This is a genomic window from Mannheimia granulomatis (assembly GCF_013377255.1).
Taxonomy (GTDB): domain Bacteria; phylum Pseudomonadota; class Gammaproteobacteria; order Enterobacterales; family Pasteurellaceae; genus Mannheimia; species Mannheimia granulomatis.
In genome coordinates this window covers 1962066-2018630 of sequence record NZ_CP016614.1, presented here as the reverse complement: position 1 = coordinate 2018630, position 56565 = coordinate 1962066, and the positions used below count along the sequence as shown (strand labels likewise).

60 protein-coding genes, 1 pseudogene and 1 other annotated feature (2 of these 62 running past the window's edge) are annotated in these 56565 nt (G+C 40.0%); of the genes and pseudogenes, 29 read left to right on the top strand and 32 right to left on the bottom strand.

Going from position 1 to position 56565, the window contains the following annotated elements:
• The 3 genes in view from psiE to A6B41_RS09515 are tightly spaced (at most 18 nt apart) and all read right to left on the bottom strand, a layout consistent with a single transcriptional unit that may run on beyond the window.
• A protein-coding gene (gene psiE, locus A6B41_RS09525; protein ID WP_027073707.1) for a phosphate-starvation-inducible protein PsiE crosses the window boundary here: on the bottom strand, positions 1-16 show its start. The gene continues 401 nt to the left of window position 1, outside the view; 16 of the gene's 417 nt are visible here — the first part of the coding sequence; the start codon lies at positions 14-16; the stop codon falls past the left edge of the window.
• Positions 9-761: a 4'-phosphopantetheinyl transferase family protein gene (locus A6B41_RS09520; RefSeq protein WP_027073708.1), complete on the bottom strand. Its 753-nt coding sequence runs from the start codon at positions 759-761 to the stop codon at positions 9-11. The genes psiE and A6B41_RS09520 overlap by 8 nt, the downstream gene beginning before the upstream one ends.
• Positions 762-779: 18 nt before the next feature.
• Complete coding sequence (locus A6B41_RS09515; RefSeq protein WP_027073709.1) at positions 780-1208, bottom strand: EamA family transporter; 429 nt, start codon at positions 1206-1208, stop codon at positions 780-782.
• A 179-nt stretch (positions 1209-1387) separates the two neighbouring features.
• On the opposite strand from A6B41_RS09515, the gene nhaA reads away from it, so the two are divergent.
• A complete protein-coding gene (gene nhaA, locus A6B41_RS09510) occupies positions 1388-2572 on the top strand; it encodes a Na+/H+ antiporter NhaA (RefSeq protein ID WP_027073710.1) in 1185 nt (394 codons plus the stop codon).
• A gap of 80 nt (positions 2573-2652) precedes the next feature.
• Here nhaA and panF read toward each other — a convergent pair whose 3' ends face one another.
• From panF to metJ, 3 genes are read right to left on the bottom strand one after another with little or no spacing between them, the layout of a single operon-like run.
• Entirely contained in the window at positions 2653-4077 is a 1425-nt protein-coding gene (gene panF, locus A6B41_RS09505) for a sodium/pantothenate symporter (protein ID WP_027073711.1), read from the bottom strand.
• Positions 4070-4300 (bottom strand): YhdT family protein, encoded by a 231-nt coding sequence (locus tag A6B41_RS09500; protein WP_027073712.1) that lies wholly within the window; start codon positions 4298-4300, stop codon positions 4070-4072. The genes panF and A6B41_RS09500 overlap by 8 nt, the downstream gene beginning before the upstream one ends.
• Positions 4301-4340: 40 nt before the next feature.
• Positions 4341-4658: a met regulon transcriptional regulator MetJ gene (metJ, locus tag A6B41_RS09495; protein WP_025248288.1), complete on the bottom strand. Its 318-nt coding sequence runs from the start codon at positions 4656-4658 to the stop codon at positions 4341-4343.
• Positions 4659-4815: 157 nt separating this feature from the next.
• Here metJ and A6B41_RS09490 point away from each other — a divergent pair, with 157 nt between their 5' ends.
• From A6B41_RS09490 to A6B41_RS09475, 4 genes are all read left to right on the top strand, one after another.
• Positions 4816-5571, top strand: coding sequence for an MlaA family lipoprotein (locus A6B41_RS09490; RefSeq protein ID WP_027073713.1), 756 nt, complete (start codon positions 4816-4818; stop codon positions 5569-5571).
• A gap of 73 nt (positions 5572-5644) precedes the next feature.
• Entirely contained in the window at positions 5645-7009 is a 1365-nt protein-coding gene (gene mpl, locus A6B41_RS09485) for a UDP-N-acetylmuramate:L-alanyl-gamma-D-glutamyl-meso-diaminopimelate ligase (protein ID WP_032847208.1), read from the top strand.
• A gap of 183 nt (positions 7010-7192) precedes the next feature.
• A complete protein-coding gene (locus A6B41_RS09480; protein ID WP_027073715.1) occupies positions 7193-7471 on the top strand; it encodes a type II toxin-antitoxin system RelE/ParE family toxin in 279 nt (92 codons plus the stop codon).
• A gap of 9 nt (positions 7472-7480) precedes the next feature.
• On the top strand, positions 7481-7771 hold the full coding sequence (locus A6B41_RS09475; RefSeq protein WP_027073716.1) for a HigA family addiction module antitoxin: 291 nt from the start codon (positions 7481-7483) through the stop codon (positions 7769-7771).
• 362 nt (positions 7772-8133) lie between these two features.
• Here the strand turns inward: A6B41_RS09475 and A6B41_RS09470 are convergent, their stop codons facing one another.
• Positions 8134-8319, bottom strand: coding sequence for a hypothetical protein (locus tag A6B41_RS09470; protein ID WP_156930211.1), 186 nt, complete (start codon positions 8317-8319; stop codon positions 8134-8136).
• Between the two features lie 347 nt (positions 8320-8666).
• Here A6B41_RS09470 and A6B41_RS11205 point away from each other — a divergent pair, with 347 nt between their 5' ends.
• Together A6B41_RS11205 and A6B41_RS09445 are read left to right on the top strand one after the other, a co-directional pair.
• Entirely contained in the window at positions 8667-16715 is an 8049-nt protein-coding gene (locus A6B41_RS11205; RefSeq protein WP_050436767.1) for a YadA-like family protein, read from the top strand.
• Positions 16716-16857: 142 nt separating this feature from the next.
• Entirely contained in the window at positions 16858-17157 is a 300-nt protein-coding gene (locus tag A6B41_RS09445) for a DUF4298 domain-containing protein (RefSeq protein WP_027073717.1), read from the top strand.
• A 28-nt stretch (positions 17158-17185) separates the two neighbouring features.
• On the opposite strand, the gene fabR is transcribed toward A6B41_RS09445, so the two are convergent.
• On the bottom strand, positions 17186-17815 hold the full coding sequence (gene fabR, locus A6B41_RS09440) for an HTH-type transcriptional repressor FabR (RefSeq protein ID WP_027073718.1): 630 nt from the start codon (positions 17813-17815) through the stop codon (positions 17186-17188).
• Between the two features lies 1 nt (position 17816).
• Positions 17817-18698, bottom strand: coding sequence for a DNA-binding transcriptional regulator OxyR (gene oxyR / locus A6B41_RS09435; protein ID WP_027073719.1), 882 nt, complete (start codon positions 18696-18698; stop codon positions 17817-17819).
• 120 nt (positions 18699-18818) lie between these two features.
• Here oxyR and A6B41_RS09430 point away from each other — a divergent pair, with 120 nt between their 5' ends.
• Positions 18819-19553 carry a glutathione peroxidase gene (locus tag A6B41_RS09430; RefSeq protein ID WP_027073720.1) on the top strand — a complete coding sequence of 245 codons (735 nt, stop codon included), beginning with the start codon at positions 18819-18821 and terminating at the stop codon, positions 19551-19553.
• A 77-nt stretch (positions 19554-19630) separates the two neighbouring features.
• On the opposite strand, the gene thrC is transcribed toward A6B41_RS09430, so the two are convergent.
• Positions 19631-20905, bottom strand: coding sequence for a threonine synthase (gene thrC, locus A6B41_RS09425; protein ID WP_027073721.1), 1275 nt, complete (start codon positions 20903-20905; stop codon positions 19631-19633).
• Positions 20906-21036: 131 nt separating this feature from the next.
• Here thrC and mgsA point away from each other — a divergent pair, with 131 nt between their 5' ends.
• Positions 21037-21495, top strand: coding sequence for a methylglyoxal synthase (gene mgsA / locus A6B41_RS09420; protein WP_027073722.1), 459 nt, complete (start codon positions 21037-21039; stop codon positions 21493-21495).
• Between the two features lie 33 nt (positions 21496-21528).
• On the top strand, positions 21529-23745 hold the full coding sequence (gene yccS, locus A6B41_RS09415; RefSeq protein ID WP_027073723.1) for a YccS family putative transporter: 2217 nt from the start codon (positions 21529-21531) through the stop codon (positions 23743-23745).
• Positions 23746-23781: 36 nt separating this feature from the next.
• On the opposite strand, the gene A6B41_RS09410 is transcribed toward yccS, so the two are convergent.
• The gene (locus A6B41_RS09410) at positions 23782-25026 is read right to left on the bottom strand and encodes a paraquat-inducible protein A (RefSeq protein ID WP_027073724.1); all 1245 of its coding nucleotides are present in this window, start codon (positions 25024-25026) and stop codon (positions 23782-23784) included.
• 233 nt (positions 25027-25259) lie between these two features.
• Here A6B41_RS09410 and ilvC point away from each other — a divergent pair, with 233 nt between their 5' ends.
• The 3 genes from ilvC to A6B41_RS09395 all read left to right on the top strand — a co-directional run bounded on the left by ilvC (position 25260) and on the right by A6B41_RS09395 (position 27569).
• Complete coding sequence (ilvC, locus tag A6B41_RS09405; RefSeq protein ID WP_027073725.1) at positions 25260-26741, top strand: ketol-acid reductoisomerase; 1482 nt, start codon at positions 25260-25262, stop codon at positions 26739-26741.
• A gap of 92 nt (positions 26742-26833) precedes the next feature.
• A complete protein-coding gene (locus A6B41_RS09400) occupies positions 26834-27271 on the top strand; it encodes an HI0074 family nucleotidyltransferase substrate-binding subunit (protein ID WP_027073726.1) in 438 nt (145 codons plus the stop codon).
• Positions 27264-27569, top strand: coding sequence for a nucleotidyltransferase family protein (locus tag A6B41_RS09395; RefSeq protein WP_027073727.1), 306 nt, complete (start codon positions 27264-27266; stop codon positions 27567-27569). The genes A6B41_RS09400 and A6B41_RS09395 overlap by 8 nt, the downstream gene beginning before the upstream one ends.
• 160 nt (positions 27570-27729) lie before the next feature.
• On the opposite strand, the gene A6B41_RS09390 is transcribed toward A6B41_RS09395, so the two are convergent.
• Positions 27730-28587, bottom strand: a complete 858-nt coding sequence (locus A6B41_RS09390) for a phosphoribosylaminoimidazolesuccinocarboxamide synthase (RefSeq protein ID WP_027073728.1) — start codon at positions 28585-28587, stop codon at positions 27730-27732.
• Between the two features lie 196 nt (positions 28588-28783).
• Positions 28784-28912 (top strand) — a sequence feature (His leader region).
• A gap of 35 nt (positions 28913-28947) precedes the next feature.
• On the opposite strand from A6B41_RS09390, the gene hisG reads away from it, so the two are divergent.
• Together hisG and hisD are read left to right on the top strand one after the other, a co-directional pair.
• Complete coding sequence (hisG, locus tag A6B41_RS09385; RefSeq protein WP_027073729.1) at positions 28948-29847, top strand: ATP phosphoribosyltransferase; 900 nt, start codon at positions 28948-28950, stop codon at positions 29845-29847.
• Positions 29848-29965: 118 nt separating this feature from the next.
• Entirely contained in the window at positions 29966-31249 is a 1284-nt protein-coding gene (gene hisD / locus A6B41_RS09380; RefSeq protein ID WP_027073730.1) for a histidinol dehydrogenase, read from the top strand.
• A gap of 27 nt (positions 31250-31276) precedes the next feature.
• Here hisD and plsX read toward each other — a convergent pair whose 3' ends face one another.
• The 3 genes from plsX to yceD are packed head-to-tail and all read right to left on the bottom strand — an operon-like array spanning position 31277 to position 33038.
• A complete protein-coding gene (plsX, locus tag A6B41_RS09375; RefSeq protein ID WP_027073731.1) occupies positions 31277-32308 on the bottom strand; it encodes a phosphate acyltransferase PlsX in 1032 nt (343 codons plus the stop codon).
• A gap of 18 nt (positions 32309-32326) precedes the next feature.
• Positions 32327-32497 (bottom strand): 50S ribosomal protein L32, encoded by a 171-nt coding sequence (gene rpmF, locus A6B41_RS09370; RefSeq protein ID WP_005598552.1) that lies wholly within the window; start codon positions 32495-32497, stop codon positions 32327-32329.
• A gap of 16 nt (positions 32498-32513) precedes the next feature.
• Positions 32514-33038, bottom strand: coding sequence for a 23S rRNA accumulation protein YceD (yceD, locus tag A6B41_RS09365; RefSeq protein WP_027073732.1), 525 nt, complete (start codon positions 33036-33038; stop codon positions 32514-32516).
• 220 nt (positions 33039-33258) lie between these two features.
• Between yceD and A6B41_RS09360 the strand changes: the two genes are divergently transcribed.
• The 4 genes from A6B41_RS09360 to A6B41_RS09345 all read left to right on the top strand — a co-directional run bounded on the left by A6B41_RS09360 (position 33259) and on the right by A6B41_RS09345 (position 37415).
• Entirely contained in the window at positions 33259-34056 is a 798-nt protein-coding gene (locus A6B41_RS09360; RefSeq protein WP_027073733.1) for a cytochrome C assembly family protein, read from the top strand.
• 126 nt (positions 34057-34182) lie between these two features.
• Positions 34183-35478: an HlyC/CorC family transporter gene (locus tag A6B41_RS09355; RefSeq protein ID WP_027073734.1), complete on the top strand. Its 1296-nt coding sequence runs from the start codon at positions 34183-34185 to the stop codon at positions 35476-35478.
• 336 nt (positions 35479-35814) lie between these two features.
• Positions 35815-37323 carry a sodium-dependent transporter gene (locus tag A6B41_RS09350; RefSeq protein WP_027073735.1) on the top strand — a complete coding sequence of 503 codons (1509 nt, stop codon included), beginning with the start codon at positions 35815-35817 and terminating at the stop codon, positions 37321-37323.
• Positions 37323-37415, top strand: coding sequence for a methionine/alanine import family NSS transporter small subunit (locus A6B41_RS09345; protein ID WP_027073736.1), 93 nt, complete (start codon positions 37323-37325; stop codon positions 37413-37415). Before A6B41_RS09350 ends, A6B41_RS09345 begins: the two co-directional genes overlap by 1 nt.
• A 55-nt stretch (positions 37416-37470) precedes the next feature.
• Here A6B41_RS09345 and A6B41_RS09340 read toward each other — a convergent pair whose 3' ends face one another.
• On the bottom strand, positions 37471-37734 hold the full coding sequence (locus A6B41_RS09340; protein ID WP_027073737.1) for a GrxA family glutaredoxin: 264 nt from the start codon (positions 37732-37734) through the stop codon (positions 37471-37473).
• A gap of 148 nt (positions 37735-37882) precedes the next feature.
• Between A6B41_RS09340 and srmB the strand changes: the two genes are divergently transcribed.
• Positions 37883-39217: an ATP-dependent RNA helicase SrmB gene (gene srmB / locus A6B41_RS09335; protein WP_156930213.1), complete on the top strand. Its 1335-nt coding sequence runs from the start codon at positions 37883-37885 to the stop codon at positions 39215-39217.
• Between the two features lie 69 nt (positions 39218-39286).
• Here srmB and A6B41_RS09330 read toward each other — a convergent pair whose 3' ends face one another.
• From A6B41_RS09330 to A6B41_RS09320, 3 genes are all read right to left on the bottom strand, one after another.
• A complete protein-coding gene (locus tag A6B41_RS09330) occupies positions 39287-39580 on the bottom strand; it encodes a YfcZ/YiiS family protein (protein ID WP_027073739.1) in 294 nt (97 codons plus the stop codon).
• Positions 39581-39666: 86 nt separating this feature from the next.
• Complete coding sequence (gene dsbA / locus A6B41_RS09325) at positions 39667-40305, bottom strand: thiol:disulfide interchange protein DsbA (RefSeq protein ID WP_027073740.1); 639 nt, start codon at positions 40303-40305, stop codon at positions 39667-39669.
• 51 nt (positions 40306-40356) lie between these two features.
• Positions 40357-40626 (bottom strand): YihD family protein, encoded by a 270-nt coding sequence (locus A6B41_RS09320; protein WP_027073741.1) that lies wholly within the window; start codon positions 40624-40626, stop codon positions 40357-40359.
• 86 nt (positions 40627-40712) lie between these two features.
• Here A6B41_RS09320 and mobA point away from each other — a divergent pair, with 86 nt between their 5' ends.
• Positions 40713-41792 carry a molybdenum cofactor guanylyltransferase MobA gene (mobA, locus tag A6B41_RS09315; RefSeq protein WP_027073742.1) on the top strand — a complete coding sequence of 360 codons (1080 nt, stop codon included), beginning with the start codon at positions 40713-40715 and terminating at the stop codon, positions 41790-41792.
• Between the two features lie 33 nt (positions 41793-41825).
• Here mobA and fbp read toward each other — a convergent pair whose 3' ends face one another.
• On the bottom strand, positions 41826-42830 hold the full coding sequence (gene fbp / locus A6B41_RS09310) for a class 1 fructose-bisphosphatase (protein WP_027073743.1): 1005 nt from the start codon (positions 42828-42830) through the stop codon (positions 41826-41828).
• Positions 42831-42979: 149 nt separating this feature from the next.
• Between fbp and A6B41_RS09305 the strand changes: the two genes are divergently transcribed.
• The 5 genes from A6B41_RS09305 (at position 42980) to A6B41_RS09285 (ending at position 46630) form a co-directional block, all read left to right on the top strand.
• Positions 42980-43771, top strand: a complete 792-nt coding sequence (locus A6B41_RS09305) for a D-hexose-6-phosphate mutarotase (protein ID WP_027073744.1) — start codon at positions 42980-42982, stop codon at positions 43769-43771.
• Positions 43772-43907: 136 nt separating this feature from the next.
• Positions 43908-44858 carry a beta-ketoacyl-ACP synthase III gene (locus tag A6B41_RS09300; protein ID WP_027073745.1) on the top strand — a complete coding sequence of 317 codons (951 nt, stop codon included), beginning with the start codon at positions 43908-43910 and terminating at the stop codon, positions 44856-44858.
• 9 nt (positions 44859-44867) lie between these two features.
• The gene (trmB, locus tag A6B41_RS09295) at positions 44868-45617 is read left to right on the top strand and encodes a tRNA (guanosine(46)-N7)-methyltransferase TrmB (RefSeq protein ID WP_027073746.1); all 750 of its coding nucleotides are present in this window, start codon (positions 44868-44870) and stop codon (positions 45615-45617) included.
• 35 nt (positions 45618-45652) lie between these two features.
• Positions 45653-45994 (top strand): YggL family protein, encoded by a 342-nt coding sequence (locus A6B41_RS09290; RefSeq protein ID WP_027073747.1) that lies wholly within the window; start codon positions 45653-45655, stop codon positions 45992-45994.
• A gap of 102 nt (positions 45995-46096) precedes the next feature.
• Entirely contained in the window at positions 46097-46630 is a 534-nt protein-coding gene (locus tag A6B41_RS09285) for a YggT family protein (protein ID WP_027073748.1), read from the top strand.
• 58 nt (positions 46631-46688) lie between these two features.
• Here the strand turns inward: A6B41_RS09285 and ykgO are convergent, their stop codons facing one another.
• Positions 46689-46814 (bottom strand): type B 50S ribosomal protein L36, encoded by a 126-nt coding sequence (ykgO, locus tag A6B41_RS09280; RefSeq protein ID WP_027073749.1) that lies wholly within the window; start codon positions 46812-46814, stop codon positions 46689-46691.
• Between the two features lie 9 nt (positions 46815-46823).
• On the bottom strand, positions 46824-47096 hold the full coding sequence (locus A6B41_RS09275) for a type B 50S ribosomal protein L31 (RefSeq protein ID WP_027073750.1): 273 nt from the start codon (positions 47094-47096) through the stop codon (positions 46824-46826).
• A 182-nt stretch (positions 47097-47278) separates the two neighbouring features.
• Between A6B41_RS09275 and rpe the strand changes: the two genes are divergently transcribed.
• Positions 47279-47956, top strand: a complete 678-nt coding sequence (gene rpe, locus A6B41_RS09270) for a ribulose-phosphate 3-epimerase (protein WP_027073751.1) — start codon at positions 47279-47281, stop codon at positions 47954-47956.
• Between the two features lie 195 nt (positions 47957-48151).
• Positions 48152-48382: an acyl carrier protein gene (gene acpP / locus A6B41_RS09265; RefSeq protein ID WP_006249478.1), complete on the top strand. Its 231-nt coding sequence runs from the start codon at positions 48152-48154 to the stop codon at positions 48380-48382.
• Positions 48383-48422: 40 nt separating this feature from the next.
• Here the strand turns inward: acpP and A6B41_RS09260 are convergent.
• The 8 genes and pseudogenes from A6B41_RS09260 to truD form a co-directional block, all read right to left on the bottom strand.
• Positions 48423-48993, bottom strand: a pseudogene (locus A6B41_RS09260) (DNA-3-methyladenine glycosylase I).
• Positions 48986-49348, bottom strand: coding sequence for a hypothetical protein (locus A6B41_RS09255; protein WP_032847217.1), 363 nt, complete (start codon positions 49346-49348; stop codon positions 48986-48988). Before A6B41_RS09255 ends, A6B41_RS09260 begins: the two are co-directional and overlap by 8 nt.
• A gap of 81 nt (positions 49349-49429) precedes the next feature.
• A complete protein-coding gene (locus tag A6B41_RS09250) occupies positions 49430-50689 on the bottom strand; it encodes a peptidoglycan DD-metalloendopeptidase family protein (protein WP_027073753.1) in 1260 nt (419 codons plus the stop codon).
• Positions 50690-50707: 18 nt separating this feature from the next.
• Positions 50708-50914, bottom strand: coding sequence for a hypothetical protein (locus tag A6B41_RS09245; protein WP_027073754.1), 207 nt, complete (start codon positions 50912-50914; stop codon positions 50708-50710).
• Between the two features lie 19 nt (positions 50915-50933).
• Positions 50934-51446: a LysM peptidoglycan-binding domain-containing protein gene (locus A6B41_RS09240; RefSeq protein ID WP_027073755.1), complete on the bottom strand. Its 513-nt coding sequence runs from the start codon at positions 51444-51446 to the stop codon at positions 50934-50936.
• Positions 51447-51462: 16 nt separating this feature from the next.
• Entirely contained in the window at positions 51463-52047 is a 585-nt protein-coding gene (locus A6B41_RS09235) for a YqaA family protein (RefSeq protein WP_027073756.1), read from the bottom strand.
• The gene (gene surE / locus A6B41_RS09230; protein WP_027073757.1) at positions 52034-52816 is read right to left on the bottom strand and encodes a 5'/3'-nucleotidase SurE; all 783 of its coding nucleotides are present in this window, start codon (positions 52814-52816) and stop codon (positions 52034-52036) included. The genes A6B41_RS09235 and surE overlap by 14 nt, the downstream gene beginning before the upstream one ends.
• A 131-nt stretch (positions 52817-52947) precedes the next feature.
• Positions 52948-53967: a tRNA pseudouridine(13) synthase TruD gene (gene truD / locus A6B41_RS09225; protein WP_027073758.1), complete on the bottom strand. Its 1020-nt coding sequence runs from the start codon at positions 53965-53967 to the stop codon at positions 52948-52950.
• A 159-nt stretch (positions 53968-54126) separates the two neighbouring features.
• On the opposite strand from truD, the gene tpiA reads away from it, so the two are divergent.
• Positions 54127-54918, top strand: coding sequence for a triose-phosphate isomerase (gene tpiA / locus A6B41_RS09220; RefSeq protein ID WP_027073759.1), 792 nt, complete (start codon positions 54127-54129; stop codon positions 54916-54918).
• A 142-nt stretch (positions 54919-55060) separates the two neighbouring features.
• On the opposite strand, the gene A6B41_RS09215 is transcribed toward tpiA, so the two are convergent.
• Positions 55061-55897 carry a PTS mannose transporter subunit IID gene (locus tag A6B41_RS09215; protein WP_027073760.1) on the bottom strand — a complete coding sequence of 279 codons (837 nt, stop codon included), beginning with the start codon at positions 55895-55897 and terminating at the stop codon, positions 55061-55063.
• 13 nt (positions 55898-55910) lie between these two features.
• Positions 55911-56565: the 3' portion of a PTS mannose/fructose/sorbose transporter subunit IIC gene (locus A6B41_RS09210; RefSeq protein WP_027073761.1), read on the bottom strand. 146 nt of this gene lie beyond the right edge of the window; only the last 655 of its 801 coding nucleotides appear in the window; its start codon lies off the right edge, out of view; it ends in the stop codon at positions 55911-55913.

Here is a 56565-nt window from a genome sequence, read left to right as displayed (position 1 = left end):
CTAAAGATTTAGGCATTGGTTGTCCTTAAATTAACATCATAAATAATTGATTGGCAATGAATTGGTTGAAGTTTTCCTGCTTGCCACCGCCATAATTGTGGTTCAGATAATAGCATATTTTGTGGTTGCTGATAGAAGTAGCTTAAATAGAACGGTAGCTTGCTAATAAAATGCAGTTTCCCGCTCGGGCAATGAGCGGAAAAAATCTGTTTTGTCAGCGGTAAGTGGGTTACTTCCGATAATTTTACAATGCCTACGCCTTGCGATTTTAAAATTGCCTCTCGTAAGCACCAGCTCAAATAAAAGCGTTCGGCAAGATTGTTCAGTAACGGGCAATTTTCAGCTAGTAAAACTTGTTGTTCTTCAATATTGGCATAATGACGAATTAAATCACGATAACGTCTGATTCTTTGGGGATGTTCAATGTCAACGCCAACTGCTAATTTTGTAAAAGAATAGCAAAAAATGACCGCTATCCAATCGCCTGAATGGCTGATATTAAAATCAATATGGTCTGAATAGACGAAAGGCCGCCCGCTTTCTGTGCGTGCTATATTTTGTAATAGGGTTAAATCCAGTCCATATTTTTTGAATAATTCCGTTAACAGAAAATGTGCTGCACGTTGACCTTGCCATTTTTTGCACAGTCGACTATTTAAATTATCCGGCATGGCAGGGTAGCTAAAATCGTTTGGCAGTTGTTCTTCTCGATGAATAAAGGCAATCTCAATCGTGGCTGCTTGATTTGTAAAATTTTCCATAAAAATAACCGCTTGTAATTAACGCTTGAATGCTAATAGCAGTACGCCTGATGCAACCAAACCGATCCCCAACCAATCTTGTCCGCTTGGCCGTTCGCCTAAAAATATGACCGCAAAAAGTGTGACCAGCACGAGACTGAGTTTATCAATCGGAGCAACTTGTGAGACATTACCCATTTGTAGGGCTTTAAAATAAGCCAGCCACGATATACCGGTAGCTAGGCCGGATAAAATTAAAAACAGCCAATTTTGGGCGGTTAAATCGGTTAATGGTTGCCATTTTCCGCTGTAAGTTAAGAAAGCTATTAATGTCAGTATAATGACAATAGTGCGAATAAAGGTGGCAAAATCAGAATCAACTCCTTGTAAGCCGATTTTTGCAAATATAGCGGTTAGTGCAGCAAAAAGGGCAGAGGCAAGTGCCCAATAAAGCCATTCATGTGACATAACAAATCCTTAACAATTTTGTGTTATTTTTATTCATATGGAGTAATAAAACGTGACTTATCTCTAGTTTATCAAATTTTCTGTTTAATCTTTGTAAAATCTTTGGTAAAAGATAAAGGGTAATTTATGGGTACTAAAATTTAGGTACATTATATGTAATTTTTATATTGGAGAAATAAATGGTAAAAATAAAGGAGTTTTTTAAATCCGAAGCAGCGGGAGGGATTCTACTCCTGATTTTTGCATTTGCTGCAATTGTGTGTGCAAATACATCATTAAGTGATTTCTACTTTGAATTTTTACAAACTACAGTAAGCTTGCAGTTCGGTGAATTCGCTTTAAATAAGCCTTTGTTATTATGGATAAATGATGGCTTGATGGCGGTATTTTTCGCTTTGGTTGGGCTGGAAGTTAAAAAAGAGTTATTTGAAGGATCTCTGTCAAGCTATAAGAAAGCCATTTTTCCGGCGATCGCCGCAGTAGGTGGTATGATTATTCCGGCACTTGTTTATTGGGCGATTAACAAAAATCATCCGGCATATCACGAAGGTTGGGCCATCCCTATGGCAACAGATATTGCTTTTGCGGTGGGTATTGTGGCTTTACTCGGATCAAGAGTGCCATTAGCTCTAAAAGCATTTTTATTGGCTTTGGCAATTATTGATGATTTAGGGGCAATTATTGTTATTGCTATCTTTTATTCTCAAGAAATTAGTGTTCAAGCCCTAACTATTGCCGCTATTGCGATTGTTGGATTAGTATTGCTCAATCGTTTTAAAGTCACCTCGCTATGTGCTTATTTAGTAGTTGGATTGATTCTTTGGACATCCGTATTGAAATCAGGGGTTCATGCTACTTTAGCCGGTGTGATTATCGGATTTTGTGTGCCGCTTAAAGGTAAAAACGGTGAGCAACCAGCAGAGGAATTAGAGCATATTCTTGCCCCTTGGTGCTCATATATGATTTTACCGATATTTGCGTTTGCCAATGCAGGAGTGTCATTATTAGAAATGGGTATGGAGCAATTATCATCACCATTACCTTTAGGCATTGCTTTAGGTTTAATTGTCGGCAAAACCGTAGGCGTGTTTGGCTTTAGTTATTTAGCTGTAGCATTACGTATTGCAAGCTTACCTCAAGGGGTCAATTTTAAACAAATTTTTGCAATTGCGGTGCTATGTGGTATCGGTTTTACGATGTCGATGTTCCTGGCAAGCTTAGCCTTTGATGTTAGCGCAACAGGTGAAAGAATCACAGCATTAGCTCGTTTAGGTATCTTACTAGGCTCTGCGGTTTCGGCTGTTTTAGGCTACATCTTACTTAGAATGGTAACAAACAAAAATTATGTTGAAGAACGTTTATAAATGAAAAGCAAGCGGTTAAATTAACTAAAATTTTTGCAAAAAATAGGCATAGTGGCGTAAAGCGACTATGCCTATTTTTATTATGCTTTTCTACCGAATCGGTTTCCGATAAGAAATGCAATTAAGCCAATAATCAGAGAAGGCACAATTGCATGGAAGCTAAAAATAGAAATTTTAAAGCTTGTCATGACAACATAGCTGCTTAATCCTGCTAACATTGAGCAAATTGCTCCTGTTGCATTGGCTTTTTCCCAATAAAGCCCTAATACGATAACCCAGAGGAAGGTAGCTTCTAAGCCGCCGAGCGATAGCAAATTCAGCCAAATCAACATATCGGGTGGATTTAGGGCGGCAAACACTAAAAAGAATGTGAATGCTAATGTGGTAATGGTTGAAAATAATTTAATTTTTCGCTCGTTATTAATCGAATTTGGTTTGATTGCCAAATAGAGGTCTTTGATTAAGGTTGATGATGCTTGAATTAACATCGAATCAATTGAAGACATAATTGCTGCCATTGGTGCAGCTAAGAAAATGCCGGCAACTACTGGTGGAAGCACCTGAACCATTAATGTTGGGATTACTTGATCCGGCACTTTAAGATCAGGGACGACAGCTCTACCTAACACGCCTGAAAGATGCATACCAAACATTAAAATCGCAATCACAATAGTACCGATAATCATCGCTTTATGCAGTGCTTGGCTATCTTTATACGCCATACTTCTTACCGCAATATGCGGTAAGCCGATTAAACCAAAACAAACCAGCACCCAAAATGAGGTCATAAAGGTAAAATCAAGTGGGCGTTCATCAATGCCATAAGGCGCAGTCAATTGTGGGTTAATTGCTTCAAGTGTGTTAATTGCATTTTCTACTCCACCTGCCGTATAAATTACGCCTACAAGTAAAATAGTTGTTCCTGCTATCATCACTAAGCCTTGAATAGTGTCTGTTAAAACAACTGCCCTAAAACCACCGATAAAAGTATAAAGCCCTACAGTGACAGCAAAAATCATCACAGCGGTTTTATAAGGAATGCCAAGCGTCGTTTCAAGTAATCGACCAGCTCCGATAAATTGTACGGTCATCATTGCAAAGAAGGAGAGTAGTAGGGCAAAGCCTGCAATCCATACGACAAAACTATTTTGGTAGCGTGCAAGCAGCATATCATTGATGGTGACACTATTATGCTTGCGGGCAAGTAAAGCAAATTTTTTACCTAATGCACCTAGCGAAAGTAACACTGCGGGTACTTGAATCATCGCCAATAATACCCAGCCTAAGCCATACTTATAAGCCGCTCCCGGGCCTCCGATAAATGAACTTGCTCCAACATAAGTAGCTGCGGTTGTCATTGCCAACACAAAGCCGGACATTGAACGACCGCCGATGTAATATTCGGAAATAAAACTACCACCTTGACGTTTACGGTAGGCATAGAAAGCCACGCCGAAGACAAAGAGTAAGTAGGCTATCAAAGGAAGAATCATTTCATTATTCATCATTTACCTCCAGATCGATATTTTTATAGACTTTTTTAACTACGACAGCAGCAATGAAGGTAAAAATAATTGGTAAAAAAATGCAAGAAAGTTCAAACCAAATCGGAAAGCCGAAAATTCCTCTGCCTTGTGGTGAAAAATAAGCAAATCCTACCCAACCAAACAGATAGACCAGCGTTAGTAATACTGCCCAGCGAGCCTCTGTTGTTAATTGTTTATTCATGAACTCTCCTTAAAAATAGCCTTGTCAATGTGAGGTGTTCTTAGTATTGCCATTCGTCAGGGTTAATTCCTAACTCTCGCATTTTTTGTTTTGCTTCTTCCGGGATCTCATCGGTTCTATCTTTCATTAAATCTTCATCATTTGGTAAAGGCTGCCCGGTGAAGGCGTGTAAGAAGGCTTCGCACAATAATTCGCTATTAGTTGCATGGCGAAGATTTTTAATTTGTCGGCGGGTTCTTTCATTGGTTAAAATTTCTAACACTTTGATCGGAATTGACACCGTGACTTTTTTCACTTGTTCGCTTTTTTTGCCGTGCTCGGCATAAGGGCTAATATATTCGCCGTTCCAGTCTGCCATTTGTGATTACTCCTAAAATTTTGCTGGTATTGTAATCAAAAGCGAAGCATATCTCAATCTGGACGTCTAGATTTCTAAAGGGAAATCTGCTTTTTATTTTGTATTTTCTAGCAACTTCGCTACAATGACAGAAATTAATCTCCAAAAGGCAAATTTTATGAAATTAGCATCAATCAAGCAGATTTTTGTACTGCTTAACGTTGCGGTGTTAACCGCTTGCTCTTCAAGTATTAACCCGGAAACCGGTGTGCGGGAGGATCCTCTTGAAGGTTTTAACCGTGCTATGTGGAAAGTCAATTACGAATATTTTGACCCTTATATTTTAAAGCCGGTGGCAAAAGGTTGGAAAGATTATGTACCAAGCCCGATTAAAACAGGTTTAACCAACGTAGCTAATAACCTTGATGAGCCGGTGAGCTTCGTGAACCGCTTAATTGAAGGGGAAGGAAAGAAAGCAATGGTTCACTTTAACCGTTTTTGGATCAATACAGTCTTTGGTTTAGGCGGTTTAATTGACTGGGCAAGTGAAGATGAAGGCTTACGCTTAAGTAACGGACAACGTGCTTTGGGTGAAAGTTTGGGGGCAAACGGTGTTTCTTCCGGATCTTATATTATGGTGCCGGCTTATGGGGCAACTACGCCTCGCCAAGCGATTGGTAGTGCGGTAGAAACCGGCTATTCGGTACTCACCTATGTAGGCGCGCCTTGGTCAATTGCAAAATTTGTGGTGCAAGGTGTTGATACACGTTCTAAATTACTAGAGCAAGATGCTTTATTGCAACAAGCACAGGATCCTTATGTGACTTTCCGTGAAGCCTATTTTCAAAACTTGGAATTTAAGGTAAAAGACGGCAATGTTGAACAAAACCAGCAAGAGCAACTTTCAGAAGAAGAACTGAAAAATATTGATTAATTCTAACAAGCGGTCATATTTTACAAAAAAATTGCAAAGTACGACCGCTTGTTCCTATTTGAAATCAGGAAAAATGAAAAAACACATTCATATTTTAGGTATCTGCGGTACTTTTATGGGCGGGATTGCAATGATCGCCCGCGAATTAGGCTACAAAGTGACAGGCTCGGACACTAATATTTACCCGCCGATGAGCACTTTTTTGGAATCTCACGGTATTGAAATTATCCCGAATTACGATGTTGCTCAATTGCAACCGGCACCGGATTTAGTCGTAATCGGCAATGCGATGAGTCGTGGTAACACTTGCGTTGAATATGTATTGGATAACCAACTGAATTACACTTCCGGCCCACAATGGCTACACGATCATCTGCTTAAAGATCGCTGGGTGTTGGCGGTTTCCGGCACGCACGGCAAAACCACAACCACAGGAATGTTAGCGTGGATTCTAGATCAAAACGGTATTGATACCGGCTTTTTAATTGGTGGCGTGGCAGGCAATTTCGGTATTTCCGCACGTGCCGGCAATAGCAAATTCTTTGTGATTGAGGCAGATGAATACGATTCTGCTTTTTTTGACAAACGCTCTAAATTCGTGCATTACACGCCAAAAACCTTAATTATCAATAATATGGAATTTGACCACGCGGATATTTTTGATGATTTAAAAGCGATTCAACGTCAGTTCCACCATTTAGTTCGTACTATGCCCAAAAGTGGCTGCATTTTATCCGCAATCGCTGATGAGAATGTACAAAATACCCTAAAAATGGGCAGCTACAGCCAATTGCAATTTATCGGTGAGGATAATGAATGGTTTGCAAAACCTTTGAACGCAGATTGTTCAAAATTTGAAGTCTTTCACTTAGGTGAAAAAAAAGGTGAAGTACATTGGTCGGTTATCGGAAAACATAATATGCACAATGCACTGATGGCGATTGCCTCTGCCCACCATGCTGGCGTTGAGGTAAAAAGTGCTTGCCAAGCATTAGGAACCTTTATTAATGCCAACCGTCGTTTAGAAGTGAAAGGCGAAGTGAACGGCATTACTGTTTATGATGATTTCGCCCATCATCCAACCGCAATTGAAGCAACTATTGATGCCTTGCGTGGTAAAGTAGGAAAAAAACAACGCATTTTAGCGGTGTTAGAACCTCGATCAAATACGATGAAAATGGGCGTTCACAAAGACGAGATTGCACCAAGCTTGCACGATGCTGAAGCAGTCTTTGTTTACCAACCTGATATTATTGCTTGGAGTGTAAGTGAGATAACCAATGCATTATCTCAACCTGCTTACTGGTCTGAAAATATTGATGATTTAGTTGCATTAATTGTCAAAGAAGCCAAACCAACCGATCATATTTTAGTGATGAGTAATGGGGCTTTTGGGGGCATTCATAATAAGCTTCTAACCAAGTTAGTCGATAAATAGAGCATGCAAGCGGTAAAATTTTTGCAAAATTTTACCGCTTGGTTATCTTGGCGAATCTATTTTTACGATTTGCATCGAAAAAATCAAAATCACTTCTCGCTATTTTCTTCTCTTTTATTTAAAAATAATTATCACATCAACTTGTTTTTTGTAGTGCATAACACTACAATTTTAGGGGTTACGATGATTATTTCGTTTAAACATAAAGGCTTGGAACGATTTTATCTTACTGGCAATCCATCAGGTATTATTGTCGCCCACAGTGCTAAACTGAAGCGGATTTTATCGCGATTAGATAGTGCTAAAACACCGCAAGATATGAATATTCCCGGTTGGAATTTACATCCACTTTCAGGTGAGTTAAGAAATCATTGGTCGGTCAAAGTAAATGGGAATTGGCGTATAACTTTTAAAATAACGAATAACCACGCTGAAATTGTCGATTATCAAGATTATCACTAGGAGAGAATTATGCGTATGCACGCCCCGCCACATCCAGCGGAAATTTTGCGAGAAGATATTTTGCCTTCACTCGGCATGAGTGTTACAGAAGCGGCGAAGCAACTTGGTGTAAATAGAGTAACACTTTCTCGTTTATTGAATGAAAAAGCAGGAATTAGTGCAGAAATGGCACTCCGTTTACACGCTTGGTTAGGAGAAAGCAGCCCAAGCCCAGAAAGTTGGTTGCATCAACAAGCGAATTATGATTTATGGCAAGCTAGACAAAAGATAAAGCCTTTTGGGAATGTTGTGTTTTCATAGAAAAAACTGAATGTGTTTGTAGATACAGGCACTGCATCTCTGCAAAATTTGCTTCCACTGATACCTTTTATCTGTCCAGCGTATTTAAAAACGCTTCAAGAGCTTCAATACCTTTATCGGTTTAGCTTTGCTGTTTATTGTGTGCGATTGTGGGAGAAAATTCTGCTTTTTTTCTAAGGTTGTTTATCTCCAGGTTGATTTCCCGTTTAGGATTATTATAACGATCTAAAAACAGCAAGACGGTTTTGAGTTCTTTAAAGTCGGAGTTTTGAACTTCCCTTTTTGCTGTTTATCACTTTGCATCCCTTAATTTTCAAATAATCCCAAATCAATAAAATTCGGCGGGAATTGATTTACTTTAATCACTTTCGGATAACTCGGCCTAGGTTGTAGTAGCGATAATTGCTAAAGGTTTCCTCTTTATGACTGCTATTGTTTTGTAGTTGGTGGCAGTTGTTCCACACGTCATCGCCATAAAATTGGCTTAAGGAATGTTGATACATTGGCAGTTTATAAAGTTGTTCTGCGATTTCCAATTTATTGAGCATGCCCATTTCGTTTGGGTCAGAAGAGGCATTTCTGTTTGCTCGGTTAAATTTTTGTTTATTTTAAAACCTCATTAAATATAAATTTCCTCAAAATTAGTAGGCAATTGATTAAAATTAACGCTTGTTATGATAGGCAAAGATAACGCTTTTTTACACTAAATTTACATTTAAAAAGATACATTGTATTTCAAATGGAGTAAAATATACTCAGTTTAATTTCTGGCTGTGTTAATGAAAAATAAACTATTTACTCAGCAATTCTTAAGCAGTTTTCAGTATTTAAGATTATGTTGAAAGTGAATTTCGCATAATCTTTTTTTATTTTTTATTTTTTATTTGGGGTGATTATGAATCAAATTTTTAAAGTTATTTGGAACCAAGCAACAATGAGTTGGGTTGCCGTATCTGAATTACAAAAGTCGAAGGGCAAAACCAAATCAGTAAGTTCTGCAAGTAAAGGGGTATTAGCTTTAGTAGCTGGTGCTGGTATGGTATTAGGTGCAAGTAATGCTTTTGCTGCGATATCTATTACTAGTCCTGGTTATGCGACCGCAGCAGTTTCGCAATATGATGGCATTGGGATTGGTATTTCTGCTGTTTCAACTGGTCGTTCTACTATCGCAATTGGAACGAATGCTAACGCTACTCACAGAACAAATTTAACAGATCCTGAAGATACTTCTTATATTACTAATTCAATTGGTGAAGAAAGTCTGTATGGGCGTGGAACTAATATGGCGTTAGTTCCTTCAATTTCGATTGGTATGGGATCTACTGCAACATCAGCAAATGCTATAGCATTAGGTACAGATACTCATGCAACAGGTAACCGTGCAACAGCTTTTGGTGCAGGAGCACAGGCTAATGGTAATCGTTCAACTGCTGTGGGTTGGCTGAACATTGCGAATGGAACCCGTTCATTTGCGATGGGGTCTGGCTCAACTGCTAATGCGGACTTCTCTGGTGCGATGGGCGATAAATCAGTTGCAAATGGTACAAGTTCATTAGCCCTTGGTGCAAGTGCTGTAACCACGACGGCTGCTGTAAGTGCTTTGGCTATTGGTAACAATGCTAATGCTTCGAATGCATATGCAACAGCATTAGGGGCTAACAGTGTGGCAAATCTTGAGAAATCGGTTGCATTGGGTGCTAATTCAACAGTATCGGCAGCAGTAGCAACTAATACAGCGACAGTAGGTGGTATTACATATAATGGTTTTGCTGGTAATAACCCTGCTGCGGGAGATGTTGTATCTGTGGGCAGCAGTGATCGTAAACGCCAAATCCAAAATGTAGCGGCAGGTCAGATTTCTTCTACTTCAACTGATGCTATTAACGGTTCTCAGCTTTATATGGCAATGAAAGCGACAGATAACCTTGCAAATTCAACTAAAAATATTTTAGGTGGTAATGCTGTAGTAAATCCGAATGGTTCTGTTACTTATACTAATATCGGCGGTACGAATAAAAATACGATTGAAGAAGCATTAAAAGCTGTGAAAACAGAAGTAGTTGCTGGTTCTAATGTTAATGTAACTAATTCAGCGGGTGCAAATGGTCAACCAATTTACACAGTAAATGCCTATAACACTACAGCGAGTTCTGTTTCTCCAGCTTACATCACAGTAACAGGTAAAGCAGCAACAGCGGCTAATACAACGAATTATGAAATTGGTTTAACTGACAAAGCCATTAAAGATTTTACTAAAGATGCCGATACTATTACTAATGTGATTGCAGCACCCAATAGCTATGTAACCGTAACAGAAATGGCGCAGCCAACAGAAGGTGCAAGCCATACTTATCAAGTGGGTTTAACCCAAGATGCAATTACACAATTTACGAAAGATACTCAAGCTACTGTAGTTTCTACTGATGGTACAGTCAAAGTAACGAGTGCAAATAGAAATGCAAATGGTACTTTGATTTACGATCTTTCTGTTACTCCTGCAGCACAAGGTAAGCAAATTGAATACTTCTCTGTAAATTCAGTCGTTGAGGGTAATAAGAACAATGATGGTGCAACAGGTACCAATGCAATTGCAATTGGGCCTAATGCTGCCGCTGCAGATCAGGCTGCAATCGCATTAGGTACGAACTCTAATGCTAACGGCAATGGTGCTGCTGCGTTAGGTGTAGGTGCTATTGCAAAAGGGATTCAAGCTACAGCACTTGGTCATACTGCAAATGCTTCTGCAAATGGTGCAACCGCGATTGGTCGTCAAACAACCGCCGGTGAAGGAGATGCAACAGCCATTGGTTCAAATGCCAATGCTTCTGCTGAAAAAGCTTCTGCAATCGGTGTAGGCACAAGAGCAACTGCGAATGCTGCAACTGCAATGGGTGCAAATTCAACTGCATCAGCACAATCTGCATTAGCAATTGGTACGCGTGCTACAGCAAGCGGTGCAAATGCAACTGCTGTTGGCCCGGAATCGGTAGCAAGTGCAGAGAATGCGTTAGCTTTAGGCCATCATGCGAGTACAAACTTGGCAGGTTCTGTTGCGTTAGGTAATTACTCAACAACACGTGCAGCAACACCAACTAATGATGCAACAGTCGGCAAAATCAGTTACTCCGGTTTTGCAGGTGTGAACCAAAATACCAATGATGTTGTTTCTGTAGGTTCTGTAGGAAATGAACGCCAAATCCAAAATGTGGCAGCAGGTCAAATTTCTGCAACATCAACAGATGCAATTAACGGTTCACAACTTTATATGGCTATGAATGCAACCAATAATCTTGCAAATTCAACTGCAAGTAATTTTGGTGGTGGTTCTGTGGTGAATACAGACGGTTCTGTTACTCAGCCGCAATATAATGTTACAAATGCAGACAAAACCCAATATGGTAATACAGCAAATAATGTTGGTGATGCTATTACCAACTTAAACAGTTATGTAAACCAAGGTTTCCATGTTAAGGATAATGCAGGTACAAATAAAGGCACGGTAACACCTAATGAAGCTGTACAATTTGTAAACGGTAAAGGTACTGTTTCAAATGTAACAGAAGAAGCTGGTGGTGTAACTAAAGTCACTTTTGATGTAGATATCGGCTCAATTACTGTTGATAACACGACCGGTGCGGTAACAACGCCGGCAGATGAAAATAAAGTGGCAACTACAAAAACTGTTGCAGATGCAATCAAAAATTCAGGCTTTACCGCAACATCTAGCAAAAGCGAAGGCGAAGTATCGGGTACTTCAGCAGAGCTTGTTAATCCGGGTGATACTGTAACTTTTGATGCAGGTAAAAATATCAAAGTTACTCAAACAGGCGGTAAGTTTAGCTTTGCAACTAAAGATGATGTTACATTCAATAGTGTAACCTCGAATACTATTACTGTGCCTACAGGTGCAAATGGTAACGATAAGCCAATTACGATCACGAAAGACGGCATTGATGCAGCTGGTAAGCCAATTACTAATGTATCAAGCAACTTACCTGTTACAAATAGCACAGGTGATGCAACTAACACGGCATCGCAAGCGAAGCCGGCAGATGTAAATAACATCAAAAACAATGCAGCAACAGTTGATGATGTGTTAAATGCAGGCTGGAACTTGCAAGAAAATGGTGGAGCAAAAGATTTCGTTAAAGCTTACGACACAGTAAACTTTGTGGATGGCAAAGGTACGAAAGCAAATGTAACAATGAAGTCTGACAATACAATTGCAGATGTTACCTTTAATGTTGATACTACAACGATTTCTGTAGATGAAACAACGGGTAAAGTAACGCCTCCTGCGAATGATGACAATAAAATTGCAACAGCAAAAACAGTTGCTGATGCAATTAGCAAGTCTGGTTTTACAGCAAAAGCAAATAGCGATGTTGGTGAGTTAATTAATCCGGGTGATGTAGTTGATTTAAAAAATGGTAAGAACATTACAGTTACTCGTGATGGCGCAAACTTCACATTCGCAACCAAAGATGATGTAACTTTCAATAGTGTAACTTTTGGTGACAATGGCCCTAAGATCACTAACAACGGCGGTAACATCAATGTGGCTGGTAATGATGGTAACCCAACTAAGATCACTGGTGTGAAAGCAGGTGAAAACGATACTGACGCTGTTAATATGAGTCAGTTAAAACAGCTTGCTGCTGCCTCTAAAGAAAGTGTTGTGTCAGCAGATAAATCTGTAACTGTTACACCAACTAAGAAGGATGATGGTTCAACAGAATTTGATGTTGCTGTAAATGTTGATAATGAAACTATCACTAAAGATCCGACAACCGGTGCAGTAAAAGCAAATACCACAGCTTTAAATGACACAAATAAAGACGGTAAAGTTGATGCACCAAATGCTGATGATGCGAAGAAATTGGTTAATGCAGGCGATATTACCAACGCAATTAATAATTCCGGTTGGAAAGCGAAATCCGGCGGTAATAAATCAGAAGGTGATGAAGCTGCTTCTGAATTAATCAATCCGGGTGATGAAGTTGAGTTTAATGCAGGCACTAACTTAAAAGTTAAACGTGTTGGCACAGTCTTTACCTTCGAAACAGCACAAGATGTGAAATTTAACACTATTCAACTTGGTGACAATGGTCCGAAGATCACGAATGAAGGTAATAATATCAAAATTGGTGATAAAGACGGTAATGCAACTAAGATTACCAATGTAGCAAATGGTACTGCTCCAACAGATGCAGTAAACGTAAGCCAGTTAGAAGCAGCTAAAGCAGCAGCTACAACGAAAGTTGAAGGTACGCAAGGTGTAACGGTAACACCGACAGACAATCCAGACGGTTCAAAAACTTACACTGTTGCAGCGAAAACTGATGGTATAACAGTAAAAGTTGATGATAATGGCAATATCACGGCGGTAACAAGCGGCTTAACCAACAATACTAATGGTACAGTTGCAGCGCCAACCGCACCTAATGCCTTAGTCACTGCAAAAACAGTTGCAGATGCAATTAACAATGCGGGCTTTATTGCAAAAGCATCGGCAAGTGCAGGTGAAGTGTCGGGTAATAAAGATCAGCTGATTAAAACAGGTGAAACAGTGACTTTAGATGCAGGTAAAAATATCAAAATCACGCAAGAGAATGGTAAGTTTACTTTTGCAACTAAAGATGATGTGAATTTCAACAGCGTAACATCTAACACTATCAAAGTGCCAACCGATGAGAATAATCCGGATAACAATCCAATTACTATCAATAAAGACGGTATTAATGCAGGTGATAAAACGATTAGTAATGTGGCAGGTAATTTAGCAGATGCAAGCACAGCTAATAAACAGCCGGATGCAAATAGTGCTGCTAACTTAGCAGATAAGAAAAACAATGCAGCTACAGTAGGTGATGTGTTGAATGCAGGCTGGAACTTACAAGGTAACGGTCAAGCAGTCGATACGGTCGTACACAACGATACAGTGGACTTTGTAAACGGTAAGGGTACTGTAGTAACAGTGAAAAACGAGAACGGCAAAAACATCATTAAGGTGGATAGCCCTCTTGAGTTTGTAAATACCGATCCTAATGATAAGTCAACTCCGAGCAATACAGCAAAATTAACAGGCGATGTGCCGGTACAATTAACCAATGTTGCAAGTGGTGTACGCAAAGAAGACGGTACCTCGCTAACAGGTAAAGATCTAGCTGATGCAATTAAAAATGCAGAAGGTGATACTTTAAGCAATGCAGTGAATGTAGGTGATTTACAAGCGGCAGTCAATGCCGCAACAACCAAAGTTGAAGGTGACAAAGGTGTAACAGTGACACCTAAAACCAATGATGATGGTTCAACTACTTACACTGTTGCAGCGAAGACTGATAATAAGACTGTTACAGTTGATAAAGATGGTAATATCACGGCGGTAACAAGCGACTTAGCCAACAATAATAATGGTACAGTTGCAGCACCAACCGCACCTGATGCCTTAGTCACTGCGAAAACAGTCGCAGATGCAATTAACAATGCGGGCTTTATTGCAAAAGCATCGGCAAGTGCAGGTGAAGTGTCGGGTAATAAAGATCAGCTGATTAAAACAGGTGAAACAGTTACTTTAGATGCAGGTAAAAATATCAAAATTACGCAAGAAGATGGCAAGTTTACTTTTGCAACTAAAGATGATGTGAACTTCAACAGCGTAACATCTAACACTATCACAGTACCGACTGATACGGCGAATCCGGCTAATAACCCGATTACTATCAATAAAGACGGTATTAATGCAGGTAACAAAACAATTAGTAATGTGGCAGGCAATTTAGCAGATGCAAGCGTAGCTAAAGAGCAACCGGCAGCTAATAGCCCAGAAAGCTTAGCTAATAAGAAAAACAACGCAGCTACAGTAGGTGATGTACTGAATGCGGGCTGGAACTTACAAGGTAACGGTCAAGCAGTAGACACGGTCGTACACAACGATACAGTGAACTTTGTAAACGGTAAGGGAACAGTTGTTACTGTAGAGAATAAAGACGGCAAAAACATCATTAAGGTGGATAGCCCGATTGAGTTTGTAAATAAAGACTCAAATGATACGTCAACCCCGAGCAATACAGCGAAATTAACAGGCGATGCGCCGGTACAGTTAACCAATGTTGCAAGTGGTGTACGTAAAGGCGATGGTACAGCTCCAACGGGTAAAGAGTTAGCCGATGCAATTAAAAATGCAGAAGGTGATACTTTAAGTAATGCAGTAAATGTCGGTGATTTACAGGCAGCAGCGAAAGCATCAGCAACAGAGGTAACAGCATCAGGTTTAGCGACACTAAGCACCAGAACAGGTGAAAATGGTCAAGCTATTTACAATGTAGATGTAGCTAAAGCAGATGCGCCAACGGTTACTCGTGGTAACGTAAGTGTTAAAGCTGGCGATGAAAATAAAGTGATGACGGCAGGTGATATTGCTGCGGCTATCACAGGTTCTGAAAAAACTTCATCGGTGAAAGCAGGATCTAAAGCGGTAACTGTAAATGCTGCAGCTGAAGATGCTAACGGCAATACTGAATACACAGTTGATGTTGTAACCGATAAAACGATTGCACGTGATGGTGAAGGTAAACTGACTGTAAATGTAGATAATACTACGATTACAACAGATCCAAATACTGGCGAAGTTAAAGCAAATACCACGACTTATGCACCAACAACAGATGGTAAAGTAGGCGATGCTGAAGCGCCAGATGCATTAGTGAGTGCGAAGACAGTTGCCGATGCAATTAATGCTTCAGGCTTTAACTTAAAAACATCAGCAAATGGTGGTAGCAAAATCTCTGGTTCAGATGAGATGATCAATCCGGGTGAAACCATTGATATGACCGCAGGTAAAAACCTAACCGTGAAGCAAGAGGCTAACGGTAAAGTCACTTACGCAACTAAAGATGATGTCACTTTCAACACAGTGAACTCAACGACAGTGGTAGTGGGTGATGCAACAGACCCTGCAAAAAGCACAACCTTAACATCAGGTAATAAAGGCTTAGATGTAGGTGGTGATAAGATTACCAATGTAGCAAACGGCGATATCAGCCCAACGAGTACAGAGGTAGTAAACGGTTCACAGTTAAACAACTACACCAAAGTGAATGGTAATAATATCGGTACCGATAACGGTGCGATTAATATCGTAAACGGTGCCGGTACGACGGTAACGAGCGATAAAGCCGGTGAGGTGAAGGTTAATGTGAATAATACTGACTTAACGGTTGCAGATAACGGCACAATCAATGTTCAAGACCCGAACGGCACAGGTGCTCACTATGTGAATGCAACAACGGTTGCAAAAGCAGTGAACAATGTAAGCTGGAATGTAGGTTCTGGTGAGGTTGAAGGTACTAATGGTAAATCGACTTACACGGCAAACGCAGATAGCAAAGTAAAAGCAGGCGAAACAATGAAAGTAAGAGCCGGTCGTAACATTGAAATCAGCGGTAAAGGTAAGGAAGTTGATATTGCGGTATCAGATAATCCTGAATTTACTAGCGTGAAAACGGGTGACACAGTAATGAATAACAACGGTGTAACTATTAACAATGGAGCTGCAGGTAAGTCTGTTAGCTTAACTAAAAATGGTTTAGATAACGGCGGTAATCGTATTACTAACGTTAAAGCCGGTGAAGCAGATACTGATGCGGTGAATGTTGGTCAGTTGAAAGGTACTGTTAATCACTTGAACAACAAGATTAACCGTAACAACCGTGAAGCGCGTGCAGGGATTGCCGGTTCAAATGCGGCAGCTGCATTACCACAGGTTTATATTCCGGGTAAATCTATGGTAGCAGCCGCAGGTGGTACTTTCAAAGGTGAAAACGCACTTGCAGTAGGTTATTCACGCTCAAGCGATAACGGCAAACTTATCTTGAAATTACAAGGTAATGCAAACAGCCGTGGTGACATCGGTGGTGGCGTAGGCGTAGGATACCAATGGTAATTTAGCCTAATCTAGTTTTGAATCTCCTTCTTCGGAAGGGGATTTTTTTATGTTATATTGGATAAACTAAAATTGATGGTTACAAGCGGTCTGATTTGTAAAAAAATTTGCAAATCAGACCGCTTGCAAGTGAGGAAAAATGATGAAAAAAGCCGATATTCAGAAAATGCAAGATCTTTATAATCAATGGGTAGAGCTATTACCTGAATTGGAAAAGGGAATAGAGCAATGGAAAAAAGCGGCTGAGCTTTTAGAGCCGTTAAGCCAATTTTACTCTAGCCCGAAATGGCGTGAATTACATGATAGTTTTGATGAAGAGTTAGATACTAAAGGTAATTATAGTATCTTGTCGGAAGATGCATTATGGAATGCTTTGGCTGAACAGCATCAATTAGCACTAGAGTGGTTAAGGTTATCTACCGCACTGATTACTAAAGAATAAAAGAAAACAGACGCTTAGGCGTCTGTTTTTAGGATATGGCTTGTTTAGTTGCATAATAAGCAGAACCACGAATCAGCATTCTCAGTTGCATAATTACACGCTGTTTCAGTTTTTCCCGTTCTTGATTGCTCATATCTAAAGCATGAGAGCCGGCGGTAAATACAAGGGTGACCAAACCTTCCGCTTGAATATAGGCAAGATCGCGGTTATTATGCTCCTCTTTGCTCATGATATAATCTGTAAGTTCTGCCACAAAGTGCTGAATTTCCCGAGAGGCTGCTGTTCGGAATGCTTGAGAGGTCCCCGAGCTTTCACGCAGGAGTAAACGAAACACATTAGGGCGATCGCTAATGAGCTCAAAAAACGTTTCGACCGATACGGCGACTACACTACCGCCGCTGGCAATACGTTTACGGGCTTGGCGCATTAACTGACGTAGCAGTAAACCGGATTCATCTACCATTGCTAATCCCAATTCATCCATATCTTTAAAATGACGATAAAATGAAGTAGGCGCAACGCCGGCTTCTCGAGCAACCTCCCGTAAACTTAGGTTGGAAAAACTTTTTTCCGCACTTAATTGGTTAAATGCGGCTTCCACTAAGGCTCTACGTGTTTTCTCTTTTTGAATAGCACGTACGCTGATGCCGTTAGCCATATTAAACCTCTGTTTGCATAATTTCGGTAATTGCTTGGGCCAAACGCTCATAACGGACACGTAAAGGAGAACCCGGACGATAAACCATACCTATGGCACGATGAGGCGGGTTGTCAAACGGGATGTAGCACACGCCCGGTATTGGCTTGGCGGCTAATTTAGGAATAAGTGCTATACCAACGTTGGCAGCAACCATGTTGCGTAATGTTTCTAAATTTGTTGCTTTAAAATGAGGATTTTCTTTTGCCCCGACAGATAAGCAGTAATCTAATGTGTGAGTTCGTAAGCAGTGGCCACCGTCAAGGAAGAGTAATTCCCGATTTTGCAGTAAACTAATATCTAATTTATCCTGTTTTGCCCATTCGTGTTCTTCAGAAACAACAAGATACATTTCTTCATTAAAAATTGGCACTTCAATAAAAGGTTCGCTTTCTTTGACAAATGAAATTATGCCGCAATCTAGTTGGCCGGACTCCAGTTGATCCAGTAATTGATTAGTATGCAATTCATAAATGTAAAGCTCTAAATCAGCAAAATTTTTTTTAAGGGCCGGAATAATAATGGGTGAAATATAAGGACCCAGCGTTGGAATAACACCAACGTGTAGCGGGCCGGACATCTCTTTACCTTGATTACTTGCCATCTCTTTTAGTATTTTCACTTCGCGTAAAACAGCTTTAGCTTGTTCAACTAAGGTCATACCTGATTGGGTAAAGAGAACTTTTCGACTTGTACGTTCAAGTAAAATTGTGCCTAATTCATCTTCTAATTTACGAATTTGGCCACTTAAGGTGGGCTGGCTGACATTGCAGGATTCGGCTGCACGGCGAAAATGTTTATGATCTGCTAAGGCAATAAGGTATTCTAAATCTCGAATATTCACTTGATTTCTCCAGTTTAAAAATTTCTCCTATTAATCCGATAGGCTGAATTATGCCATACTTACGAGTACAATGCTTACGATTTTTATAATTAAATTAATAAACTAAAAGGAGAAAACATTATGTCTTTTAAAGATATGACTGGTCAACGAGTACCAAATGTAACATTCAGAACCCGCCAAAATGATGTTTGGGTAGATGTAACAACAGATGAATTATTCAATAATAAAACTGTTGTTGTGTTTTCACTACCGGGGGCGTTCACCCCAACGTGTTCTTCAACTCACTTACCCCGCTACAACGAGTTAGCTTGTGAATTTAAAGCGTTAGGTGTTGATGACATTATCTGTATGTCAGTAAACGATACTTTCGTAATGAATGCTTGGAAAGCGGATCAAGAATCTGAAAACATCACTGTAATCCCGGACGGTAACGGTGAATTTACCGATGGTATGGGCTTATTAGTGGATAAAAACGACTTAGGCTTTGGTAAACGTTCTTGGCGTTATTCCATGCTGGTGAAAAACGGTATTGTTGAGAAAATGTTCATTGAACCACAAGAGCCGGGCGATCCGTTTAAAGTATCGGATGCCGATACAATGATTAAATATTTAAGCCCAAATTGGACAGCTAAAGAGTCTGTTTCGATCATGACTAAACCGGGTTGCCCATTCTGTGCAAAAGCAAAAGCTTTATTAAAAGAAAAAGGTTATACGTTTGAAGAGATCGTATTAGGCCGTGATGCAAGCACAATTTCTGTGCGTGCAATTACCGGCAAAACCTCTGTACCACAAGTGTTTATCGGTGGTAAGCATATCGGTAGTGGCGATGCTTTAGAAGCGTATTTTGCAAAATAATCAGCAAATATGACCGCTTGTAAGCGTTAAAGCAAAAGGGATTAAGTGAAAACTTAATCCCTTTTCTCATTTATAGATTATTTCAGTAAATATTCGCGTAATGCAGCAAAATCAGCAGCCATTTCATCAGATAACAATGGCAGTTTATTGTGCTTGTCCAATGCTTCCGGTAATGGTAGTTCAATTTCTAAAATACGCTCAACAGATTCTTTAAATTTTGCCGGGTGAGCAGTACATAAGAAAATACCGGTTTCACCTGTTTGAAGCTGGTCTTTTAATGTTTGGTAAGCAATCGCTCCGTGTGGTTCACAGAGATACCCTTCGGCATATTGTGCTTTAAGAGCTGCTTCGGTTTCTGCATCATTTAATGCTGCTGAGCCTAAATCCGCAAGATTCCAACCGTTACGTTTAAATAATTCTTCCACACGCGGCCAGTTGTTCGGGCGGCTCACATCCATTGCGTTTGAAAGCGTTGCTACAGTCGCATTCGGCTCCCATTTACCGGATTGTAAATATCGTGGAACAGTGTCGTTCGCATTGGTTGAAGCAATAAAACGTTTAATTGGTAAGCCTAAGGTTTTGGCGATTAAGCCTGCGGTTAAGTTACCGAAATTGCCGCTTGGTACAGAAACTACCACGTTATTGCGTTTTTCTTTCGGCAGTTGTGCAACCGCCTCAAAGTAGTAACAAACTTGTGCCAGTAATCGGCTGATATTAATTGAGTTTGCGGAGTTTAAGCCGATGGCCTGGCGAAGCTCGGCATCATCAAAAACTTGTTTGACTAAAGCTTGGCAGGCATCAAAATCGGATTCAATAGCAACTGTGCGAATATTGCCCCCTAGCGTGCAAAATAGTTTTTCTTGCAGTGGGCTGATTTTACCTTTCGGGTAAAGAATGACTACGTTAATGTTTTCTAAACCGTAGAATGCGTGAGCCACAGCCGCCCCGGTATCGCCTGAGGTCGCGGTTAAAATGGTGATTTTGCCGTCTCCACGCACATTCGCAAGAGCTTGTGCCATAAAACGCCCGCCGAAGTCTTTAAAGGCTAAAGTCGGACCGTGGAATAATTCTAACGCATAAATATCATCGTTTACTTTCGCAAGCGGTGCAGGGAAGGTAAAGGCATTTTTGACCATTGCATCTAGGGTAGCCTGTGGTAACTCTTCACCAATTAATGCCGCTAAGATTTTTTGGCTGCGTTCGACCAAAGGTAACTCAAGGAGTGCATCAATATTGTCTAATTGCGGTAATACTTCGGGGAAGAATAATCCTTGGTTTTTGCCTAAGCCTTGACGAACGGCTTGAGCAAAATTGACTTGCTCTTCCGGGTGTTTGATGTTGTATAAGTTCATTGATGGAGGATCCTTTATTTTTTAAAATGGAAATTTTTAACTGATTTTAGCTATAACAGCTTATTAGTCAATGCAAAACCGAAAAATAAGCGGTATGATTTAGGAAAAATTTTGCAAAAAGGAACCAAACTATGAAAACCATATTTCGCCATATTGCAACACAAAAACAAATCGCGTTAGTGGCTCACGATAGCTGTAAGCAAGATTTGATTAATTGGACAAAAAAATATAAAGCTCAGCTTGCTGCACACAAACTTTATGCCACCGGCACTACGGGACATTTACTCTCACGTGAAACCAGGCTTGAAATTACGTCCTTATTAAGCGGCCCGATGGGGGGCGATCAGCAGTTAGGCGGTTTAATTGCGGAGAAGAAAATTGATATGTTGATTTTCTTTTGGGATCCGATGAATGCAGCTCCGCACGACCCGGATGTTAAGGCGTTAATGCGGATTGCAACGGTGTGGAATATTCCTGTTGCGATTAACGAAACGACCGCAAACTTTCTACTCAATGCCGATTTATTTAACCAAGAATTGAATGTTAGTGTGCCGGATTATGACGGCTATTTGGCGGAGCGTTTGGGGTAGCAAGCGGTCTAATTCTTTGAAAAAAATGCAAATATGAAGAGATTGTTAAAAAAATTCCAAACAAGTTGGTTATCCGAAAATGTAATTAAAACCCTGCCGATGTTTATTTCGTTAAATATCGCAGCAGTCAGTATTTGGCAGTTAGGGATTTCTGATTTTGCGATGCCGTTGATGTTAGGGATTATCGCCGGGGGGTTAGTTGATTTAGATAATAGTCTTGTTGGCCGCCTGAAAAATCTGATTATTAGCTTGGTTGCGTTTTCACTTTCTTCCGTGGGGGCCAGTATTTCGCTCTATTTGGGCTGGTTATTTGTGCCGGTGCTGGTGCTGTGCACCTTTTTATTAGTTATGTTAGGGGCTGTTGGGCAACGCTATAATACTATTGCCTTTGGCACGCTTATCGTTGCAGTCTATAACAGCCTTACTTATACCCCGGATGTTTTATGGTATCACAATGTTGTGATGATTCTGCTGGGGGCTTTATTATATGGCTTGGTCGGTATTTTAGTTTACTTAATTTTTCCTAATCGGACTGTTCAGGAAAATTTAGCCTCGGCTTATGCTGCATTAAGTCATTATTTATTGGCGAAATCCGCCTATTTTGATCCGGATGATGATGACTTAAGTGCTAAACAGTTAGCTCTGGCAAAAGCCAATAGTGAGGTGATGGCTGCTTTTGATAAAACTAGGGTTTCTCTATTTTACCGTTTAAGACGGCAGCACCGCCAACAACGTACACAGCGTATGTTGCGATACTATTTTACCGCTCAAGATATTTTGGAAAGAGCAAGTTCCAGTCATTATCAATACCATGAATTATTTCAGCAATTAAGCAATAGTGATTTGATGTTCCGCTTTCAACGTGTGCTGGAACTGCAGGCGGAAGCCTGCCAAAAAATCGCAGTTTCATTAAGGCATAGAGAGTTTTATGCACACAGTATTCGTGGAGAGAAAGCGTTGCAAGGCTTGTTCAATTCTTTGAATTATCATCAAGAAAGGGGCTTAGAGAGTGCTTATCGCTGGAGTTCTATTGCAGAGAATTTAGGCAATATTGAACGCCAGTTAGCGCAAATTGAGCAAGGAGAGAGCAATGCTGAGTATATTGAGCCACTTAGCAAAAAATTCACTAAATCTAACCGCTTGAGTGCAGAAAATATTACCGGTCTGCGTAATATTACCCAAGCGATTAAGGGGCATTTAACCTTTGAATCGCAACTCTTTCGCCATGCAGTGAGGCTTTCTATTGTCGTGTTTTTATGTAGTGCGATAGTGCCCGTTTTAGGCTTTGATAATAAAGGCTACTGGATTTTACTCACAGCAATTTTTGTATGCCAGCCTAACTACACTGCAACTAAAACACGTTTGATTCATCGGGTGATGGGAACTATTTTCGGGGTGCTGGTTGGTGGTTCCTTCGAGTTGTTTAATGTTACCTTAAGCCTGGAAGCACAACTCGGATTAATTGTGCTAACCGGTTCACTTTATACTTTTTTCCGCTTAGTCCATTATGGATTTTCTACTTTTTATATTACGGTACTGGTGATGATAAGCCTTGATATTGCAGGGGTTAGCATCGAAAGTGGCGTATTAATGCGAATGATAGATACCTTACTAGGCACAGCTATTGCATGGCTGGCGGTAACATTTTTATGGTCGGATTGGAAATATTTGAATTTGCATAATAATCTGCATAATGCATTGAAAGCCAGCGGTAGTTATTTAAGACATATTATTGCCCAGTTGCAATTTGGCTATAACGAGCAGTTGCCTTACCGTATTGCCCGCCGTGATGTGCATAATCATTTATCGGCATTAAGCAATGCCATTACCAATATGTATAGTGAACCGCAAAAATATGCTAACGAGCTCACTTTCGCTCCCAAATTGTTAGGGATTGCTTATACCTTGCTGGGATATATTTCCACCTTGGGTGCTTACCGCATCGCCAGCCGAGAAATTAATCGGCAAGTGGATTTTTCTGCTATCTTCTTTTCTCATGGGCGAGAGGTTGCGAATATTATCGGACAGATTGCCGATAGCAGCCGCTCATTTGCAAAATTATCCGAGAAATTGACCGCTATCGATAGAGATTTAGCACAATTTGAACAGGATAATTCCCAAAAACAGGGTGGGACTGCGTTAGTGCTAATACAGCAATTGCGTTTGATTGTGCAACTTCTGCCACAGATTCAAAGTTTATTAAAAACGGAAAATCTGTGCGAGGTAGAAAAGAAGTTTGATAAGGCATAAATAGTAAGGGAAGAACCCGTCCCTTACACACTTAGATTAGCGGTTATTTTTACCCTGATTATCATAATGAATGTTCCATAGCATTCTGGCATCTAAATTGGCAGAGGCAAACATGGTTAAAAATACGGAAGCGCCGAAATAGAATGCGGCATCTCCTACCGAGAAGCTTAAAATTTGGCCTCTTTCCAGCAATGACATCATTAACGAGAGTACAAACAGATCCAGCATTGACCAACGTCCTACAAAGTGTACGTAATGCAATAATTTCATTTGTAGGTGAATAGGGTGTTTCCATTTATGATGAATTGCCAGTAGCAGATATAAAATTGTAGCTATTTTACTTATCGGCACGGCAATACTGGCAATAAACACGATGGCTGCGACCGCATAACTTCCCATTTTGATAAATAAAATTACACCGGAAATTAATGAGTCTGCAGAAACTTGCCCTGCCATTTCAGTAATGGATATTGGAAAAATATTTGCCGGAATTATCATAATTGCCCCGGCTATCAAACAAGCCCAAACCCGTTGTAGCTTAATATTGTCGGATATCGACAAATTACTTTCACAACGCGGGCAGCGTTGACGGCCTTTTAAATCCAGAATTTTTTCATCAAAGCAGTATTCACACGTTGGACACAAGGTAGGTTTGCGTGGATGGTCAAAGGGTAGTGAATGATATTCCGGATAGAACCTTTCCCATGCCTGCTGTGGTTCAATTTTAATAAATAGCAAGGTATTCAGAAGTGCTACAATTACAAAGGCAACTAAATGTATGCCAAAGTGTAAGTCTGCATAATCTCGAATTTTGAACGCGGCAACCGCGAGAGATACCAAATAAACATCTAACATCACCCACTCTTTTATTTTGGTTAAGAATATCAGTGTATAACGAGGACGTTGGCGAATAATGCGTTGCAGTTGAACAGTTAAAATTAACAGTACGAAAGCCAGTGGCATAATCACTGCACATACCAATACCATAAAAGCTGTGTATGGATAGCCTGAGGTCGCCATTTTCCAAATACCGTCCCATACGGTTGCATTGATTCTTACCCCAAGTAAATCAATGCTTAGTAGCGGAAAAGTAAGAGCGAAAGGCAGTAAGATTAAGATCGCAAGAGCTAAAAATGAACAGCGGCGTAGGCTCCAGTGGTTGTTTTTTCGTAGCTCATGGCGGCAGTTTGGGCAGACCGCACTGCCGTGAAAATTGAGTGGTACACGAACTAATTGTCCACATTCGCTACAGCTTTGTAGAATGATTTTGTTGATCTTCATTTTTCAGTCTTCATTTAATTTAAGTAGCTATTTTCTACTTTATCTCACAGATTGCAAGCGGTTCAATTCGCTAAATCTTTTGCAAATTGCATTTTATTGCAATTTATGCAATATTAAATACTGATATTTTCAATTTACGCAATGCTGTGCTGGTGTATAATTCATCTCACAACACAACAACAATATGCAAACAAAACCTCATACTCACATTGACTAATCAGAAGGATTAAAAAATGGCTAACTATTTCAACACATTAAATTTACGTCAAAAATTAGACCAATTAGGTCGCTGCCGTTTTATGGATCGTAATGAATTTGCAGATGGCTGCAATTTCTTAAAAGGCAAAAAAGTGGTTATCGTGGGCTGTGGTGCACAAGGTTTAAACCAAGGTTTAAATATGCGCGATTCCGGCCTAGATATCAGCTATGCACTGCGTCCTGAAGCAATTGCAGAAAAGCGTGCTTCATTTAAACGTGCTTCCGAAAATGGCTTTGTAGTTGGTACTTACGAGCAATTAATCCCAGAAGCTGATTTAGTGATCAACTTAACCCCGGACAAACAACACTCAAAAGTAGTAGCTGATGTTATGCCGTTAATGAAACACGGTGCCGCATTCGGTTATTCACACGGTTTCAACATTGTTGAAGAAGGTGAGCAAATTCGTCCGGACATCACCGTTGTGATGACAGCGCCAAAATGCCCAGGTACAGAAGTACGTGAAGAGTACAAACGTGGCTTTGGTGTGCCGACATTAATCGCGGTTCACCCTGAAAACGACCCGAAAGGCGAAGGCTTAGCGATTGCAAAAGCGTGGGCGTCGGCAACCGGTGGTGACCGTGCGGGTGTGTTAGAATCTTCATTTGTGGCAGAAGTAAAATCTGACTTAATGGGTGAGCAAACTATTCTTTGTGGTATGTTACAAGCAGGTTCTATTGTTTGCTACGATAAATTAGTGGCGGAAGGTAAAGATCCAGCCTATGCAGGTAAATTGATTCAATTCGGTTGGGAAACTATTACCGAGGCATTAAAACAAGGCGGTATCACTTTAATGATGGATCGCTTATCTAACAGTGCAAAACTACGTGCATTTGAACTTTCTGAGCAAATTAAAGAAAAATTAGCGTTCTTATTTGAAAAACACATGGATGATATCATCAGCGGTGAGTTCTCATCAACCATGATGGCAGACTGGGCGAACGGTGATGCAGACCTATTAAAATGGCGTGAAGAAACCGGCAAAACTGCCTTTGAAAATGCACCACAAGCAGACGGTATCAAAATTTCTGAACAAGAATATTTTGACAACGGTGTGTTAATGGTGGCAATGGTGAAAGCGGGGGTTGAATTAGCGTTCGATACCATGGTTTCAGCGGGTATCTACGAAGAATCTGCTTACTATGAGTCTTTACACGAGTTACCGTTAATCGCAAACACCATCGCTCGTAAACGTTTATATGAAATGAACGTGGTTATTTCAGACACAGCAGAATACGGCAACTACTTATTCTCTCACGTGGCAACGCCAATTCTTGCAAAAGAAATTATCCCAACTTTAGAGAAAGGCGATTTAGGCGAACCAACCCCAGCGGTTGAAATCGACAACGTTTACTTACGTGATGTAAATGATGCTATTCGTAACCACCCAATTGAGCTAATCGGTCAAGAATTACGTGGTTATATGACAGATATGAAACGTATTTCATCACAAGGCTAATGTAGATTATTTACAAGCGGTCAAAAAAATTAAGAAATTTGCAAAAGTGCGGTAGAATAACCGCACTTTTTGTTTTTAAAAGGAAATATCGTATGTCTGAGCAACTTAGTACTCGGGTTTTGGAAGATGCTTTTCAATCTTTAGAACAGACAATTACTCAGCTTTCCGATACTAATTGGTTTAATCAGCAATTACCTATCGTTCAAGATACCTTGATTGTAGGGGCAATTCAAAAGTTTGAATTTGTGTATGAATTAAGCCTTAAAATGATCAAAAGACAGCTGCAACAAGAAGCTATTAGTATTGAGGATTTACAAGCTTATAGCTTTAAAGATATTTTGCGTGATGCATTACAATCCGGTTTGATTGACGATATGGCAAAATGGGTGACTTTCCGTGATATGCGAAATATTACCTCTCATACTTATGATCAAACTAAGGCTATGGTGGTCTATAGTCAAATTGCGGAGTTTTTGCAATATAGTCGCTTTTTAGTGTCACAGCTGAGAGTAAGAAATCAGAATGGATAAAGTAGAATTAGATCTTCAACCTGAAGAACTCGCTATCGTCAAATCTATTTTACAGCAATTCGTTCCGGATTACCCTGTTTGGGCATTTGGCTCTCGGGTGAAAGGCACAGCACGAAAATATTCGGATTTAGACTTGGCAATTATTACTGAAATGCCTTTAACTTTTTTAGAGCGTGATAATTTAAAAGAGGCTTTTTCTGAATCAGATCTTGTTTGGAAAGTGGATATTGTTGATTGGGCAACCACCAGCGAAGCATTTCGGCAGATTATTCGGCAAAAATATATAGAAATCCAGTAATTCTAAAAACAAAAGCCTGTAAGTATTCCTTACAGGCTTTTTCGTATTTGCAAAAATTGACTAAAATTATTCACAATCCTTGTAAGGATTGTTCACAGCTTCGCTGCCGTTAGCAAAGCCAACGTTCAAAAACCGATGCTTTTTGTAATCGCTTGTTCGCTTATTTAGTTAATAAATCTAAAGCTTCTTGGTATTTTGCTACGGTTTTTTCAATCACATCCGCCGGCACTTTTGGAGCTGGGGCTTGTTTGTTCCAGCCACTGTTTTCAAGCCAATCTCGCACGAATTGTTTGTCGAATGAAGGTGGATTTATGCCTTCTTGGTAAGTTTCAACTGACCAGAATCGGCTGGAGTCTGGAGTCAGTACTTCGTCCATTAAAGTCAGTATACCGTTTTCATCTAATCCGAATTCAAATTTGGTATCGCAGATAATAATGCCTTTGGTTAAGGCATATTCTGCGGCTTCAGTATAAAGTGCGAGGGCAGCATCACGCACTTTGGCAGCAAGTTCGGCACCGATTTGGCGTTCACACTCTTCATAGCTGATGTTGATGTCATGATCGCCCACTTCCGCTTTGCTAGATGGGGTGAAAATCGGTTGCGGTAATTTGCTTGCTTCTGTTAATCCTTCCGGTAATTTTAAGCCACAGATCGTACCGGTTTGTTTGTAATCTTTTAAGCCTGAGCCGGTTAAATAACCACGCACAATTGACTCAATTTTCACCGGCGTTAGGCGTTTGCAAACTACCGCACGGTATTGAATTGCTTCCGCTTCTTCTTTCGGTAGTACGTCAAATACGCTTTCACCTGTGAAGTGGTTTGGCATAATATGAGATAATTTGTTAAACCAGAAATTAGAGATTTGGGTGAGGATTTCACCTTTGTGTGGGATAGGGTCATCTAAGATTACATCGAATGCCGATAAGCGATCGGTTGCCACCATTAACATTCGTTTTTCGTCAATTTCGTAGAGGTCACGCACTTTGCCGGAGTAGATTTTTTTTAAGCTGATTTGCATTTTTAAAATTCCTGCTTTATTGAATTTGTAAAAAATTAGGGAAATTATACCGCTTTACGCAAACGTTTGCGATAGCTTATTTTGAGATAATAAAAACAAATTTTTATAAAAAAGACTTGTCATTGTTAAAATTTAGGCGTATCTTTTAAAACAGCTCATTTTTGGAGAATAGAACAATGACATTTATTCGTACTCATCACCACCATCATTTCCCTGAATAATCTTTCGGGCATTCGATGTGTGCGGAAGATAGCAACTTCCGAGTACGCATAAAAGCAAACTAAATTTAACCCTCTCGGAAGTCTTTTCGAGAGGGTTTTTCTTTACATTTAAAATTTAAAAAACAAGAAGGAAACAGCAATGACAACACAAAATAGATTACGCATCGCAATGCAGAAAAAAGGGCGTTTAAGCCAAGAATGCAGTGAGTTATTGAAGCAATGCGGAGTAAAAATTATTTGGAATGACCAACGCTTGATTGCCTATTCGGAAAATATGCCGATTGAAATCTTGCGTGTGCGTGATGATGATATTCCGGGCTTAGTCTTTGATGGTGTAGTAGATCTTGGCATTATCGGTGAGAATGTGTTAGAGGAAGAAGAACTCGGACGATTAGCCGGCGGTGAAAAGGTAGAATATAAAAAACTTCGCCAATTAGATTTTGGCGGATGTCGTTTATCTCTTGCCATTGAGCGTGATAAGAACTATACCAATGTAAAAGATTTGGAGGATGCAGTTATTGCTACTTCATATCCTAATTTATTAAAACGCTATATGAAAGAGCAAGGTGTGCCGTTTAAAAGTATTCTTTTAACAGGATCGGTAGAAGTTGCCCCAAGTGCCGGTATTGCTACAGCTATTTGCGATTTGGTTTCTTCAGGCGCAACTCTTGAGGCAAACGGGTTGAAAGAGGTGGAGGTGATTTATCGTTCCACTGCTTGTTTAATTCAGCGTAAAGAGCCGCTTTCTGCCGAAAAACAGGCTTTAGTAGATAAATTACTGACTCGTATTCAAGGTATACAGCAAGCTAGTGAATCCAAATATATTATGTTACACGCACCAAAAGATAAGCTAACACAGATTACGGCATTATTACCGGGAGTAGAAAATCCCACTATTCTTCCGCTTGCAAATGATCAAACCCGAGTGGCAATGCATGTAGTAAGCCAAGAAAACTTGTTCTGGGAAACAATGGAACAGCTTAAAGAGATGGGGGCGAGTTCTGTTCTCGTTCTACCTATTGAGAAAATGTTGGCGTAGGTTTTATGTTATTTCTTTGCTTGTGCAAAGAAAGTAACCGAAAATAGAGCCGCAGAGCGGCTCAAATATGCGTAACCTAGTACGGCTTTGCCGTGCTAGGCATAAATAAGGACAAAATATGCAAACCCTAATTTGGAATAACCTAAGTGAAGCGGAGCAAGAACAATATCTTGCTCGCCCGGCACAGGTGATTGGCGAAAGTATCAAAACCGCAGTGGATGAAATCAAAGCGAATGTCATCGCAAATGGTGATAAAGCTCTCTTTGAGTTAAGTGAAAAATTCGATAAAGTCAAGTTAGAGAGCCTTGTCGTATCGAAAGAGCAGATTCAGCAGGCAGAAAACCGAATTTCCCCAGCGTTGAAAAAAGCGATTCAAAATGCTAAAGCGAATATTGAGACGTTTCATAAAGCACAACAAAATCAAGAAGTGGATATTGAAACCCAAGCCGGTGTGCGTTGCCAAGTGATTACCCGCCCGATTAATCGGGTTGGGCTTTATATTCCGGGAGGCTCGGCTCCACTGTTTTCTACTGTTTTAATGTTAGCGATTCCGGCAAAAATTGCAGGTTGCAAGAAAATCGTGCTTTGCTCGCCACCGCCGATTGCCGATGAAATTCTTTATACCGCCAATCTTTGTGGGGTGAAAACCATCTATGCTGTCGGTGGAGCTCAAGCGATTATTGCGATGGCAAATGGCACGCAAACGGTAGCGAAAGTGGATAAAATTTTCGGGCCGGGTAATGCTTTTGTGACGGAGGCCAAGCGCCAAGTAGTGCAAGAAGGCACTGCGATTGATATGCCGGCAGGACCGTCTGAGGTGTTAGTGATTGCTGATGAATTTGCTGATCCTGCCTTTGTAGCCAGTGATTTGCTCTCCCAAGCCGAACACGGTGCAGATTCACAAGTGATTTTAGTGACCCCAAGTGAGAAATTAGCGAAAGCGGTGGATGAAGAATTAGAAAAACAAGTGTCTGTTTTACCTCGTGGCGAAACGGCTCGTAAAGCGTTGGCTCATAGCCGTACTTTTATTGCTGAAAACCTGCAACAAGCGGTCGAAATTAGCAATAAATATGCACCTGAACATTTGATTGTACAAACGGAGAATGCTCGCTCACTGCTTGTGGATTTAGATAATGCCGGCTCAATTTTCTTAGGCGCCTATTCGCCGGAATCAATGGGCGATTATGCCAGTGGGACCAACCATGTGTTGCCAACTTATGGCCACACCAAAACTTATTCTAGTTTGGGGCTAGCCGATTTTAGTAAGCGTATGACAGTGCAAGAACTAACCCCAGCGGGCTTTTTAACCTTAGCGGAAACAGTGGAACAAATGGCAAGTGCTGAGTTATTGCAAGCACATAAAAATGCAGTCAGTTTGCGTGTGGCAAAATTAAAAGGCTAAAACAAATAAGCGAACTTAACGGTTCGCTTATTTGTTTTCTAGCTGATCTAATCTCTGTAGAATTTTGTTTGGAATATCGTTTTCAATTTGTTGAACGGCATAATTAATTGCATAGCCGAAGGCATTTACATTTGCCCCTCCATGGCTTTTGACGATCACTTTTGATAGCCCAAGTAACGTGGCCCCATTATGGCGATCAGGATTGATTTCTTGTAGTTTGCGGTAGTAACGATAGAAAATTGTTCTTAATAAATAGCGTTTTGCTTTACGGCAAATATCTGAGTCTGCTTTTTCTTTTTTAAGCAAAGAGAGAATATTTTTTGCCGCTCCTTCTAATGCTTTTAATGCAATATTACCGCTATAGCCGTCACAGACGATTACGTCTGTTATATAGCTGGTTAATTTATCGCTTTCAATAAAACCGATGTAGTTGAGATCAAGCCGTGTTTTTAGCACTTGATGCACTTCTTTAATTTGGGTTGTACCTTTATTTTCTTCTGTGCCAATATTGAGTAAAGAAAGGCGGGGGTAAACTAAACCGAGCATTATTTGAGCAAAAATATTTCCCATATCGGCAAATTGGATAAGTCGGTGATTACTTACCTCAATATTGGCTCCTAAATCCAGCATAACCGTAGAGTTTCCGTTCATTGTTGGAATTAAAGAAGTCAGTGCAGGACGTTCAATATTAGGTAATGGCTCAATCAGTAATTTAGCCAATCCCATTAATGCTCCTGTATTGCCTCCGCTAATACATCCTTGAGCTTTACCGGTGGCTACCGCTTCAATAGCTAAACGCATTGAACTATTTTTACTTTGGCGGATGGCGGTTGAAAAAGGAACATCGGCATCAATCACTTGTTTTGTGTGATGAAGCTGAATACGAGGATGATTTTCGAGGGAGTATTTTTTTAAAAGAGGCACTATTTGGTATTCATCACCAAATAAAAGAAATGAGAGTTTGGAATTACATTTTAATGTATTTGCGATGGCCACAATAGTAACACGGGGACCAAAGTCCCCGCCCATCACATCTATTGCAAGAGTGATATCACTCAAGATATACCTCGAAAGGAATTACTTGTTGATTACTTTACGACCACGGTAGTAACCATCTGCAGTTACGTGGTGGCGTAAGTGAGTTTCACCAGTTGTTTTATCTACTGAAACTGCTGCAGTTGTTAACGCATCGTGTGAACGACGCATATCACGACGTGAACGAGATTTCTTATTTTGTTGAACAGCCACGGGCTTTCTCCTAGATCTAGTTTTTCTTTAAATTAGCTAATATTGCGAACGGATTTGGTTTTTTTGCCAATTCTTCAGGCAATTCACCAAATACCTGTTCGACACCGGACACTTCACAGTGTTCTTCACTATGCATCGGGACTAGAGGTAATTCAAGAATAAATTCATCTTCAATCATTTCTAGTAAATTTACTTCACCGAACTCGTTTACTTCGATAGGTTCATAAATTTCGGGCAAGATGTCCGCCTGATCCATGTTAGACACCGGACTGAAACTAAATGAACAGTCTAGCGTTTGTGTAAACGGGTCACCACAACGTTGGCAGTCAAACTCCACATCAACGGTTGCCGTGCCTTTAATCACAGTCAAACGTTGTGGATCGACATATAACGATAGAGTAACTTGTGCATCACTTAGCACGTTACATACTGATTCACCCAAGCGTTTTAGAAGTTCACTTGAAATGTAACCTTCATAATCCACTCGACGCTGAGCGTCTTTATACGGGTCAATAGTAAGGGGTAGTTTTACCTTTTGCATAGGGTGTGCATATTACAGATAGAAAGGAAATTAGTCAAAGGAAAATTATTTTTTTGCTGAATATATCCTTTCATATAAAAGCGATGGTTTGACTTAAAATAAAAAGTGGTTATTTTCTAGGGTAATTTTTCATCTAACCATAGCAAAAACTAGCGAAAACTGATACTTTTGATTAAAATTCTGAAAATTATTCTTATTTATTTTACGAGATTCGAGAAAAATGTTACTTCCTGCCTTAGCAATAGTTGCTTATGCGTTAACCTTGCTTTGGGTTGCCCCAACGCTGGTAAACTTAGAAAACGCAACCACAGTAAATAAAAAGCCGAATATTACCTTAGTCTTTGGATTAGGTATGTTGGCGATTATTTTGCATTCTGCAGTGTTATATGGCGATCTTATTTTAATTTCGGGTCAAAATTTTACGGTAACCAATGTACTTTCGTTGATGAGTTTTATCATGGCAATTTGCGTAACATTTGCGTTAATAAAATGGAAAACTGCATGGTTTCCACTGATTATCGTTTATGCTTTTGCTATTTGCAGTGTATCGGTTGCCAGTTTTGTAAAAGGTAGTTTTATCCGCAACTTACAAGAGAATGCGGGTTTATTATTCCACTTGGGTATTGCTTTATTTTCTTATGCTCTATTTTTCTTAGCCTTAATTTATGCTTTTCAATTAAAGTGGCTGGATAGACAACTAAAAAGCAAAAAAATGTTCTTTTGCCCTATTTTGCCACCTTTAATGTCGGTTGAGCGTCACTTTTTCACATTAACTTTGGCTGCACAGGCAATGCTTACTTTAACCTTGATTTCGGGCATGATTTATCTGCATAATTTTTTTGCTCCGGAACATATTCACAAAGCGATTTTCTCCGCACTGGCTTGGTTGGTCTATTGTGTTCAGCTATTAGGGCAGTGGAAATTACGTTGGCGTGGAAAGCGGGTGCTTATTTATTCGATTTCGGGTATGATATTGCTCTCAATAGGCTATTTTGGTAGCCGAATTATCGTTCATTAACCCTTTACAAGCGGTTAGAAAAGCTGAATTTTTTGCAAGTTGGTGTTAAGGACGGCGTGAGTTATTGCAGCATAAAATAAAGGGCTGCAATAATTTTTTTTGATTAATTTACATAGGAATTCAATTTTGGACAGTATTCCCCTGAGTAGTTTATTTATTACCTTAGCTATTCTTTTAGTACTTTCTGCTTTTTTCTCAGGCTCGGAAACCGGGCTGATGTCTTTAAACCGCTATAAAATGAGGCACCTGGCAGCTCAAGGGCATAAAGGGGCAAAATTGGCGGAAAAACTCTTGGCACGCACAGACGTGCTGCTTAGCCTTATCTTAATTTGTAATAACTTGGTGAATATTGCCGCCTCAGCTATTGCGACCATGATAGGAATGCAGCTTTCCGGTGAGGCAGGCATTGCGATTGCAACTGGTTTACTAACATTTGTCATGTTAGTTTTCTCTGAAATTTTGCCTAAAACCATTGCGGCAATTTATCCTGAAAAAGTCGGTTTTTTTGCCAGCTTTATTCTGACTCCATTAAAAAAACTACTTAGCCCAATCGTCTTTTTGATGAATATGATTATTAACGGCTTGATGAAGCTGCTGCGTATTCAGAAAAAGGATAAACAAGGTTTAAGTGCTGAAGAACTACGTAGCGTGGTATTAGATGCCGGTAAATTTATTCCCGAAGAACACCGTGAGATGTTGGTCTCTATTTTAGACATGGAAAAGGTCACGGTAGACGATATTATGGTGCCTCGTAATGATATTAGTGGTATTGATATTGACGATGATTGGAAAGCCATTATGCGTCAGCTTAACCATGCACCACACGCTCGGGTGATTATCTATAAAGGCGATATGGATAACAATATTCTCGGTATTTTACGTGTGCGTGAAGCTTTTCGTCTAATGCTTGAGAAGAACGAATTTACTAAAGAAATGCTCATTCGTGCTATTGACGAGATTTATTTTATTCCTGAAGGCACACCACTTACTACTCAGTTAATGAACTTTAAAGCCAATAAAGAGAAAATCGGTTTGGTAGTTGATGAATATGGCGATATTAAAGGTTTAGTGACACTAGCTGATATTTTAGAGGAGATTGTAGGGGAGTTTACCACCTCTTCTGCTCCAACGCTTGAACAGGAAGTTCAACCTCAATCAGATGGTACTGTGATTATAGAAGGGTCAGCAAATCTACGTGATTTAAATAAGCTATTTAATTGGGCGCTGCCGTTAGAAGAAGTGAGAACTTTTAATGGTCTGATTTTGGAGCATTTAGAAAAAATTCCGGATGAAGGAATGGAATTTGAGTTATATAACTTGAAAGTAACTATTCTAGAAGTCAGCGAAAATATGGTTAAGCAAGCTAAAGTAGAATATTTATCTGCAGAAGACTCTGAGAATACAGAAGCTCAATTAAGTTAATTTTTTATCTTAACCTTTTTCTAATAACACATTATTTGTACAAATAATGTGTTATTTTTTTGTTAAAAACGAGTATAAATGATTATTCTAATGTATTGGCTTTTTTTATTTATATTCAACTTTTATATATTGTTTTTTAGATTTTTTATTTGTTTTTTCTATTTTTATTGGTTTTTTATATTGTTGTTTTGGTGTTTTTTGTCAGTTTTGCTTTATTTTTCTACTTTACATTTAATCAGAATTTGTGCATATTCCGCTCTTAAAATGTGAGCAAATCGCATTTCACAAAATTTAATACTCATTTAATATAAAACTGAATCAGTTTGAGGTATTCCCGTGTCTAATCAATCTTCAAGCGCACCACAAAGAGAAACCTTTGCCGGACGTGGTGCATTTATTATGGCGGCTATTGGTTCCGCTGTCGGCTTAGGAAACATCTGGCGTTTCCCTTATACTACTTATGAGAACGGTGGTGGTGCGTTTATTCTGCCGTATATCATCGCATTATTAACCGCAGGTATCCCGCTTCTATTCTTAGATTATGCTATCGGCCACAAATATCGTGGCGGCGCTCCGTTATCTTTCCGCCGTTTTAGCCGTAATTTTGAGACTTTCGGCTGGTGGCAAGTGTTAATTAACGTGATCATCGGTATCTACTATGCGGTGGTACTCGGTTGGGCGGCAAGCTACACCTACTTCTCTCTCACCGGTGCGTGGGGCGATAAACCGGTTGATTTCTTCATCGGTGAATTTTTGAAAATGGGCGACATTGCAAACGGTGTGAGCTTTGAGTTTGTGGGTATGGTGACAGGCCCGCTGATTGCCGTGTGGTTAGTGGCTATTGCGGTATTGGCACTGGGGATCAAAAAAGGTATCTCTGCTTCATCTAACATCTTAATGCCGTTATTGGTGGTGATGTTCCTTGTGTTAGTGGGCTACTCATTAACTCTACCAGGTGCGGCAAAAGGCTTAGATGCACTCTTCACACCAAACTGGGAAAAACTGGCTGATCCAAGCGTGTGGATTGCCGCTTACGGCCAAATCTTCTTCTCGCTCTCTATCTGTTTCGGGATTATGATTACTTACTCTTCATACCTGAAAAAAGAGACAGATTTAACCGGTTCAGGCTTAGTGGTTGGCTTTGCTAACAGTGCGTTTGAATTATTGGCGGGTATCGGTGTATTTGCGGCACTTGGCTTTATGGCTCTGTCAGCAGGTCAGGAAGTGAATGAAGTGGCAAAAGGCGGTATCGGCTTAGCATTCTTCGCATTCCCAACCATCATTAACCAAGCACCTATGGGCGCATTAGTCGGCGTATTGTTCTTCGGCTCATTGACCTTCGCAGCATTAACATCTTTCATCTCTGTTGTGGAAGTTATCGTCTCTGCGGTGCAAGATAAATTGAATGCAGGTCGTGTCAAAGCCACTCTGATTGTTGGTGTGCCAATGATGATTGTATCTGTGATGTTATTCGGTACAACTACCGGTTTACCGATGCTGGATGTGATGGATAAATTCGTCAACCAATTCGGTATCGTTGCAGTTGCCTTCGTTTCCTTAATTGCGATTGTCACTAACGAAAAATTAAGCACATTAGAAAAACACCTAAACGAAGTTTCTTCATTTAAAGTAGGCTTTATCTGGCGTTTATGCATCGTGATTACCTCAGGCGTATTGGCATTTATGTTATTCAGCGAAATTGCGAAAGTGTACCGTGAAGGCTACGAAGGCTACCCAAGCTGGTTTGTCAATACCTTCGGTTGGGGCATGGCAATTGGATTAGTGGTCGTGGCTTACTTGCTTTCTAAATTAGCATGGAAAAATGAACCAAAAGGAGAAGAGTAATGAGTTCAGCAGCAATTATTACGATGGTACTTGCAATGGTAATCATCTGGGGTGGTTTAATTTACGCGATTAAACGCTTACCGAAAGAATAATACTTTTGTAAAAATAAGCAAAAACATGACCGCTTGTAAAAGCGGTCATTTCGTTTTAGACTTCAATACCAAATTTGCTTTTCACAAAAGCTTGAAAATCGGTGCAGCCACCTATGTGAGCATCGTCCACGAAAATTTGTGGTACAGTTGCAACAGGTTTACCTACACGTGGTTCTAAATCTTCTTTCGAGATATTTTCTGCAATCATATCGACAAATTTGAAATCGAAATCGCTTAACTCCGCTTTCATTTTTTCCGCTAACGCTTTGGCACGGGTGCAATATGGGCAAGAATAACGTCCATAAATTTCAACAAACATACTATTTTCCTTCTAAAATTAAGATTATTGCTTTGCAAGCGGTCATATTTTAACAATCTTTTGCAAATTTGAGGATCACTTTATTCACCATCACCCTACGCCGTTAATGTGATATACTTTGCGGAAATTCATGATTAGAGAAAAAGAAATGACCCAATTAACCACATTTGAGGAATTCGATTTACATCCTCAACTACTTAAAGCCTTAGCAAAAAAAGGCTACAGCCGCCCAACATCTATTCAACAAGCCACTATTCCTGCTGCTTTGGAAGGGAGAGATTTGCTTGGCTCTGCTCCAACCGGCACAGGTAAAACAGCTGCTTTTTTACTGCCGGCTATTCAGCATTTGCTTGATTATCCACGCCGTAAGCCGGGCGCTCCACGTATTTTGATTTTGACCCCAACCCGTGAATTAGCAATGCAAGTAGCAGAGCAGGCACAAGAGTTGGCTCAGTTTACTAAATTGAGCATCGCAACTATTACCGGTGGTGTGGCTTACCAAAATCACGGTGAAGTGTTTAACAGCAATCAAGATATTGTAGTTGCAACGCCGGGGCGTTTAATGCAATACATCAAAGAAGAAAATTTTGATTGCCGGGCGGTAGAAATTCTGATTTTTGATGAGGCGGATCGAATGCTTCAAATGGGTTTTGGGCAAGATGCAGAAAAAATTGCCGCTGAAACCCGCTGGCGTAAACATACTTGGCTTTTTTCCGCGACGCTTGAGGGTGAATTATTGGACGATTTTTCCAACCGTTTATTAAATGATCCGATTAAAGTGGATGCCGAACCGAGCCGCCGTGAGCGTAAAAAAATTCAGCAATGGTATTACCATGCCGATAATGTAGAACATAAAACCAAGCTGTTGGCTCGCTTAATCGGGGAGTTTTCGATTGGAAAAGCGATTGTGTTTGTTCGCCGCCGTGAAGATGTGCGAGAGATCAGCGAAACCCTCCGCAAGCGTGGGCTACGTTCCACCTACCTTGAGGGCGAAATGGCTCAAACCCAACGTAATCAAGCAATTACCCGTCTAAAAGACGGTGTGGTAAATGTGTTGGTTGCGACCGATGTAGCGGCTCGAGGAATTGATATTGACGATGTGGATTTTGTGATTAACTACGATTTGCCTTATAGTGCTGATACTTACTTGCACCGTATTGGGCGAACCGCTCGTGCCGGCAAAAAAGGTTCGGCGATTTCGTTAGTGGAAGCTCACGATTACAAGCTACTCGGTAAAATTAAACGCTACACTGAAGAAGCGTTAAAACCTCGTATTATTGAGGGCTTAGTGCCACGCACGAAAGCACCGAAAGATGCGGAGCTAAATACCACCAGCAAAAAAGAAAAGGCTCGTATTAAAAAGAAAAAAGAAGTGAAAAAAGAGGCAGCAAAACAGAAAGTGAAAGTTCGCCACAAAGATACTAAAAATATCGGTAAACGCCGTAAGCCAAGCAGCGAATCGGCTGTGGCTAAACAGGTGTAAGAATACAAGCGGTTATTTTTACATGATTTTTTGCAAAAATCTTACAAAAAGTAACCGCTTGTTTTAGCATTATCGAAGTGCTATTTGGAATAAAATTACTTCTGCTTCACAGCTAAATTCTATCCACATTTTCATTAGAAACCCTTTTTCAACAAGGCTGATTTCAGTTTGGATTTCACAAGGTTCGGTTTCCACCGATTTTGCTTTTTGTGTGAAAAATTCGACCGCTTGTAAGGCATCATTTTCGCTATCATAAATCGCTTCAAAATTGATTTGACGATTGCGGTTATCCAACAAAGAATCGCCTTTTAATTTACACATATTATGGGCTTCTTCCGCCTTTTGTTGCATGGTTTTGTGCATTTTAATTTCCCATCGTTTGAAATGAACTTAGCAACAACCAATAAAAATGCCGAATAGCGTTATCTATTCGGCATCGGTTATTTTCATTATTTTTTGCTTAAAAATACAACTGCATCAATATAACGTTTTACAAAATCGTTTGTTGAACTAGCATCTGCAAAGCCTTCTAAATTCAGTTGGTATTGACCGTTTACAAAAAATGCCGGAACACCACGAATTTGGAAATCTTCTGCTAGTTGAACCTGTTTGTTCACTAAACCGTTTACCGCGAAGCTATTAATGCCGTTATCAAATTGTTCAGCAGTAATGCCGTTTGCTAAAAAGACGGCACGAATATCGTCCATTGATTTCAATGAATCTTTACGGGCAGCTTCAAATAGAGCTGTTTTGACTTTATCTTCTTCCCCTAACGCCATTGCTAATGCCCAAGCACGAGTGAGATTTTCAGATTGACCACCCAAAAAATTTACATGATATTGTACTAATTTAGTGTCTGCCGGTAATTTAGTTTTAATTTGAGCTGGAATTTTGTAACTTAACTCAAAATCATAGCAGTGTGGGCAGTAGAAAGAGAAAAATTCTACCACTTCTTTTTGGGCTGAAGGCGCTTTACGTACTTCAATATATTCTTTGCCAGCAGTTGGATCCGCTGCGAATGCTGTGGTATTAAACGCACAAAGTGCTGAAAGTGCAATAAAAGCAGTTTTTAGTGCAAATTTTTTCATAAATGATTCCTTCAAAATGTTGATAAATAATAGATGTGAACTCAGACAAACTTAATCGTTTAAAATTCCACGCGCACGCAATAAAGCGGTTTTAAAATCCTCTTCATAATCTTTTTTAATACCCGGAATCGGCTCATGTTTATCCGCATTTCGCATTTTTAATTGGTAAATCAATACTTCATCACGCAAGGCTGCATAATTATTCGGCTCACCGACTTCTACCGAAAGTTGTTGTAGTATGTCCATTAAATGTAAATCCGGGTTTTTACGCCAATGCTCGCCAAGTAATTCAAGTAACTCTTCTAAACGTTTACACTTCATCTTTTTCCCCTTAAAGCTCTTGTTGAAAATTAAGCGGAATAATATACTTTTAGCCCTATTTTTGCAAAAAATTAAGGGTGGAGAAGATGGCGGAAAAAATAAGTGCAGTTATTTTAGCTGGTGGGCTGGCACGTAGAATGAAGGGCGTTGAAAAAGGGTTGCAACTTTTAAATGAAAAGCCACTTATTTCCCATATTTTAGCTAAACTTTCCCCACAGGTGAGTGATATTTGGCTTAATATCAACCGAGAATTCAAACAATATCAGCAATTTTATCCAGACTTACCGCATTACCGGGATAGCTTGCCTGATTTCCAAGGTCCGCTAAGCGGAATGTTATCCGGTTTAGAGCAAATTGATAGCGATTATCTGCTCTTTGTGCCGTGTGACAGCCCATTTTTACCCGCTAATTTGTTGCAAAAATTACATACCGCGTTACGGATTAATGATGCCCAAATTGCTTATGCACACGATGGTGAGCGAGCGCACCCGACCTTTGCCTTGGTACATCATTCGGTTAAGGAGGCATTAAGCCACTATTTAGCCTCAGGCGAACGCCGCTTGCTGTGGTTTTTTCAATCGCAAAAAAGTGTGGCGGTAGATTTTTCCGAGCAAAAATACTCTTTCAGCAATTTCAACACACTTGATGAATTGGCGCAAGTTTCTCCCTTCCCGATTAAAACCCTTGCGATTACAGGCTACAGCGGTACCGGTAAAACCACATTATTGGAAAAATTAATCCCAAAATTGACCGCTTGTGGCATTCGGGTGGGGCTGATAAAACATTCGCATCACAATGTGGAGATTGATAAGAAAGGTAAAGACAGTTACCGCTTGCGTGAAGCGGGGGCGAACCCGACAATGGTGGTCTGTGATGAACGCTGGGCATTGATGACCGAAACCAAACAATCGGTCGAATTTTTCCAATTAATTGCAAAATTTGACCCGCTTGCGGTTGATTTAGTATTGATGGAAGGGTTCAAACACGAACAAATGCCGAAAATCCAACTCCACCGAAAAGAGATTGACAAACCTCTACCAGAACTGGATGGCTGGACAATTGCCACCGCGACCGATTACCCGCTAGATCGGGAAAATGTATTGGATATTAATAACGTGGAGCAAATTGCTGAGTTTATCAACGCGTGGCTGCAAACAATAAAGTAAAAAGTAGGCGAACATGATGTTCGCCTTGATTTTTTATTCTGCAAATTCCCGCATAAATTTGCCCGCTTGTTCAACCATTGAGCTTGAGCCGACGAAGAATGGAACACGTTGGTGTAGCTCGGTGGGCTTAATGTCTAAAATCGGGTTTATTCCATCGGTTGCCATACCGCCTGCTTGTTCTGCTAGGAAGGCAATCGGGTTGCATTCATAGAGTAAGCGTAATTTCCCTTTTGGGTAAACGGTGGAGGTTGGATAGATATAAATTCCGCCTTTGAGTAAATTACGGTGGAAATCAGACACTAGTGAGCCGATATAGCGTGAGGAATAGGGGCGTTTGCTGGCTTCATCGGTTTCTTGGCAATATTTAATAAAGCGTTTTACTCCTTGTGGAAAGGTAACATATTGCCCTTCGTTGATAGAGTAGTATTTCCCTTCAGTTGGCGTTTTTAAATCAGGGTGGGAGAGAATAAACAGCCCCAATGATGGATCGTAAGTAAAGCCATTTACACCGTTACCCGTTGTGTAAACCAGCATTGTTGATGAGCCGTAAGTTACATAACCGGCGGCGACTTGTTTGCGGCCTTCTTGTAGAAAATCTTCTTGCGTAACAGGTGTGCCAATTGGCGAAACACGACGGTAGATAGAGAAAATTGTTCCAACCGAAACATTCACTTCAATATTAGATGAACCGTCCAGCGGGTCGGTCATTAAAATATATTTGGCATTACGCCCCCGTTCAGTATCAAATGCGATAAAATCGTCATCTTCTTCGGAGGCAAAGCCTGCTACATCTTCACGAGCCAGCAAGGCTTTTTTCATGGTTTCGTTAGCAAAAACGTCTAACTTCATTTGGGCTTCACCTTGTACATTTTCAGAGCCGGCAGTGCCTAGAATATCTTGGCTTAAGCCTGCACGGTTAATTTCACGGTGAATAATTTTCGCAGCTAAACGAATAGAGGATAAAATGCCACTTAATTCGCCTTTTGCTCCCGGGTATTCGGCTTGTTTTTCAATAATAAATTCGCCGAGCGTTTTCATGTTTTTCTCCTTGGTTATGTTAGAATTTGGCTATTATAGCGATTACCTTGAAAGTGGTAGGCAACTAACTGTTGGTTTTGTGATCTAATTCACATTTTTATAATATTTTGAGCCGTTTTATGTAACATTTTTGGTGATAAGGAGCAAATATGAGCATTAATTTGATCAAAAGTATCAGTAAAGAACTTAATCTGATGCAATATAATCAGTTAAGTGTGTTAGATATAAACCATCCGAAAGTTAAAGCAAAAATTGCATTGCAAGGGGCACAATTACTTAGCTGGCAGCCGCATAATACTGCACACGATGTGCTTTGGTTGAGCGAAATCGAACCTTTTCAAAAAGAAGTGGCGATTCGTGGTGGTGTGCCGATTTGCCATCCATGGTTTGGTACAGTGAAAGTGCCGGCTCATGGTACATCACGCATTCAAGAGTGGTGTTTAACGGAATATTCGGTTGCCTCAGACAGTGTTCGTTTAGTCTTTACTTTGGCTGGTGAGGCAAAAATTGAGATGATTTTAGGTGAAATCTGCGAGCTGAATTTTACTCATTTAGGTAAAGAACCTGCACAGGCTGCATTACACACCTATTTTAATATCGCGGATATTGAGCAATTAGAGGTAAACGGATTACCAACGCGTTGTTTTGATAAATTAACAAATCAGGAGGTAAGTGTGCCTTCGCCACGCATTATCCGTGAAAATGTAGATTGTATTTATGCAGCAGAACCGATAAATAGAATTCAAGATATGGGGCATAATCGTACTATTGTTGTTGAGCATATCAATGCCACAGAAACGGTATTATGGAACCCTTGGCATAAGCAAACCAATGGCATGAGTGAATACGCTTATCGCAATATGGTATGTGTAGAGACTGCCCGTTTAAGCCGATTGCTGGAGCAAAATGGCACAATGGGGGTGAGAATTTCAGTAAGATAAATATTGAGCTGATAGCAAGCGGTCATTTTTTGCAAAAAATTTACCAAAACTGACCGCTTGTAAAGTCTGTATATTTCCGCATTTTCAAGCTATAATAACGGATTACCATTTAATCGATTGAGAATAATAAAAATATATGAATAGCAAAATTTTAGCAACGGGGAGTTATTTGCCGGCTTATGTGCGTACTAATGCAGAGTTGGAGAAAATGGTAGATACCTCTGATGAATGGATTGTTACCCGTTCAGGCATTCGCGAACGCCGTATTGCCGGAGCAGATGAAACCGTTGCCACAATGGGCTTTGCAGCCGCTCAAAAAGCTTTAGAGATGGCACAAATTGAGGTCAATGAAATTGATTTAATTATTGTCGGTACTACAACCAATTCACATGCTTACCCTAGTGCAGCTTGCCAAATTCAAGGTTTGCTGGGTATTGAAGATGCGATTGCTTTTGATGTGGCAGCGGCTTGCACGGGATTTGTGTATGCTTTAAGCGTGGCCGATCAATTTGTGCGTAACGGCAAAGTGAAAAAAGCCTTGGTTATCGGCTCAGATATTAATTCCAGAATGTTGGATGAAACCGATCGTAGTACTGTTGTTTTATTTGGTGATGGTGCTGGAGCCGTGATTTTAGAAGCAAGTAATGAGCCGGGGATTCTTTCAACCCACTTACATGCTTCAGCAGATTTAGAGAATAATCTCACTTTAAAAAGCCAAAAACGGGGTGAAGATCGTTCAGGCTTTATTGAAATGCAGGGCAATTCTACTTTCAAGATAGCGGTTAATCAGCTTTCAAGTGTAGTGGAAGAAACGCTTGAGGCAAATAATTTAGAAAAATCGGATTTGGATTGGTTGATTCCTCATCAGGCAAATTTGCGTATTATTTCTGCAACAGCTAAAAAGTTAGATATGGAAATGGAGCAAGTAGTAGTTACATTAGATAAGTATGCTAACACCAGTGCTGCGACAGTACCTGTTGCTTTAGATGAAGCTGTACGTGACGGACGTGTTAAACGTGGTCAGTTATTACTCCTTGAGGCATTCGGTGGTGGCTGGACTTGGGGTTCTGCGTTGGTGAAATTTTAAGGCGAGATGATGTCAGAAAAACAGACTTTTGCAGATAAAAAACGTAAAACCGTAGAGCAAGCTGAATTTACCGAAGATGGTCGTTATTTACGAAAAGTGCGTAGCTTTGTGTTACGTACAGGTCGTTTAAGCGATTATCAGCGTGATATGATGAATAATAACTGGGCAAATTTAGGCTTAGATTATCAATCAACCCCCTTTGATTTTGCACAAATTTTTGGTAATAACAATCCGGTTGTCTTGGAAATCGGTTTCGGTATGGGTAGATCGCTGGTGGAAATGGCGGAACAAAACCCGAATCGTAACTACATCGGTATTGAAGTTCACACCCCGGGTGTGGGGGCTTGTATTGCTTATGCGTTAGAGAAGGGAGTAAAAAACCTACGGGTTATTTGCCACGATGCGACTGAAATTCTGCGAGATAGTATTGCAGAAGGTACTCTTGGCGGCTTGCAGTTGTATTTTCCGGATCCTTGGCAAAAAGCAAAACATCATAAACGCCGTATAGTGCAGCCTGAGTTTATTACACGTGTACTGGCTAAATTAAGCCCAAATGGCTTTATTCATTTTGCGACCGATTGGGAAAATTATGCCGAGCATATGCTTGAAGTGCTTCGTCAATTTGAGGCAGAGCTAGAGAATACATCGGCAAGCAATGATTTTATTCCACGTCCGGATTTCCGCCCTTTGACCAAGTTTGAAGAGCGCGGGCATCGTTTAGGACATGGCGTTTGGGATTTATATTTTACCAAAAAATAATTTATAGTTTATTCATTCAAAAGAGGAGAATAGCAATGGCTATCCAACGTAACGCACGTCAGCGTAAAAAAATGCACTTAGCGGAATTCCAAGAGTTAGGTTTTTTAGTGAAATTCAGCTTTGCTGAAGGTACGGGGATCGATCAAATTGATTTAGTAGTAGATCGTTTTATTGATGAAGTAATTAAAGTAAACGGCTTAGCACTAGAAGCGAACGGTTACTTAAATTGGGAAGGTTTAGTTTGTTTAGAAAAATTAGGCAAATGTGATGAATCTCATCGTCAATTAGTAAAAAACTGGTTAGAAAACAATGGGTTACAAAATGTTCAAGTAAGTGAATTATTTGATATTTGGTGGGATTATCCTGTTCAAGCTTAATTATTTGGATAAACAAGCGGTCATATTTTTCTGAAAATTTGCAAAATTTTTTAAAAAAACGACCGCTTTTTTTATTTTAAAGCATAAAAAAGAGAGAAATAGATGGAATTTTTAGCCCCTGTTATTTCATTAATTGTTGGCTTTCTAAGTTTTGTTTTGGTGCTCAGAGCGTGGTTGCAATTTTGTCGAGTTGATCCGCGTTTGCCGCTTTCTCAAACATTACTCAAAATCACAGAGCCTCTGGTTCATCCTGTAGGCAAACTGATTCCAACTATCAAAAATATCTGTTTTCCGGCATTACTAATTGCCGCGGCATTGGTCACCCTGCAATTTATCTTATTTGGTATTGATTTACCGCGAGCTGTATTAATAGGCTTATTAAGTGTGGTGAAAACTTTCGGACAGATTCTGTTTTTTACCACCTTAATTCGTGCTTTAATGAGTTGGGTAACTCAAGGTAATCACCCTTTAGACTATACAGTTGCACAAATTACCGAGCCGGTTTTAGTCTTTATTCGTAAATTATTACCGAGAACGGGAATGCTGGATTTTTCGGTAATGGTACTCGGATTTGGTTTATTAATGTTAAACAGCGTGTTCTTTAAAATTTTCGGTGGTTTATGGGCTGCTGCTTAAGTAAAAAGTGATAAAAGTAAAAATCCGCAAGTTTCATAAGATACTTGCGGATTTTTTATTAACGTTGACGTGCTTTAAATCTTGGGTTAGTTTTGCAAATCACATACAGCTTACCTTTACGTCTTACAATTTGGCAATCAGGGTGACGTGATTTTGCTGATTTGAGTGAATTTAAGATCTTCATTTTGTTCCCTTATTTTTTATTTGTTAGTGTCGATGCAAAACCTTTAAATCTATCTTTAAACTGACTTGCACGACCTTCAGTATTTGCTTCACGGCGTTTACCTGTATACACAGGGTGAGATGCTGATGAGGTATCTAGCGTATAAAGCGGATATTCTTTGCCGTCTTCCCATACCATTGTTTTAGTTGTTGCAGCACAAGAACGAATAATCCAGCCTTGTTGCACAGAGCCATCATAAAACAATACTTCACGATAATTTTCAGGATGAATCCCTTTTTTCATATTTTCTCCAAGAAATTTTATAACCATAATTAAATTATGGTAAATATCATATACGAAATTTTTTATTTAATCCATAATTTTTTTATGGTGTTTGAAAATAAAGTGAAATTTTAAAGGATAGATACTCTGTTCAATTTTAAAAGTATGGTAATCTAACCGAAAAAATATAATGGAGGCAGATAATGAGCAAAAATCCTTATTTAATTGCACCTTCAATATTGTCAGCAGACTTGGCAAGATTGGGGGATGATGTGGCAGAAGTTTTAAATGCCGGGGCTGATTTAATCCATTTTGATGTGATGGATAATCATTATGTTCCTAATCTCACATTTGGTCCGGCAATTTGTAAAGCCTTGCGTGATTATGGTGTCAAATGCCCTATTGACGTACATTTAATGGCAAAACCGGTTGAACGTTTGATCCCTGATTTTGCAAAAGCGGGTGCTGATTACATTACTTTCCACCCTGAAGCAACAGAGCATATTGATAGAACATTGCAGCTTATTCGCGATTCGGGTTGTAAGTCGGGATTGGTATTTAATCCGGCAACACCACTGAATTATTTAGACTATGTTATGGACAAGGTAGATGTCATTCTGCTTATGTCAGTGAACCCGGGGTTTGGTGGTCAATCTTTTATTCCTGCGACATTAGATAAATTAAGAGAAGCCCGTCGTCGCATTGATGAAAGTGGCTATAATATTCGCTTAGAAGTTGATGGTGGGGTGAAGATTAATAATATTGCAGAAATTGCAGCAGCCGGTGCGGATATGTTTGTTGCCGGTTCAGCAATTTTTGACCAACCAAACTATCAAGAGGTTATCCAGCAAATGCGTTCTGAGCTGGCTAAAGTTAGTTAAGGAATAATGAAATTTGATCTATCTCTATGGATTAAACTAAAACATAGTGATAGAATGGCAAACTAGATAACAGTTCTATTCTTGTGTATTTAAATAGTCTGGTTTGACCTTTTTATAAAAGGTTGTATTTGAGATTATTTAGATTACACTATTTAACTCTCGCACTTATGCGATATTCACTATAGGAAAAACAAAATGAGCATTGAAGAACGCGTAAAAAAAATCATTGTTGATCAACTTGGCGCGAAAGCAGAAGACGTGAAACCTGAAGCTTCATTCATTGAAGATTTAGGTGCTGACTCTTTAGATACAGTTGAATTAGTAATGGCTTTAGAAGAAGAATTCGATATCGAAATTCCGGATGAAGAAGCTGAAAAAATTACAACTGTTCAATCAGCAATTGATTACGTTCAAAACAATCAATAATCTGAATAGATGTTAGGCGACCAATTGGTCGCCTAATTTTTTATCTGCTTTTACAAAAGCACTCATTAAGATGAGTCATCTATCAGCCCCATTGATTGCATAAAGGCATAACAAGTTGTTTCGCCTACAAACACGAAACCTCGTTTTTTTAATGCTTTCGACATTTTGATAGATGTTTCGGTTTTAGCTGCAATAGCATCAATTGTTGGCACATCATTAATTTGTGGTTGGTGATTTACGAAAGCCCAAATAAAATCGCTAAAATCCTCACCTTTCTCCTGCATTAAAAGATAAGCCTTAGCATTTTTCACAATCGCTTCAAGCTTGGCTCTGTGGCGGATTAGCCCTGCATTTCCCATGAGCAAATCAATATCTTGTTCAGTCATTTGGGCAATTTTGGTAGGTGCAAATTGATGAAACGCTTGGCGGTAGGTTTCTCGTTTTTTTAGAACGGTAATCCAAGAAAGTCCGGCTTGTTGTCCTTCCAAACAGATTTGTTCAAATAATTTTTGGCTATCAAATTGTGGCTTCCCCCACTCTTGGTCGTGATAGTTTATATAAATATCGCTTTCACCACACCAATGGCAGCGAATGAGGTTATCTTTAGTCATATTTTTGAAGTTTCCAATAGTCGGTTGTTTTCATCAGGCGGATTTTACTATCTTTTGAAAGATAGCCACCTTTTACCACATCTAAAATCGTATTTTCAGGTAAATCGGAAGCAAAGATTTCGGCTTGCAATTTATCTTCAGATAAGATCACATAAATAGCTGATGTGTTGTTTTGTGGGGCGTCTAACTTGATATCTGCCACATTAGAAGGTTGCACACAAGCTTGCTTTAAAAAAGAGTATTGCTGTCCAGATTCGGTTAAACAACCGTGGGCATCTTTTTGACCTCCGATTGAGTCATCTGAGCAAGCGGTAAGGATAGCGGCAAGTGCAATCGTTGAGAGTAGAGATTTCATTTGCAAAACTCTTATAAAAATTAACCGCTTGTCATCTTCTCAGATGAATACAAGCGGTTAAATTAGGCTAAAAATTTACCATTATTTTCTTGGTAAATAGCGAGTAGGATCTACAGACTTACCTTTGTAACGAATTTCAAAGTGAAGCTTGTTGGTATTGGTGCCGGTGCTACCTAAGGTTGCAATTTTTTGACCGGCTTTAATCGTGTCTTGTTCATCAACTTCAATGGTATTGTTATGGGCGTAGGCACTTAAGAAGTCATCGTTATGCTTAATAATGATTAAGTTACCATAACCTTGTAAAGCATTACCTGCATATACCACTTTACCTGAAGCGGCGGCACGGACATCTTGCCCTTTTGCGCCTGCAATATCTAGGCCTTTATTACCACCTTCTGCTGATGAGAAACCGGAGATAACTCGTCCATTTGTTGGCCACTGCCATTTAATTGAGGAAGCTGGCGCAGCAGCCGTATTAGTATTTTGCACGTTACTGTCTCCTGCTGTTGCTCGGATTGTTGAAGCAGATCTGGATTCAGCTTGATCAATTGTGCCAACACTTGCAGTGACGGTCGGTGTTACTGTCTCTGTGGTTGCTTTAATACTATTATTCTGTGCGACGTCAGAATTTCCCGTACTTGCTTTTACAGGTCCGGTAATATTACCGTCAGAAGCGTAAGTTGTGCCGTTTGCACCTTGTTGATAAGTAATCTGAGGTTCAACAGGAACTGTTACCTTTTCTTCTACAGTAATAGTTTCAGTGGCTGATTTGCCGGTTTTGATTTTTTGTCCAACAGTTAATTGATATGGCTCGCTCATATTGTTTAGAGCAGCAATTTCTTTTACATCTTTACCCACGATATAGGCGATTAGGAACATGGTATCACCTTTGCGAACAGTATAAGTTGAGCCATCGTAGAACCCTTTTTGAATTTGGTTATACATTGGTGCATTGTTGGCATCACGTGGGATCTCAAAGTTCTGGTCGACTTTTTTTTCCACTTTTTTCGTTTTTTTCACAATCTTGGTTGTGGTAGTCGGCTGTGTAGGTTGCTCTGCAATCACAGGGTTTATTGCTACCGATTGTGGAGCTGGAGCAGAAACAGGCTGAGAAATAGGCTGTACCGGTGTCGTATTCATTGAGCTAGGCATTGGTGTGCTTTGAATATCAGACTGCCAGCCACCTGTTGAGTTAATTGACGTGGTTGTATCAACAGGCTGCATAACACCAGGGCTAAGTTCCGTATTACCTGACGCGTTGACTACCGGTGCCGGATTATTCGAAGAGCAAGCGGCTAAGATAGTAGAAACCAGAGGTAAAAGAATAAATTGCTTTTTCATTAAATAGTTATCCTAAAATTATTTCATTGTTGCCGGCATAGGGGTTGATTGAATATCAGTTGGCCAGCTATAACTGCCTGCACTTGCTCCTGAACCGGCAACAGGCTCCATCGTACCTGACGGTAATTCATTCGGATCATGTGGTACTGTTTTAGGTTTAAGTGCGGTTGTGCAAGCGGTTAAAAACGCGCAAGAAATTGCAACTGCAATCAAAGATGCTTTCATTAAATACCCTTGTTTTTGATTAACGTACACGTAATACTTGACCAACTTTTAAGCTGGAACCGGCATTTAGTCCGTTTAAATTAGCGATATGGCTTGCGTTAGTCCCGGTGAGATAGCCGATTAAATAAAGCGTGTCACTTTTCCCTACAGTATAAGAGTTATCGGTATAGCAGCCTTTAGTAATTTGCGAATAGATTGGTGCATTGTTGCCATCTCTTACAACTTGGCAATTGCCGACAGTTTCCACCTGTGAACCGCCGTAACTATTGTCTGCTGCAGGCATAGGAGCCGGGGCAGGCACAGCAGAGATTGGCTGCGGAGCTTGGTAGGTCGGTTGTGAATAACTTGGTTGAGTCACAACAGGTTGGCTCATTGATGCTGGCATCGGTGCAGTTTGAATGGAATCAGCCGATTGCCAAGTTGCATTTGCATCTGTTGTTTCTACGCTTGAGGTAGTTGATTCACCTGAATTATTTGAACAACCAACTAATGCAAATGAAACAAGTGATAAAACAAAAAGTGATTTTTTCATTTTTTATCCTTAAAATTTATTTCGTTAATATATAAATTATATAGGCAACAACGGCTAATGCGATTGTGCCCCAGCCAATTAATTCAATTGAACGGCGAATTCTCACCTCATATTTTTTGCCGCCCCAAGCAGAAAGCTTGGCGACTAATATAAATCTTGCAAAACGAGAAATTGCAGAGGTAATCACAAACGGGAAAAATGCCATTTGCATCACACCTGCACACACAGTAAAGACTTTATAGGGGATTGGTGAGAATCCGGCTAAAAATACTACAGCAACTCCCCAGGTTTCAAACCAAGATTTCGCTTTATCGAAGTTAGGCTGCATTCCCCAGCTTGCGATTAACCCTTCTACCCAATTAAAAGCATATAAACCGATAAAATATCCGATAATACCGCCAAGTACAGAGGCTAGCGTTGTATAAGCGGCATATTTAAAGGCATTTTGCGGTTTTGCCATTGACATGGGAATGAGCATCACATCTGGCGGAATCGGGAAGAAAATCGCCTCAATAAAACTGACAAAACTCAGCCAAAATGCCGCTAAACGGTGTTTTGACCATTCCATTGTTTTGTCATAAATTTTCTCAAACAGTTTCATTAAAAATGCCTTTTAAAGTTGCAATCGTTTTATGAGCGGTCATATCCACTTGGACAGGCGTAATTGATACACAATCGCGATTTAGTGCATAAAAATCAGTGCCGTAGCTCTCATCTAAAGGCGCACCGGTTACACCAATCCAGTAAACATCAGCATTGCGAGGATCTTTTTGCTTCACAATTTCTGCTGCTGGTGAACGCTCACCTAAGCGTGTAATCATAGTGCCTTTTAATTCTGAATAAGGCAAATTCGGAACGTTTACGTTTAGCACATGGTTAGATGGGAAAACTTGCGTTTTCATTTTTTCCAATAAATCTAATACAACCAAAGCTGCTGTCTCGAAATGATTCTCTCCATCTAAAAATGAAGAGTGTTGGCGGCCAACGAGCGACACGGCAATGCTTGGTAGCGGTAAGTGTCGACCTTCTAATGCAGCTGCAACTGTGCCGGAATAGACCACGTCGTCGCCTAAATTTGCACCGTGATTAATGCCTGAAACCACTAAATCAAATGTTTCTTTACCCTTAAATAAGCCATTTAGGGCTAAATGGACGCAGTCTGCCGGAGTACCGGCGATAACCGCATAATTGTATTCATCAAAACGGTGTACACGCAAAGGATCAACCAAGGTTAAACAGCTTGAGGCTGCACTACGGTTGCGATCCGGAGCAATGATTGTCACTATATGTCCGGCTTCACGTAATGTTTTAGCTAAGGTTTGGATGCCGACTGCATGAAAGCCGTCATCATTACTAATTAAAATTCGCATATTTTCCTTTAGATCTTACATCTTAATAGATTCTAAATATAAAGATCGTGATTCTAACAATTTTTGGACAATTTTTTTAGTCTAAAAGTGCAAAAAGCGGTAAGATTTTGTTAAAGTTTTGCAAATTATGCCTATTGATCGTTTTCTTCGGCTAGCTGAATTAACTCTCTTACCAGCCCTGTGGCATAGCTACCCGATTCTAAAAAGAATGTTAGGCGTAAGCCCTCTTGTTCAAATTGCCATGTTAAATTTTTCGGTTTGCATAACATTGCGCGGCGAGCAGTATTCATTCGCTCTTTTTTCATCAATTCTACGAGAGTAGCATGTTGTTCGATAATTTGCCTTTCTGTCGGATTCGCTACTGCCTCCAGCGATTTTTCTCCAATCAGTGGCGCACTTAGTAGCACATCGTTTTGCGTTAAACGAAGCTGAGTTTCTTCAACTTCTTCCTTTTTAACACAGAAAAAGCTGTTCGAGCCGGCAAGTTGAACATAGTCATTTTCCAGCACTTTATTCATTAAACCATCGGCAATACGTTGTGAAACCACTAAGTTAAAGACCTCGCTACGGGCTGCAGAGAGATAAAAACTGCGTTTTTTACGATCTTTTACTGTAATTTCACCCCTAGCCCAGCGTAGAGCTTGAGTTAAATTATGTCCGTCTCGCCCGAAACGTTGTTCGGTAAAATAATTGGGAAATCCGACCGCTTGTAATTGGTGTAAACGTAAGATTAAATCTTCATTTTCTTTCACATCACGCAAAAGTAACTCAAAATGATTGCCCAACAGTGACCCCACTCGGATTTTGCGGTTATGGCGAGTCACCTCTAGAATTTCCACACCTTCGCATTTAAAAGTAGAAAAATCCGGTGTTTCTTTGCCGGCTAAATGTAAGCAAAACCATTGTTCTGTCACTGCATGGCGGTCTTTAAGACCGGCATAGCTCATCTCTCTTTCTGAAATTCCAACGAACTTTGCTAATTTTTCACCTACAAAAAGAGTATTGGCATTGGTTTTACGGATTTTCACTATAACGAATTCACCTTCACCGGCTAAATCATAGCCTAATTCTTCACGTACGATAAAGTCTGTGAATTCTGCTTTTAAACGTCCCAATACCTGTGGGGCAGAGTATAAATAATTCAGTTGCATAGCCTTAGTTTCTCATAATCAAAAGATAATAGAACATTATACGTTAAAGCTTCGATCTAGATCAGAAAAAGCAAAATAAAAAACAACAAAATACGTTTAAAATTTGGTATAGTTCGTAGCGGTTTTAATCTTTAAATTAAACTTAATAGGAGAAACAAAATGGCACGTCGTCCACTTGTAATGGGTAACTGGAAATTAAATGGTGATAAAGCATTCACTAAAACGTTAATTGCTGATTTAAAAGCAGAATTACATGGCGTTGAAGGCTGTGATGTCGCAATTGCACCACCGGTGATGTATTTAGCTCATGCAGAGGCTGCACTTGCAGGTTGTGGCTGTGGTTGTAATGATAAAGGCTTGATCGCTTTAGGCTCACAAAACGTTGATGTGAATGTAAAAGGTGCGTTCACCGGCGATATTTCACCGGAAATGTTAAAAGAGTTTGGGGCGAAATATATCATTATCGGTCACTCAGAACGCCGTACTTACCACAAAGAAAGCGATGAGTTTATTGCACAAAAATTCAAAGTATTAAAAGATGCGGGTTTAGTGCCAGTGTTATGTATCGGTGAATCTGAAGCAGAAAACGAAGCCGGCAAAACAGAAGAAGTGTGCGCTCGCCAAATTGATTCTGTAATCAATGCGTTAGGCGTTGAAGCGTTTAACGGTGCGGTGATTGCGTATGAGCCAATCTGGGCAATCGGTACCGGAAAATCAGCGACTCCGGCGCAGGCGCAAGCAGTTCACGCATTTATTCGTGGTCATATTGCAGCGAAATCTCAAGCGGTAGCGGATCAAGTAATTATTCAATACGGTGGTTCGGTAAATGATGCGAATGCGGCCGAATTATTTACTCAACCGGATATCGACGGTGCATTAGTAGGTGGTGCTTCGTTAAAAGCGCCTGCATTTGCTGTGATTGTGAAAGCGGCAGCTCAAGCTAAGGCATAATTTTTACTAATCATTCTGCAACAAGCGGTCATTTTTCTTTGAGTTTTTGCAAATTGCTTAAGAAAAATGACCGCTTGTTATTTTTTATGTATGTAAAAAAACGCTTGGTTTCCCAAGCGTTTTTCATAGCGTTCATTTGCAATTAAGAGAGTGCGCCTGTCGCTGCACCTAAAATTCCAATTACAAAGAATCCTAAGATAATCCAAATTGCATTAACACGATTACGTAATAACCACATACAAGCGAAGGTTAACAGTAATGGTAACAAGCCCGGCATTAAGCTATCTAAGATGCTCTGCACAGTTGTAATTTCCGTTGTGCCATCTTGTTTCTGAATAGTAGAAAGTACAAGAGGTACGTTAATGCTTGTCCATTTTTGTACTAAAGCCCCCATAATAAACAGACCTAAGATTGATGCCCCTTCGGTTAATTTCTGAAGAAGTCCACCGCTCATATCTTGAACAACATCTAAGCCTTTTTTATAGCCGTAAACAACACCATAGTAACGGCTTGCCAAGCGAACAAGGTTGAATAATACGAAGAAGAGAATCGGACCTAAAATATTACCGTTTAATGCGAGACCCGCACCTAAGGCTGCAAATACCGGGCGAACTGTTCCCCAGAAAATTGGATCACCTACCCCTGCAAGCGGTCCCATTAAACCTACTTTAATACCATTGATAGCAGCATCATCAATTTCTTTACCGTTGGCACGTTCTTCTTCCATTGCAATAGTTACACCTAAAATTGGTGCTCCTACAAATGGCTGGGTATTGAAAAATTCAGAATGACGTTTAATCGCAGCTTTACGACCCAGGTCGTTCGGATCAGGGTATAAGCGTTTAATTACAGGCACCATAGCGTAAGCAAAGCCTAATGCCTGCATACGTTCGAAGTTCCATGAACCTTGGAATAAATTTGAACGACGTACAACAGCATTCAAATCGCTTTTTGTTACTTTTTTGATTTCAGTTGTCATATTGAATGCCCTCTTAGTCTAAGCGGTTGTCTAAATCATTTTTCTGGGTCGCGGCTACTACAACTTGTTGACTTTTGTTGTATTTTGGATGCATATGGATGTAAATCATCGCTGTTACTGTACCTAGCACACCAAGAGCAACAAGGTTGAAATCGGTAAAACCTGCAATCACAAAACCTGCAAAGAAGAATGGCATTAAGTGTCCTGCACGCATCATATTAATAACCATTGCATAACCTACTACTGCAATAAATCCACCTGCAATTTTAAGACCGGTTGTTACGACTTCCGGAATTGCATTTAACATTGTTTGTACTGCATCGGTACCTGCCGTTAATGCTACGATTAAAGCCGGGATTGCAATACGCATTGCTTGTAGTAATAGTGCTCCACGATGTAACCAGTCTAGTCGGCTTAAGTTACCGTCTTCGATAGATTTATCGGCGGCGTGTTGGAAACCAACGGTAATTGCACGTACTACATAGGTTAATACTTGACCTGCTGCGGCAAGGGGAATAGCAATCGCAATACCGGTTGAGATATCTTGGCGGCCAACAATCACTAAAATAGTCGATACAATTGAAGCTAATGCCGCGTCTGGTGCAACAGCAGCCCCGATATTCATCCAGCCTAGTGCCAATAGTTCTAATGAGCCGCCGACAATAACA

Bases quoted from the DNA above. Each gene is read 5' to 3' on its own strand.
- fabR (WP_027073718.1), bottom strand. From the start codon at position 17,815: ATGGCTAACGGCATCAGCGTACGTGCTATTCAAAAAGAGAAAACACGT.
- A6B41_RS09255 (WP_032847217.1), bottom strand. From the start codon at position 49,348: ATGAAATCTCTACTCTCAACGATTGCACTTGCCGCTATCCTTACCGCT.
- yccS (WP_027073723.1), top strand. From the start codon at position 21,529: ATGAAGAGATTGTTAAAAAAATTCCAAACAAGTTGGTTATCCGAAAAT.
- A6B41_RS09515 (WP_027073709.1), bottom strand. From the start codon at position 1,208: ATGTCACATGAATGGCTTTATTGGGCACTTGCCTCTGCCCTTTTTGCT.
- A6B41_RS09240 (WP_027073755.1), bottom strand. From the start codon at position 51,446: ATGAAAAAATCACTTTTTGTTTTATCACTTGTTTCATTTGCATTAGTT.
- hisD (WP_027073730.1), top strand. From the start codon at position 29,966: ATGCAAACCCTAATTTGGAATAACCTAAGTGAAGCGGAGCAAGAACAA.
- nhaA (WP_027073710.1), top strand. From the start codon at position 1,388: ATGGTAAAAATAAAGGAGTTTTTTAAATCCGAAGCAGCGGGAGGGATT.
- A6B41_RS09275 (WP_027073750.1), bottom strand. From the start codon at position 47,096: ATGAAAAAAGGGATTCATCCTGAAAATTATCGTGAAGTATTGTTTTAT.
- A6B41_RS09360 (WP_027073733.1), top strand. From the start codon at position 33,259: ATGTTACTTCCTGCCTTAGCAATAGTTGCTTATGCGTTAACCTTGCTT.
- A6B41_RS09290 (WP_027073747.1), top strand. From the start codon at position 45,653: ATGGCTATCCAACGTAACGCACGTCAGCGTAAAAAAATGCACTTAGCG.
- A6B41_RS09445 (WP_027073717.1), top strand. From the start codon at position 16,858: ATGAAAAAAGCCGATATTCAGAAAATGCAAGATCTTTATAATCAATGG.
- tpiA (WP_027073759.1), top strand. From the start codon at position 54,127: ATGGCACGTCGTCCACTTGTAATGGGTAACTGGAAATTAAATGGTGAT.
- A6B41_RS09410 (WP_027073724.1), bottom strand. From the start codon at position 25,026: ATGAAGATCAACAAAATCATTCTACAAAGCTGTAGCGAATGTGGACAA.
- mobA (WP_027073742.1), top strand. From the start codon at position 40,713: ATGGCGGAAAAAATAAGTGCAGTTATTTTAGCTGGTGGGCTGGCACGT.
- A6B41_RS09305 (WP_027073744.1), top strand. From the start codon at position 42,980: ATGAGCATTAATTTGATCAAAAGTATCAGTAAAGAACTTAATCTGATG.
- srmB (WP_156930213.1), top strand. From the start codon at position 37,883: ATGACCCAATTAACCACATTTGAGGAATTCGATTTACATCCTCAACTA.
- thrC (WP_027073721.1), bottom strand. From the start codon at position 20,905: ATGAACTTATACAACATCAAACACCCGGAAGAGCAAGTCAATTTTGCT.
- A6B41_RS09500 (WP_027073712.1), bottom strand. From the start codon at position 4,300: ATGAATAAACAATTAACAACAGAGGCTCGCTGGGCAGTATTACTAACG.
- truD (WP_027073758.1), bottom strand. From the start codon at position 53,967: ATGCAACTGAATTATTTATACTCTGCCCCACAGGTATTGGGACGTTTA.
- hisG (WP_027073729.1), top strand. From the start codon at position 28,948: ATGACAACACAAAATAGATTACGCATCGCAATGCAGAAAAAAGGGCGT.
- A6B41_RS09430 (WP_027073720.1), top strand. From the start codon at position 18,819: ATGTCTTTTAAAGATATGACTGGTCAACGAGTACCAAATGTAACATTC.
- A6B41_RS09470 (WP_156930211.1), bottom strand. From the start codon at position 8,319: ATGCTCAATAAATTGGAAATCGCAGAACAACTTTATAAACTGCCAATG.
- A6B41_RS11205 (WP_050436767.1), top strand. From the start codon at position 8,667: ATGAATCAAATTTTTAAAGTTATTTGGAACCAAGCAACAATGAGTTGG.
- rpe (WP_027073751.1), top strand. From the start codon at position 47,279: ATGAGCAAAAATCCTTATTTAATTGCACCTTCAATATTGTCAGCAGAC.
- A6B41_RS09390 (WP_027073728.1), bottom strand. From the start codon at position 28,587: ATGCAAATCAGCTTAAAAAAAATCTACTCCGGCAAAGTGCGTGACCTC.
- A6B41_RS09245 (WP_027073754.1), bottom strand. From the start codon at position 50,914: ATGAAAGCATCTTTGATTGCAGTTGCAATTTCTTGCGCGTTTTTAACC.
- A6B41_RS09520 (WP_027073708.1), bottom strand. From the start codon at position 761: ATGGAAAATTTTACAAATCAAGCAGCCACGATTGAGATTGCCTTTATT.
- A6B41_RS09330 (WP_027073739.1), bottom strand. From the start codon at position 39,580: ATGCACAAAACCATGCAACAAAAGGCGGAAGAAGCCCATAATATGTGT.
- A6B41_RS09395 (WP_027073727.1), top strand. From the start codon at position 27,264: ATGGATAAAGTAGAATTAGATCTTCAACCTGAAGAACTCGCTATCGTC.
- A6B41_RS09490 (WP_027073713.1), top strand. From the start codon at position 4,816: ATGAAATTAGCATCAATCAAGCAGATTTTTGTACTGCTTAACGTTGCG.
- A6B41_RS09345 (WP_027073736.1), top strand. From the start codon at position 37,323: ATGAGTTCAGCAGCAATTATTACGATGGTACTTGCAATGGTAATCATC.
- trmB (WP_027073746.1), top strand. From the start codon at position 44,868: ATGTCAGAAAAACAGACTTTTGCAGATAAAAAACGTAAAACCGTAGAG.
- A6B41_RS09320 (WP_027073741.1), bottom strand. From the start codon at position 40,626: ATGAAGTGTAAACGTTTAGAAGAGTTACTTGAATTACTTGGCGAGCAT.
- A6B41_RS09250 (WP_027073753.1), bottom strand. From the start codon at position 50,689: ATGAAAAAGCAATTTATTCTTTTACCTCTGGTTTCTACTATCTTAGCC.
- acpP (WP_006249478.1), top strand. From the start codon at position 48,152: ATGAGCATTGAAGAACGCGTAAAAAAAATCATTGTTGATCAACTTGGC.
- ykgO (WP_027073749.1), bottom strand. From the start codon at position 46,814: ATGAAGATCTTAAATTCACTCAAATCAGCAAAATCACGTCACCCTGAT.
- A6B41_RS09300 (WP_027073745.1), top strand. From the start codon at position 43,908: ATGAATAGCAAAATTTTAGCAACGGGGAGTTATTTGCCGGCTTATGTG.
- A6B41_RS09285 (WP_027073748.1), top strand. From the start codon at position 46,097: ATGGAATTTTTAGCCCCTGTTATTTCATTAATTGTTGGCTTTCTAAGT.
- metJ (WP_025248288.1), bottom strand. From the start codon at position 4,658: ATGGCAGACTGGAACGGCGAATATATTAGCCCTTATGCCGAGCACGGC.
- surE (WP_027073757.1), bottom strand. From the start codon at position 52,816: ATGCGAATTTTAATTAGTAATGATGACGGCTTTCATGCAGTCGGCATC.
- panF (WP_027073711.1), bottom strand. From the start codon at position 4,077: ATGAATAATGAAATGATTCTTCCTTTGATAGCCTACTTACTCTTTGTC.
- ilvC (WP_027073725.1), top strand. From the start codon at position 25,260: ATGGCTAACTATTTCAACACATTAAATTTACGTCAAAAATTAGACCAA.
- fbp (WP_027073743.1), bottom strand. From the start codon at position 42,830: ATGAAAACGCTCGGCGAATTTATTATTGAAAAACAAGCCGAATACCCG.
- A6B41_RS09215 (WP_027073760.1), bottom strand. From the start codon at position 55,897: ATGACAACTGAAATCAAAAAAGTAACAAAAAGCGATTTGAATGCTGTT.
- A6B41_RS09475 (WP_027073716.1), top strand. From the start codon at position 7,481: ATGCGTATGCACGCCCCGCCACATCCAGCGGAAATTTTGCGAGAAGAT.
- A6B41_RS09480 (WP_027073715.1), top strand. From the start codon at position 7,193: ATGATTATTTCGTTTAAACATAAAGGCTTGGAACGATTTTATCTTACT.
- mpl (WP_032847208.1), top strand. From the start codon at position 5,645: ATGAAAAAACACATTCATATTTTAGGTATCTGCGGTACTTTTATGGGC.
- dsbA (WP_027073740.1), bottom strand. From the start codon at position 40,305: ATGAAAAAATTTGCACTAAAAACTGCTTTTATTGCACTTTCAGCACTT.
- A6B41_RS09235 (WP_027073756.1), bottom strand. From the start codon at position 52,047: ATGAAACTGTTTGAGAAAATTTATGACAAAACAATGGAATGGTCAAAA.
- A6B41_RS09340 (WP_027073737.1), bottom strand. From the start codon at position 37,734: ATGTTTGTTGAAATTTATGGACGTTATTCTTGCCCATATTGCACCCGT.
- mgsA (WP_027073722.1), top strand. From the start codon at position 21,037: ATGAAAACCATATTTCGCCATATTGCAACACAAAAACAAATCGCGTTA.
- A6B41_RS09400 (WP_027073726.1), top strand. From the start codon at position 26,834: ATGTCTGAGCAACTTAGTACTCGGGTTTTGGAAGATGCTTTTCAATCT.
- yceD (WP_027073732.1), bottom strand. From the start codon at position 33,038: ATGCAAAAGGTAAAACTACCCCTTACTATTGACCCGTATAAAGACGCT.